The sequence below is a fragment of the Streptomyces sp. NRRL B-1140 genome (assembly GCF_001280065.1).
GTDB lineage: Bacteria > Actinomycetota > Actinomycetes > Streptomycetales > Streptomycetaceae > Streptomyces.
The window spans coordinates 1-55,946 of sequence record NZ_LGEA01000106.1 but is presented as its reverse complement, the minus strand read 5'-3'; the positions used below and the strand labels follow the sequence as shown (position 1 = coordinate 55,946).

Below are 55,946 nucleotides of genomic sequence, written 5' to 3'. Positions count from 1 at the left end.
GCCGGTGAGCGGTGCGATGAAGGACAGGCCGTTGAAGAGGAACGCGAAGCCGGTGCCGACGCCGGTGATGAGGAGGCCCGCGACGGCGGGGCCGACCAGGCGGGCGGACTGGAAGTTCGCCGAGTTCAGGCTGACCGCGTTCTGCAGCTGCCCCGGGCCGACCAGCTCGGAGACGAAGGACTGCCGGGCCGGGTTGTCCACGACGGTGGCCAGACCGACCGCGAAGGCGGCGACGTACACGTGCCACACCTGGACATGCCCGGTGAGGGTGAGGACGGACAGGGCGATCGCCGTGAGCGCCATCGAGGACTGTGTCACGAGCAGCGTGGGCCGCTTGCGCAGCCGGTCGACGAGGACACCGCCGTAGAGGCCGAAGAGCAGCATCGGCAGGAACTGCAGCGCGGTGGTGATGCCGACGGCGGCGGAGGAGCCGGTGAGGCTGAGCACCAGCCAGTCCTGGGCGATGCGCTGCATCCAGGTGCCGATGTTGGAGACCACCTGGCCCATGAAGAACAGGCGGTAGTTCCTGACCTTCAGGGAGGAGAACATCGAGGACTTGCGCGGGAGCGTGTCGGAGGCGGGTGGGGAATCGTGGGGGTCAGGTGCGGGGGCGGAAGCTGCTCCGGGTCCCGAACTCAAAGGGTTCGCCTCCTTGCGACGACTGCTGCTTACAGGTGCGCGAGCTTCTCCAGCACGGGGGCGGCGGCGCGGAGTTTCGCCCACTCGTCCTCGTCGAGGTTCTCCACCAGCGTGGCCAGGAACGCGTTCCGCTTGGCGCGGCTCTCCTCGAGCATGGCTTCGGCCTGCTCGGTGCGTGTGACGACCTTCTGGCGACGGTCCTCGGGGTGCGGCTCCAGCCGGACCAGTCCCTTGGCCTCCAGCAGTGCCACGATGCGGGTCATCGACGGCGGCTGGACGTGCTCCTTGCGGGCGAGCTCACCCGGCGTGGCCCTGCCGCACAGCGAGAGGGTGCCCAGCACCGACATCTCGGTGGGGCTGAGCGATTCGTCGACCCGCTGGTGCTTGAGCCGACGGGACAGCCGCATCACTGCGGATCGGAGGGAGTTCACGGCGGCCACGTCGTCGCCATGGTTGAGGTCCGGCATGTTCTTTAGCGTAACTCATTACTCTCGCTAAATACCAACCGGAACACGCGAGACCGCCGTGACGCCCGCCACTGAACCGTGACATCACTCATATGAGTGACAAGGCGGTGGAACGCGCCCCGCCGGGCCGAACGCTGCCGCGACCCTCATGCCCATGGGGACCAGCGTGCTCAGCCTGCGAATAGACCACGACCTGCTCGAACGGCTCAGGCACCATGCCGCGAAAAGGGGAATGAGCGTCCAGGACTATGTCGTCCGGACGCTCATTCGAGATGACTTCGACCAGCGCTTCCAGGCCGCCGTCGAGGAGACGGAGCGGTTCTACGGCGCCCCCGGCTCCGGCGACGACGATCAGGTCAGACCCAGCGCCGGCATCAGGTAGTAGAACGCGAACACCGCCGCCACCGCGTACATCGCCGGCGGCACCTCCCGGCCGCGCCCGGCGGCCAGGCGCAGCACCGCGAAGGTGATGAAGCCCATGCCGATGCCGTTGGTGATCGAGTAGGTGAACGGCATCATCAGCATCGTCACGAAGGCCGGGACGGCGATCGTGTAGTCCGCCCAGTCGATCTCCTTCACCGATCCGGCCAGGATCAGGAAGCCGACCGCGACCAGGGCGGGTGTGGCCGCCTGGGACGGGACCATCGTGGCGACCGGCGTCAGGAACAGGGCGACGGCGAAGAGACCGCCGGTGACGACGTTCGCCAGCCCGGTCCGGGCACCCTCGCCGACACCGGCCGTCGACTCGACGAACGCGGTCGTCGCGGAGGAGGAGCTGGCGCCACCGGCGGCGACCGCGAGGCCGTCGACGAACAGCACCCGGTTGATGCCGGGCATCTGGCCCTCGCCGTCGGTCAGCTTCGCCTCGTCGGAGACGCCCATGATCGTGCCCATCGCGTCGAAGAAGCACGACAGCAGCACGGTGAAGACGAACAGCACCCCGGTCAGCACGCCGACCTTCCCGAAGCCGCCGAACAGGCTGACCTGCCCGATCAGCCCGAAGTCGGGGCTCGCCACCGGGTTGCCCGGCCACTTCGGCGTGGTCAGGCCCCAGCTCGGCACCTTGGCCACCGCGTTGACGACCACCGCGAGGACCGTCATGGCCACGATGGAGATCAGGATCGCGCCGGAGACCTTGCGCACGATCAGCGCCAGGGTCAGCAGCACACCGAGCACGAAGACGAGGACCGGCCAGCCGTTCAGATGACCGTCGCCGCCCAGCTGGAGCGGGACGGTGGTCTGGGCGGCGTCCGGGATCCGGGAGACGAAGCCCGCGTCGACGAGCCCGATCAGCATGATGAACAGGCCGATACCGATGGAGATGGCCTTGCGCAGCCCGTAGGGCACGGCGTTCATGACGCGCTCGCGCAGCCCCGTGGCGACCAGCAGCATGACCACGAACCCGGCGAGCACCACCATGCCCATCGCGTCCGGCCAGGACATGCGCGGGGCGAGCTGGAGGGCGACGACGGAGTTCACACCGAGACCGGCGGCCAGGGCGATCGGGACGTTGCCGATGACGCCCATGAGGAGCGTGGTGAGCGCGGCGGTCAGGGCCGTCGCCGTGACCAGCTGCCCGTTGTCGAGCTGGTGACCGTACATGTCCTTGGCACTGCCGAGGATGATCGGGTTCAGCACGATGATGTAGGCCATCGCGAAGAAGGTGGCCAGACCGCCGCGGACCTCACGGGACAGGGTGCTGCCCCGCTCGGTGATCCGGAAGAAGCGGTCGAGTGCGCCGAACGTGGGCCCGGCTCCCGGCTGCTGAGGGGCGGGGACCTTGGCAGGAGCCGAGGAGGACATGTGTTGGAGTTTCCTACGAAGAGAAGTGGTCAGACACAAACCGTTTCAGTATGAACATATAAGGTCCCCATCGGCCATCTCCGCGCGTAGACCTGATCGCCTCGTAAGCTGTCCCCATGGCGAAGTGGACCCCCCGACACGAGGCGCCGGAGCCCTTGGAGGGCCCCGTGGTCGCCACCATCACCGGCGGCACCATCCTGTGGTTCGTCCTCTTCCTGGTCCAGCTCCCGTTCTACGGCTGGTTCGACGACCACGGCCACACCTGGTGGGTGTGGACCTGCCTGGCAGGCGCCGGGCTGGGCCTGATCGGCATCTGGTACGTCCGCAAGCGCGACGCCGCGATCAAGCGCGCGGCGCAGAACCCGACGGCCACGCCCCGGTAGCCCGAGCCGAGACGCTCCCGCACCCGCCGTCGGACGCAAGGGGCCGGGTCGGGGGGTGTCCGCCCGCAGCGGTTGTCGCGTCAACGCACAGTCAGTCGGCGTGCAAGCCCATCGCGACGTTCCGAGGACGGACACCCCCCGGCGCGGCCCCGACCCACACCCGGCGCCACGCGAAAACGCGCACCCCCACCCGGCGCCACGCGAAGCCCCTCACCCCCCCGGCGCCACGCAATGCCCCTCACCCCCCGGCGCCAGGCGAAGACACAAACCCGCACGCTCCGACGAGACACGCCCCCGCCCCCTCCCTACGCTCAGGAGATGGCGGCGAACGCTCGAAGACCGTCGGCGCGCAACCGCCGCCCGACCGGTGAGGAGCGCAGCGATGACGACGCAGAACAGTGCGGTCGAGGCCGACCGTGCCCTGAAGTCCAAGCACCGGGCGATGTGGGCCCAGGGCGACTACCCGTCCCTGGCCGCCGAGGTCATCCCCGAACTGGGAGCGATTCTGGTCGAGGCGTGCGGAGTGCGCCCCGGCCGGCGGGTCCTGGACGTCGGCGCCGGCTCCGGCAACGCCGCGATCCCGGCGGCCCTGGCCGGTGCGGACGTGGTGGCCTCCGACCTGACGCCGGAGCTGTTCGAGGCCGGCCGGGCGGCGGCCGAGAAGCAGGGTGCGCACCTCACCTGGCAGGAGGCCGACGCCGAAGCCCTGCCGTTCGGCGACGCGGAGTTCGACACCGTGCTGTCCTGCGTCGGCGTCATGTTCGCCCCGCACCACCAGGAGGCCGCCGGCGAACTCGTCCGGGTCTGCCGCCCGGGCGGCACCATCGGGCTGCTGAGCTGGACGCCGCAGGGCTTCATCGGCCGGATGTTCGCCGTGATGAAGCCGTACGCACCGCCGCCCCCGCCCGGGGCAGAGCCGCCGCCGCTGTGGGGGGACGAGGACCATGTACGCGCCCTTCTCGGCGACCGGGTCACGGACGTCCGCGCCGAGCGCCGCACGGTCCGGGTCGAGCGCTTCGAGACGCCCGAGGCGTTCCGCGACTACTTCAAGGAGCGTTACGGCCCCACGATCAGCGTCTACAAGAACCTCGCCGGTGATCCCGAACGCACCGCCGCCCTCGACGGCGCCCTGGTGGACCTCGCCCGCGACGGGGACCTGGGAACGGGCTCGGGCGCGACCGTCCTGGAGTGGGAGTACCTGCTCCTCACGGCCCGCCGGGCGGGCTGACGGCGGGCCCCGGCACCGTGGTCCGACGCGGTGCAACTGCCGTACGACCACGGCACGAAGTCCGTCCTCCCCAGGTCGGATCTTCACCACATTCAGCGGGTGAAGCGGCAAATCCGCACGTACCGTCGAATGCATGACGCATCTCGACGCGGGTGCCCGGCCCGACTCCGCGCGGCCGGCGACGGTCACCTCACGCGAGACCGGCCTGACCTTTGCTCAGGTCGCCGAACGGGTGGAGCGCGGGCAGGTCAACGACGTGCCGGTGCGCAGCAGCCGGTCCACCGTCGACATCGTCCGGGCGAACGTCTTCACCCGCTTCAACGCGATCATCGGCGTGCTGTGGCTGATCATGCTGGTGGTGGCGCCGATCCAGGACAGTCTGTTCGGGTTCGTGATCCTCGCGAACACCGGCATCGGGATCGTCCAGGAGTGGCGGGCGAAGAAGACGCTGGACTCGCTCGCGCTGATCGGCGAGGTCAGGCCGACCGTGCGCCGCGACGGGACCGCCGCCCAGGTCAGCACGTCCGAGATCGTGCTGGACGACCTGATCGAGATCGGGCCCGGGGACAAGGTCGTCGTCGACGGGGTCTGTGTCGAGGCGGACGGTCTCGAGATCGACGAGTCGCTGCTCACGGGCGAGGCCGACCCGGTCGTGAAACAGCCCGGAGACCAGGTCATGTCCGGCAGCTTCGTGGTGGCCGGCGGCGGGGCCTTCCAGGCGACGAAGGTCGGCCGTGAGGCCTACGCCGCCCAGCTCGCCGAGGAGGCCTCCCGCTTCACCCTCGTCCAGTCCGAACTGCGCTCGGGCATCTCCACCATCCTCAAGTACATCACCTGGATGATGGTCCCGACCGCGATCGGCCTGGTCGTCAGCCAGCTGTTCGTCAAGGAGAAGGGCTTCGACGACTCCGTCGCCCGCACGGTCGGCGGCATCGTCCCGATGGTCCCCGAGGGCCTCGTCCTGCTCACCTCGGTCGCCTTCGCCATCGGCGTGATCCGGCTCGGCCGCAAGCAGTGCCTGGTGCAGGAGCTGCCCGCGATCGAGGGGCTGGCCCGGGTCGACACCGTCTGCCTCGACAAGACCGGCACCCTCACCGAGGGCGGCATGGACGTCACCGAGCTGCGTCCGCTGCAGGGCGCCGACGAGACGTACGTACGGAAGGTGCTCGGTGCGCTCGGCGCGTCGGACCCGCGGCCCAACGCCTCCCTGAAGGCGATCACCGACGCCTACCCGGCCGTGGAGGGCTGGCGCTGCACCGGGGCCCTGCCGTTCTCCTCCGCCCGCAAGTACAGCGGCGCCGCGTTCGACGAGGGCGACGGTCGGTCCGGCCGGTGGCTGCTGGGCGCGCCCGACGTGCTGCTGGCGGAGGACGATCCGGCCCTGGCCGAGACCGGCCGGCTGAACGAGCAGGGCCTGAGGGTGCTGCTGCTCGCCCGGGTCGCGCGCGACCTGGACGATCCCGAGGTGGCGAAGGGGGCGAAGCCCGTCGCCCTGGTCGTGCTGGAGCAGCGGCTGCGTCCGGACGCCGCCGACACCCTGCGCTACTTCGCCGACCAGAACGTCCGGGCCAAGGTCATCTCCGGCGACAACGCGGTGTCGGTCGGCGCGGTAGCCGCCAAGCTCGGGCTGTCGGGCAGCACCCTGGACGCGCGGCGGCTGCCCGCCGGGCAGGAGGGGATGGCCGACGCCCTCGACGGCGGGACGGTGTTCGGGCGGGTCACCCCGCAGCAGAAGCGGACCATGGTGAGCGCGTTGCAGTCCCGCGGGCACACGGTCGCGATGACCGGCGACGGGGTGAACGACGTCCTCGCCCTGAAGGACGCCGACATCGGTGTGGCGATGGGCTCCGGCTCGGAGGCGACCCGGGCGGTCGCGCAGATCGTGCTGCTGAACAACAGCTTCGCGACGCTGCCGTCGGTGGTCGCCGAGGGGCGCCGGGTCATCGGGAACATCACGCGGGTGGCGACGCTGTTCCTCGTCAAGACGGTGTACTCGGTGCTGCTGGCCGTGCTGGTGGTGTGCTCGCAGGTGGAGTACCCGTTCCTGCCGCGCCACCTGACGCTGCTGTCGACGCTGACCATCGGCATCCCGGCGTTCTTCCTGGCGCTCGCCCCCAACAAGGAGCGCGCGAAGCCGAACTTCGTGCGGCGGGTGATGCGGTACGCGATCCCGGGCGGGGTCGTGGCGGCGCTGGCGACGTTCGCGACGTACCTGATCGCCCGGGAGTACTACACGGGACCGGGGTCGCTGGACGCGGAGACCAGCGCGGCGACGCTCACGCTGTTCCTCATCTCGATGTGGGTGCTGGCGATCATCGCCCGCCCGTACACGTGGTGGCGGGTCGTCCTGGTCGCCTCGATGGCCGGGGCGTTCCTGGTGGTGCTGGTCGTGCCGTGGCTGCAGCACTTCTTCGCGCTGAAGCTGGTGGGGGTGACGATGCCGTGGACTGCCGTCGGCATCGCGGGGGTCGCGGCGGCCACCCTCGAGGTTCTGTGGAGGTGGGTGGACCGCCGCTTTCCCGCTTAGCGCTCGGCTCGGGCGGTGAGCACTTCTGCCGTATGTCGTCCGCGAGCCGTGTGTGGCCGTTCGCGCAGTTCCCCGCGCCCCTGAGGGGGCGCTTCTACTTCACGTCGACGTAGTCGCCCGTGGCGTTGACGGCCGGGGTGGTCGTCGTGCCGGCGAAGCTGAAGCGCCAGTAGCCGTCGTAGGCGGCGGTGGCGGTGGCCTTCACGTTGCCGGTGCTGTCGGAGTACACCGTCTTGACGGTGGTGTACGTGCTGCTGCCCGCCTTGCGGAACTGGAGCTTGACCGGCTGGTTGGTGTAGCCGTGGTAGGCGTTGTCCTCCCAGTTGGCGCGGGACAGCTTGCCCGTGGACGTGATGGTCTTGCCCTTGGTGACGGGCTCCGGGCCGGCGTTGACGGTCAGCTTGGAGTAGCGCTGCACCTTGGTGGTGCCGAGGCCCCCCTGCATCTTCTCCTCGTCGTTGCTGGTGACGGCGAGGGCACCGGCGCCCCAGGTGCCGGCGTCGGAGTTGAACAGGTCGCCGTCGGCCGGGCGGAGGTTGATGACGCCCTTGCAGTTGAGGACCGTCGAGGAGGCGGCGGTGCAGCTGGCCGGGTCGTCGCTGATGAAGAGGTTGTCCGCGGCGTCGATCGAGGAGCCGTGGTAGATCAGCGGGCCGGTGGCGAAGTTGTCGGAGCTGGTGTCGAGGTCCGCGGCATGGGTCACGGAGAAGGTGACCGGCACGCTCACCACGTTGGTGGTGCCGACGACGATGTTCTTGCCGCTGTTGACCTTCACATTGGAGAAGGTGACGTCGAGGGTCGAAGCGGTGGTGCCCGCGCTCGCGTCGGCCGAGGCGGAGCTGAAGGCCTGCTTGCCGGACGGGGCGTCGGCGGCGTGCGCGGCCGGGACGACGAGGGCGGAAAGGGCCAGGGCGCCGGAGACGGCGGCCACGGTGGCTCGCATGTGCATGTGTTCCCCAGGAGGAGAAGTGAGCTAGGAGTCTGACTGACTCGGATGATCAGATTCACGAACCCCTGGCAGGGTTGTAGGGCCCGGCCGGGTTTTGCCGTCTCATCCGCAACGTTTGACACGCTCGTGGCATATGCGCGGCGGATTCGGCGGAGACGGCACCGCCGGCCCCGGCATGGCTCCGGGACCGGCGGTGTCATAGCCGCTGGGGCGGGTTACTGCACGTCGACGAAGTCACCCGTGGCGTTGACCGCCGGGGTGGTCGTGGTGCCCGCGAAGGAGTAGCGGAAGTAACCGTCCGACGAGGCGGTGACGGTGGTCTTCAGCTCGCCCGTGCTGTTGGACTTGATGGTCTTGAGGGTGGTGTAGGTGTCGCTGCCCTTCTTGCGGAACTGCAGCTTCACCGACTGGCCGGTGTACCCGTGGTACTTGTTGTCGTCCCAGTTGGCACGGGACAGCTTGCCGGTGACCGTGATGGTCTTGCCCTTCTTCACCGGCTCCGGCGAGGCGTTGACCGTCAGCTTGGAGGCCCGCTGGACCTTGGCCGTCTTGTAGGCCTCGCGGATCACGTAGTCGCCGTCGTTGCCGGCGGCGGCGGCCCACACCTTCCAGGTACCGGCCAGGATGTTGCTGTAGACGTTCTCGTTCGGGTCGGCGATCAGCGTGACCTTGCAGGTGGCGGTGGTCGCGCTGGAGTTGGTGCAGTTGCCGACCTGCTCCTGGTCCAGGCTCTCCGGCACGATCGCGCCGTCGGCGTTCTCGGTGTCCGGGCCGTGCCACAGCATGGCGAAGGCGTCCTGGACGCCTTCCGGGTCGGTGGCCGTCACGGAGACGGTGAAGGACTTCTTGACGGTCGTGCCGACCACGATGTTCTTGCCGCTGTTGACGGTCACACCCGTGATCTTGGTGTCGCCCAGGGACTCGTCCGCCGGAGAGGCGGCGGTGAACGGCGTGGCCTTCGAGGTGGACGGGACCAGCGACGCCAGGTTCGGCGCCTGGTTGTCCGCCTGCGCGGACGGCACGGCGAAGGCGGAAAGGGCCAGGGCGCCGGTGACGGCGGCCACGGTGGCTCGGATACGCATGCGTTCTCCAGGTGGAGAGGGGCCCCGGTGCTCGTCGTCGGCTCTCGGGGCCCAAGTGATCGTGGAGTCTGTTGACTCACGTGATCAGATAGCCCAGTGATGCGCATGGTTGTACGACAGGTGAAAAAAATGTGCGGGAGTTTTCACCAACGGCCGTACGCCGCCCGGTCGGTTCTCACCGCCTGCCTCACCACCGGCTCAGTCGAACCACCGGTCCCGCGCCAGTTCGTCCGTGCGGGACGGGTCCTCCAGCAGTGCCGCCACCTCGAACCGCCGGGGCCACTGCCCCGCCGCCCAGGCGAGCCCAGCGGCGACGCCCTCCAGGGTCGCGGCGTGCAGGACGCCGTCGTCGGTGAGCCGCCAGTCGATCTCCACGCCGTCGACGACGAGTTCCTCGTGCTCGACGTAGGAGGCCGGAGTCTGCCGGCCGAGCAGCACCCGCACCGGCTCCGGCACGTCGTGCTCGGTGCCCTCGGAGGTGACGTGCCCGGTGACCGACTCGCTCAGCCGCCGCACCTGGAACAGTTCGGCCAGCTCCACGGCGCGTGACGGGCGTACGGGAAGCAGCGGCACACCCTCGGTGAACGGCAGCAGGTCGGGCGAGTCGCACACCACCGCGTCGGCCGCGTCCACGACCTCCACCCGGCCGTCGACGACGGCCCGCAGGTCGTCCGGCAGGGTCACCTGCTCGGGGTCCAGTTCGGCCAGCGCCCCGTACAGGGCGTGCAGTTGAGCGTTGGTCACCCGCCGTTCCGGGTCGGCGAGCCGGTCGAGCAGCTCGGCGGCGCCGCCGGGCTCGTCCAGCAGCGCGGCGACGGACGTCCGCACCCCCAGCGCCCGCAGCACCTGCTCGTCCTCGAACCCGGTCGCGTCGGCCTCGTCGTACAGCCCCCGCAGCAGCGGATCGCCGCCGGCGGCCCTGAGGCCGGCCGGGCGGCGGCCGTCGAGCACCGGGTTCCCGCGCAGCCACCAGGCCGTGTACGGCCGGACGGCCTCGTGCGTGCCGTCCGGCAGCAGGATCCGCACGGGCTGCACGATCGCGTCCCTGAGCGGCGGCCGGGACAGCAGCGCCAGCGCCTGCGCCCACTTGTCCTCGTCCACGAGATCCAGGTCCCGTACGGCGACGATCTCGGTGGCGACCGGCGGCACCGGGCTGTCCGGGAAGCGGTCCAGGACGTCCTCGCACCACACGTCGACGGCGTCCAGCAGGCCCGCGTCGTCGGGTTCGGCGAAGTCGCCCTCGCGGGGTTCCAGTTCGTCCGGGTCGAGGACGACGTCGGTGGCGCGGACGAGCGCGAAGTCCACCAGGACACCGCAGGCGGCGAGCGGCTGCTCGCCCCACTTGGCGGCCAGCTCGGCGTCCACGAAGGCCAGTTCGCCCTCGCGCATGACCTGGGCGAAGGGCCCGCCGGGGAAGACGAGTTCGCAGGCCGGGGCCGGTTCGCCGTCCTCGTCGGGCAGGGCGAGCGCGCCGAGCCAGGGCTCCTCACCGGGCTCCAGGCCGGCGTCCCGCACCAGCGCGAGCACGGTGTCGGCCAGTTCCTCGGCGTCGAGGGAGTCCTCTTCCCAGTTCACGCCGCCCTCGTCGTCCAGGGACGCGGCGACGGCGACCCGGACCTGCGGGGTGGTCAGGACCGCCCGGGGGGTGGCGGGCAGGGCGCCGAGCTTCTCCAGGATCGGGTGGGCGGCGTCGGGGTGGGCGACCTTCAGGCCGAGCCGGGCCAGCACCTCGGGGTCGATCCGCGCGGTCTGGGCACCGGGCAGCAGCACCTGCCGGGGCCCGATGGTCGTCCGGCCGTCCGCCAAGGGCACCGGAAGCCCCGACAGGCGGTCCGGGTCGGTCCCGGCGAGGCTGTCGTAGAGCCGCCGCCACCAGCCGGGGTCCTTCTCCAGACCGGCCAGCCGGTCGATGGCGTCGGCCAGCGGGACGCGGGCGACACCCAGGGTCCGCAGCTCGGCGCGGCGCTCGAGACCGGCGGGCAGCAGGGTGGGGAGCACCTCGGCGAGCACCCGCACGGTGTCCGCGCCCGCGCTCTCGACGACCTCGGCGTCGCGGGGCCGCAGGGTCTCCGGCAGCTCGTCGTCCGCGCGGGGCGGGAGCGCGGGCGGCAGGAAGGAGGTCCGCGGCAGCCGCTGGAGGATCGCCTGGCGCAGGGCGCCGTCCAGTTCGCCCTTGCCGAGCGGGCCCGGCACGAGGTCGATGATCCCGGACGCCACCGGCCGCCAGTCGCCGAGAAGTTCGGCGTAGGCGTCGGCCGCGCGCTCGACGAGGAAGTCGGTCAGCGGGCCGGGGGCGGCGTGCCGGCGGGTGGAGTCCAGCGGGAACGAGGCGATGAGCAGCGCCGGGACACCGAGCGGTTCGTCGCTCGGGGTGGGGGCGTGCACGACGGCGCTCGTGCGGGGCCGGGCCGGGCTGCCGTCGCTGTCCACGGGCACGGCCCAGGTGACGGACCAGTGGGGCCGCAGCCGCTCCTCGACGGGCCGGTCGGCGAGGAGGCCGGGGGTGAGGGGGCCGTGGGCGGCGGTGGTACGCCAGTGGGTGACGCCGTGGGCGGAGTCGTCGACGACGGTGAAGGGGCCGTCGGTGCGGCGGGTCAGGGTACGCGGGCTCTCCCCGTTGATCTCGACGACCAGCTCTTCGAGTCCGGGGAGGGTGAGCAGCACGGCGTCGTCGACGGCCCGCAGGAGGCGTTCGGCGAGATCGGCGGCCGGGGTGTCGCGCAGCGGCAGGATGACGGCGGTGTCGTAGGGGGCGGGGGCGGTGCCCTCGGCGGCGTACGGCAGCCGCAGCAGCGGTACGTGCCCGTCGCGCCGCCGGACCTCGTCACCGAGGCCGGGGCTGTGCCGGGCGGTCTCGGCGGCCAGGGCCCTGGCCTCGGCCAGCGACCACCGCACACCGCCGTGCCGGCCGACGACGGCGGGCTCGTCGGTGACCGACAGCACGGCGGCGAAGCCGACGCCGAACCGTCCCACGGAGGAGGTGTCCCCGGGGTCCCGCTTGGCCGATGCCCGCAGGGTGGACAGCGACTCGACCCCGGCCGCGTCCAGCGGGGCGCCGGTGTTGGCGGCGACGAGCACGTCGTCCCGCAGGGTGAGCCGCAGCCGACCCGGCACCTGGGCCCGGGCGGCGGCGTCGGCCGCGTTCTGGGCGAGTTCCACGACGAGCCGGTCCCGGTAGCCGCCGAGGACCAGATCCTCCTCGGCGTTGGCGTCCTCACGGAACCGGGCGGGGCTGGTGGCCCAGGCGTCGAGGACACCGCGCCGCAGACGGGCGGTACCGAACGGATCGGCCCCCTCGGCGGCGGGCCGCACGAACTTGCTGCTCACGTTCCGTTCCTTCTCCTCGTGGACGTCCTCGTGGACGTGAGGGAAAGGTACCGCCTGGGAAGCGGACGGCGTGCGCCCGCCCGGCGCGGGCGTCCGGGCGGGCGGTGACCGCAAGACGCGGGGGGCTACGAGTGACCCAGTTCCTCCGTGTCCGCGTCCGCCGTCGGAGTCACCGATCCCGAGTCCGGGGCCGGGCGCAGCGGGAACGGGTCGACCCGGGTCTCGTCGATGACCGGGGCGGGCGGCTGGGGCGGGCGGGGCATGACCGCGGCCTCGGAGTGGCCGCCGCAGCCGTAGGCGAGGGAGACCAGGCGGCCGTCGGCCGGGGAGAACTCGTTGGCGCAGGCGCCGAAGGCCTGGCCGAGGGAGCCGCCGATGGGAACCAGGAAGCCGCAGCTGACGCAGGCCGCGGGGGCCGACTGGGCCATGGGCGTCTTGGGGCCGAACGCCTCCTCCCAGCGGTCGGCCGCGCTGTGCAGGCCGTAGCGGGACAGGACGCGGGCCCGGCGCATGCCCAGCTCCTCGGCGACCGCCGGGATCGAACCGCGGGAGGGGGGCACCGTGAAACCGGTCGCGGAGCCGGCGGTGAGGTCCGCGTCCTCCGCCTCGACCAGGTCGGCCATCTCGTGGGAGACGGGGACGTTCGGCGCCGGCTCGTCCTCGCCCGAGTAGCCCGGCTCCAGCCGCAGGTCCTCGGCGTCGGTGGGCAGCAGATCGCCCGGCCCCATGTCGCCGGGACGCAGCCGCTCGCTCCACGGCACCCACTCGGGCGCCAGCACCGCGTCGGGCCCGGGCAGCAGCGCCGCCTCGTCCACCGTGACGATCTTCGCCCGGGAGGCCCGGGCCACCGTCACGGCCCACCGCCAGCCCCGGTAGCCGAGCTCCCGGCACTCGAAGAAGTGCGTGACAACGCGGTCCCCCTCGGAGACCAGCCCCACGTGCTCGCCGACGATTCCCGGCGCCGCGGCCTCCTCGGCTGCGGCGCGGGCGAGGTCGACTGCCTCGGCGCACAGACGGTCAGGGGTGCGGCTTCGCGTTGTCGCTGCGCTCACAGGTATCGCTTCTCTCCATACGCCGTCTCACGAGTGCGCCACTCCCGGCACAGGGGCGGACGGAGCGGACCGGGGGACCGCGTCGACGTCCTTCATCCATTTTGCGGGATGGCTGAGATACGCACGCTACCCTTCCGCCCCACGTCGCGTACACCGACGGTCCTCTTGCACCGTCCACCGGTCCCCGGGCCGCCGCCCCGCACAGTCACCCCACAGGCCCTATACAAGCGGTAATGGCACTACCCACGGCCTTATCGGGGCACTATGACGTCGTGGCAGCCGCGAAGACACCCCCGGGCGCCACCGGGACCGGTGGGCCGAAAGGGGTCAAGGGAACTATCCGACCGGGCGGACCGGGCCGTGCGGGCGGCTTCTTCCGCACGGTCGGCCGTGCCCTGCACTTCCCGGTGACCGGCACGGCCCGCGGCATCCGCAAGGCCACCCACGCGCACGGGGCCGGCGAGTCCGGCCTGGGCAAGCTGATCGAACTGCACGGTGTGAACGGCGCCGGCGACGTCATGATCACGGTCGCCCTCGCCTCCACCGTCTTCTTCTCCGTGCCCACCGACGAGGCGCGCGGACGCGTCGCGCTCTACCTCGCCATCACCATGGCGCCCTTCACCCTCCTCGCCCCCGTCATCGGCCCCCTCCTCGACCGCCTGCCGCACGGCCGCCGCGCCGCCATGGCCGGCGCGATGCTGGCCCGGGCCCTGCTCGCGATCGTCCTGTCCGGCGCGGTCGTCAGCGGCGGCCTGGAGCTGTACCCGGCCGCGCTCGGCGTCCTCGTCTCGTCGAAGGCGTACGGCGTCGTCAGAAGCGCCGTCGTGCCCCGCCTGCTGCCACCGCGGTTCTCCCTGGTGAAGGCCAACTCGCGGGTGACCCTCGGCGGGCTCCTCGCCACCGGCATCGCCGCGCCCGTCGGTGCCGGGCTCCAGCAGATCGGGCCGCGCTGGCCGCTCTTCGGCGCCTTCGTGCTGTTCGTGGCGGGAACGATCCTGTCGTTCACGCTGCCGCCCAAGGTCGACTCCGCCAAGGGCGAGGACCGCGCCCTGCTGGCGGCGGACGAGGAACACCTGCACGGGCCGCACCGCCGGCCGGTCAAGCGGCCCGGGCTGCGCACGGTCGGCCCGGCCGTCACCCACGCGCTGGCCGCCAACGCCGCCATCCGCTGCCTGACCGGGTTCCTGATCTTCTTCCTGGCGTTCCTGCTGCGTGAGCACCCGATCTCCGGACAGAGCGCGGCCGTGTCCCTGGGGATAGTCGGTGTCGCGGCGGGCGTGGGCAACGCGCTCGGCACGGCCGTCGGGGCGTGGCTGCGCTCCCGGGCCCCGGAGATCATCATCGTGACGGTCGTGGCGTGCGTGGCGGGCGCGGCGATCACGGCGGCGGTGTTCTTCGGCGCGGTCCTGGTGGCCGGCCTGGCCGCGATCGCCGGGTTCGCGCAGGCCCTGGCCAAGCTGTCCCTGGACGCGCTGATCCAGCGGGACGTGCCCGAACTGGTCCGCACCTCGGCCTTCGCCCGCTCCGAGACGCTGCTGCAGATGTCCTGGGTGCTGGGTGGCGCGATCGGCATCGCGATGCCGCTCAACGGCACGGCCGGGCTGGCGGTGGGTGCCGCGATCGTCGGCGCCGGGTGGCTGGCGACCGTGCGGGGGCTGATCGACTCGGCCCGGCGCGGGGGCACGGGGCGGGCGCGGGTGGCCTAGGGCCGTGTGGGGCGTGCGGCCCTTCTGATGGATCTCACCGGGAGCCGTACCCCGCGTGGGCGGTCCGCCCCGCGGGCCCGATAGCCTTCGCCCATGAACACGTTGCAATCCGTTGTGCGACGCCGCCGCGCCGTCGCCGTCGCCGGCGTCGTATCCGCCGGACTGCTCGTCCTGTCGGCCTGTGACAAGCCGACTCCGATCGCCACGGTCACCGTGGGCAGCGACTCGGTGAACTCCGGAGCCACCTGCGGCGGCGAGGGCGACGCCCTGAAGCCGTCCGATCTCGCCGGGTGCCTGAAGAACAAGGGCATCAAGAGCATCTCCGTCGACCCCGACGAGACGGTGCGCTTCGGGGTCGACCCCGAGATCGCCGACGAGGGCTGGACGATCCTGATGAACGGCCAGCCGCTGACCGACTCCAGCACGAAGACCTACCGCACGATTCCGGGCAGCGTGTTCTTCAACGCCCAGTACGGCGCACAGGGCAACTCGACGCTGGTGTCCATCAAGGAAGGCGACAAGGACCCGTCCGGGCTCTGGAACTTCAAGCTCAAGAAGGACGCCTGATCGCTGCCGCTGGGCTGGGCCGGGTGCTCGTGGCCACCGCTGTTCCCGTGGAGAGGGACGCGGTGGCCCAGGCCTGCCCGGGTGACAGCGGCATCGAGGTGATCGCCGGAGGTGTGGGGCCCGCGCTCGCCGCCGCCTCCGTCGCCTCCGCCCTCACCGTCGCCGCCGTGCACGGCGAGCCCTACGGCCTCGTCGTCTCCGCCGGGATCGGGGGCGGGTTCCGGCCCGGGGCGCCCGTGGGGTCGCTGATCGTCGCCGACGAGGTCGTCGCGGCCGATCTGGGGGCCGAGACCGAGGACGGGTTCGTGCCGGTCACCGAGCTCGGGTTCGGGACCGTCAGGCATGAGCCGCCCGCCGATCTCGTACGGCGGGCCGCCGAAGCCACCGGGGCCCGCACCGGGGCCGTCCTCACCGTGTCGACCGTGACCGGGACGGCCGCCCGGGCCGCCGCGCTGCGGGAGCGGCACCCCACCGCCCTCGCCGAGGCCATGGAGGGTTTCGGCGTCGCCGAGGCCGCCGCCGCGCACGGCGTGCCGGTGCTGGAGATCCGGGCGATCTCCAATCCCGTGGGGCCGAGGGACCGTGCCGCCTGGCGCATCCCCGACGCCCTGGCAGCCTTGACGGAGGGGTTCGGGAAGCTCGCGCCCGTACTGGAGGGTTGGAACCGGCATGACAGTTGAGCGGCTGCAGATCGCGTACTCACCCTGCCCGAACGACACGTTCGTCTTCGACGCCCTGGCCCACGACCGGGTCCCGGGCGCACCGGCCCTCGACGTGACCTTCGCCGACATCGACATCACCAACGGCATGGCCGAGCGCGGCGAGTCCGACGTGCTGAAGGTGTCGTACGCGGTGCTGCCCTACGTCCTCGACGACTACGCCCTGCTGCCCTGCGGGGGCGCGCTGGGACGGGGCTGCGGGCCGCTGGTGCTGACCCGGGAGGCAGGCCTCGGCCTCGCCGGTCGTACCGTCGCCGTGCCCAGTGAGAAGTCGACCGCCTACCTGCTGTTCCGGCTGTGGGCCGCGGACACGCTGGACGGCGGGGTCGGCGAGATCGTCGTCATGCCGTTCCACGAGATCATGCCGGCCGTGCGGGACGGCAAGGTCGACGCGGGACTCGTGATCCACGAGGCGCGCTTCACCTACCACGAGTACGGCCTGCACAAGCTCGCCGACATGGGCGAGCACTGGGAACACACCACCGGGCTGCCGATCCCGCTGGGCGCGATCATCGCCAAGCGGTCGCTGGGGGAGCAGAAGCTGCGGCTGCTCGCCGACTCCATCCGCACATCCGTGCGCGCCGCCTGGGACGATCCCGAGGCGTCCCGGCCCTACGTCATGGAGCACGCCCAGGAGATGGACCCGGCCGTCGCCGACCAGCACATCGGGCTGTACGTCAACGAGTTCACGGCGGGTCTCGGCGAGGACGGCTACGCGGCCGTACGCGGGCTGCTGACCCGCGCGGCGGCCGAGGGACTCGTACCGCCCCTCGGCCCGGACGCGCTGCGCTTTCCCTGAGGTCTCAGACGTCCAGCTGGTCGGCGACCGCGCGCAGCAGGCCGGCGATCTTCTTGCCCGCGGTCTTCTCGGGGTAGCGGCCCCGCTCCAGCATGGGCGTGATGTTCTCCAGCAGCGTCGTCAGGTCCTGGACGATGGAGGCCAGCTCGTCCGGCTTCTTGCGGGTCGCGGCGGCGACGGACGGGGTGGGGTCCAGGATCGCCAGGGACAGCGCCTGGTCGCCGCGCTGTCCGGCGACGACGCCGAACTCCACTCGCTGGCCCGGCTTGAGCGTCTCGACTCCGGCGGGGAGGACCGAGGAATGGACGAAGACGTCGCCGCCGTCGTCACGGGAGAGAAAGCCGAAGCCCTTCTCACTGTTGAACCACTTGACCTTGCCGGTGGGCACGTCTGTCCTCGTCCTCGTACTCGTCGGAAAACTGCTTCTGGAAACGGCTCTTGATAGCACTCGGGCGGGTCGTACGGACCCGCCGGTACCAAGGCTAATGGTCTTGCGGCCGGTGACAAGACGTCACCCGGTTGTTCCTTCGCGCTGGGAACTACCCTGGTCGGGTGCGTGACAAAACCCAAACGAATTCCGCCGCTCCCGGTGACCGCCTGGTCCGGGCCGGAGCCGTCGTGTTCTTCATCGGCGCCCTGGCAACACTGGTCACGGTCGCCCCGCTGCTGCTCGGAACGACTCCCTTTCCGACGTACATGTTCGGATTGAGCATGCTCATGGCCGTCGGATTCCTGATGGCCGGGGCGGGAGTGCTGCGTTCCGTGGCAGCCGGACGGCGTCAGGCGCGTGCGGGACGGTAGTCCGAAAGCCACCGCGGGAATTCGGTCAGATCGGTGAGGACGACGTCCGCGCCCGCCGCGCGCAATTCCTCCGGCGGGCAAGGGCCGGTGGCCACCGCGACCGAGAGGGCCCCGGCGGCCCGGGCGCCGCGGACGTCCCCGACGTGGTCGCCGACGTAGACGCCCGCGTCGTGCTCGCGCAGGGCCTCCGCCTTCTGCTCGGCCCACAGGTCGCCGATCACGGCGTCGGGCTCGATGCCGAGGTGGGCGAGGTGCAGTTTGGCGTTGGGCTCGTACTTGGCGGTGACGACTATCGCGCGTCCGCCGGCCTCCCGTACCGCCGCGATGGCCTCCCGGGCGCCGGTCAGGGCCGGGGTCGCGGTGATGGCGATCGCCGGGTACATCTCCCGGTACAGCTCCGCCATGGCCGGGATCTCCTCGGCCGGGAACCAGTTGATCAGCTCCTCGGCCAGCGGCGGCCCGAGCCGCGTGACCGTCAGGTCGGCGTCGATGTACACGCCCGTGCGTTCGGACAGCGCCTGGTAACAGGCGCGGATGCCGGGCCGGGAGTCGATGAGGGTCATGTCGAGGTCGAAGCCGACGGTGAGTGCCATATGGGCCATTGTGCCCAGGCGCTGTGAACGGCAGACGTCCGGCCGTGACCGGCGGCCCCGCGTCGGTGTCCGCTAGCGCGAGCGCTGCGAGCGCCACACCAGGAACAGCGCCGATGCCACCGCCGCGCCCCTGACCACCCACGGCCAGGTCTCCGAGACGGCCGCGTTCATGTGGCCCTCGGCGATCGGGGTGCCCCAGCGGCCGTTCATCCGGCCCCACAGCCAGACCAGGCCCCCCGCCAGGGAGAGGCCGGGCAGGATCACGACCGCCCACTTGGTCTCGGCCTGGGTGAGACGGCGGGAGGCGTAGGCGATGAGCCAGCCGAGCAGCAGGACGAACCAGTTGCCGAGCACGGCACCGGCGACGAGGAGCCCGGCGGCGATCAGCAGGAGCGGGTTGCTCCAGTTCCCGGCGGGGAGGCGCACGAGACGGCGACGGCCCCCCTTCTCGGCCACCTCGGCCGACTCGACGGCCGGGGCCGTTTCCTCGGCGGCCGCCTTCTCCTGCTCCGCCTTCCGCGGCGCCGGCGGCTTCAGCAGATCGGGCAGCTCCACACCGCCCACGAAGCCCGGCACCTCGTCGCCCACCCCGAAGGGGCCGCTCTCCACCCGCCACCAGTCCGGCTGGAGCGCGCTGTCGCCGAGTTCGTGACCTGCGGCCAGATGCGGCGGGGCCGCGCCGTCGGAGGGCGCGGGGTGCGGGTCCTCGGCGGGCCGCGCGGGCCGGGGGCGCGGTACGACGCGCCGCATGACGCCCTTGGCCCGCTCGCCCCGCTCCTCCGGCTCTCTCTCGCGCTGCACCGGCACCGAGGCGGGGGCGGCGCTGTACGGCTCACCGGCCGTGCCGCCCGCCGCCGCGGTCACGATGTCGTCGGGGCTGCCGAGGCGGGACAGGATGCGGCGGACGGCGGCGGGCGAGTCGACGGTGGCCTTCGAGCGGCGCTTGTCGATCTCGTTGCGCAGGTCGGCGACCAGACGCATGCGGGTGGCCGACGACAACTGCCGCTGCTGGGCCACGTCGCCGACGCGGCTCAGATACTCGTAAACGACCTGGTCGCTCTCAATCCCCACGAAGTCCCCTCCGGGGCGGGTGCGTTGCGTGACGCCGTCGCCCGACGGTACCGCGAGTGCCCTCTCAGCGGCCAAAAGCCCGTCCCGCGTACGGGGGCGGGGCGGCGCACGACCGGCCCGGCCGCCGGGGGCGACCCGCTACCGTGGACCGGATGAGCACCGAGGACAGGCCCCCGGCCCCCCGTTCCCTCGCGGAAGCGCTCCGCGCGCGGGGCGATGCCGCGCTGGGCGCGCTCCTGCGCAGCCGCCCGGATCTCATCACGCCCGTCCCCACCGACCTCACCCAACTGGCGACCCGGGCCGGCACCCGGGCCTCGGTGGTGCGGGCCCTGGAGCGGCTGGACCGGTTCGCGCTGCAGACGGCGGAGGCGCTGGCCGTGGCCGCGGACCCCGCGACGTACGGCGAACTGCTCGGGCTGATGGCCGGGGACGACGCCGACCCGGCCGTCGTCGCGGCCCTGCCGCACGCCGTCGGCCTGCTGCGCGAGCAGGCCCTGGTGTGGGGCGACGACGACCGGCTGCGGCTGGTCCGCACGGCACGTGAGCTGCTGGCCCCCTCGCCGCAGCACCCCTCGCCGACCGGGCTCGGCCCGACGGTCCAGGAGGCCACCGCCGGGATGTCCCCGGGCCGGATCCAGGAGATCGTGACGGCCGCCGGACTGGCCTCGACGCACGACTCGGTCTCCGCGGTGACCGCCCTGGCCGCTCTGTTCACGGACCGGACCCGGATGGCCGCGCTGCTCGCCGAGGCCCCGGCCGACTCCCTCGACGTGCTGGAACGCCTGGTGTGGGGGCCGCCGTACGGGCAGGTCACCGCCGATCCGGCGCCCCGGCTGCGCTGGCTGCTGGACCGCGGCCTGCTGCTGCCGACGGCGCCGGGGACGGTCGTCATGCCGCGCGAGGTCGCCCTGCACCTGCGCCGGGGCCTGGCGCACCGGGCGGCCGAGCCCGTACCGCCGGTGGTCGAGGTGGCCGCCGCACATCGTCCACAGGTTGTGGACAGCACCGCGGCCGGGCAGGCGTACACCGCGCTCGCGACCGTCGAGGAGCTGCTGAAGGACTGGGACGAGGGCGGGCCGGCGGTGCTGCGGGCCGGCGGGCTGAGCGTGCGGGACCTGAAGCGGACCGCCGTCGCGCTCGACGTGCCCGAGCCGACGGCCGCGTTCTGGGTGGAACTGGCGTACGCGGCCGGCCTGATCGCCTCGGACGGCGAGGCCGACGAACGGTACGCGGCGACCCCCGCCTACGACGAGTGGCTGGAGCAGCCCGCCGCGGAGCGCTGGTCGCGGCTGGTCACGGCGTGGCTCGCGGCGACCCGGACGGCCGGTCTGGTGGGCGGACGGGACGCGAAGGACCGGACACTGTCGGCGCTCGGGCCCGGCCTGGACCGCTCGGCGGCGCCCGAGGTACGGCACCGGGTGCTGACGCTGCTGGCCGGGCTGCCGGAAGGCGCCGCGCCCGCCGCCGGGCCGGTGCTCGCCCGGCTGCGCTGGGAGCGGCCCCTGCGCGGCGACCGGCGCGAGGACGACCTGCGCGGCCGGCTCGCCGAGTGGGCCCTGTCCGAGGCGGAGCTGCTGGGTGTCACGGGCCGGGGCGCGCTGTCGGCCCACGGCCGTGCGCTGCTGGGCGCGCCCGCGGCTCCCGTGCCCGGCCCGGAAGCGGAAGCGGAACCCTCCGGGCCGGGGGACAAGCTGCCCGTGCACCACCATCACCGCGCCACCCCGCTCGCCCCCCTCTCCCCCGCCGAGCAGGCCGTCGCCTCCGCCGCCGCGGCCCGGCTGCTCGCGCCGCTGCTGCCCGAACCGCTGGACCACGTGCTGCTCCAGGCCGACCTGACGGCGGTGGCGCCCGGCCCCCTGCGGCGGCCGCTCGCGGACATGCTGGGCGTGCTGGCGGACGTCGAGTCCAAGGGCGGGGCGACCGTCTACCGGTTCACGCCCGGCTCGGTGCGGCGGGCGCTCGACGCCGGGCGGGCCGCCTCCGACCTGCACGCCTTCCTCGCCGCGCACTCCCGCACGCCGGTGCCGCAGCCGCTCGCGTACCTGATCGACGACGTGGCCCGCCGGCACGGCCATCTGCGGGTCGGCGCCGCCTCGGCGTACGTGCGCTGCGACGACGACGCGGTGCTCAGCGAGATCCTCGCCGACAAGCGGGCCGCCGGGCTGGGGCTGCGCCGGCTCGCCCCGACCGTGCTGGCCGCCCAGGCCGACCCGGCAGGCCTCCTGGAAGGGCTGCGGGCGATGGGGTTCGCGCCGGCCGCCGAGTCCGCCGAGGGCGATGTGCTGATCACCCGCGCACTGGCCCACCGCACCCCGCCCCTCACCCCGCCCGAGCCCGTCCCGGACGGCCCGCCCGTCCCCGACGACACCCTGCTGTCCGCCGCGCTGCGCGCCATCCGGGCCGGTGACCTGGCCTCCACCGCCCCGCGCAAGCCGGGCACCGCCCCGGCGGCCGACGGCGAACCGCCCCGCACGTCCGCCGCCGAGACCCTGGCCACCATGCAGGCCGCCGTCCTGACCGGCGAGGCCCTGTGGATCGGCTACGTCAACGCCGAGGGCGCCGCCAGCCAGCGGGTCATCGCCCCGATCCGCGTCGAGGGCGGCTTCGTCACGGCGTACGACCACACCGCGGACGAGGTCCGTACGTATCCGCTGCACCGGATCACCGGGGTCGCCGAACTCGCCGACGACGCGGGCTGACGGCACCGAGGGGGCCGCGTCACCCGTTCGGGTGCGGATGGGCGTTCATGCACGCCACGCCGGGGATGTCCCACGCTCGGGCGACCTTCCCGGGCGTGCCGCATCACGCCGCGCGCGCGGGGGCAGCCACCGGGTGTCCTGTCAGCCGCTCCGAAAGGAAACCCCAATGCGCGCTGTCCGTCGAGTCGCCGCCGTCCTCGTCACCGCCGCCCTGATGACGTTCGGCGGGCTCGCCGCCCCGGCCTGCGCGGTGAGCATCGACGCCGCGGGTCTCGTCCTGGAGACACCGCAGATCTGATCCGCTCCCGCGCGGCTTCGGGCCGGTCCGGGCGTCCCCGGGCCGGCTCGCGGCGGTGCGGTGCCGCCGTTCCCCGATGTCATTCTCCGAAAGGCCGTCCCGTCCTCATGCGTGAGAACCTGCCCGTCGCCGCTTTCTGTGCCGCTCTCTGCGCCGTCGCGCTCGTGGGGGTGCTCGCGCCCGCCGCCGCGGCGGCCCCCGCGGCGCCGCTGCCGCTGCCCGTCGCCGCCGTGGAACCGCTGGTCACCGAGGGGGTCTCCATCGAGGGCCCGCTGGTCCAGAACGTCAGTCTGCCCACGCTGACGTAGCGCGGCGGGTGCGGTAGCTGTCCCCGTCGAGCCGCACGAGGTGGGCGTGGTGGGCCAGGCGGTCCGTCATCGCCGGGGCGGACGGGCCGAAGACCTCGTCCCAGCGGCCGAGCGGGCGGTCGCTGGTCACGATCAGCGAGGCCCGCTCGTAGCGGTGGGCGACGAGCCGGAAGAACAGGCCCGCGGTCGCCGCGTCGAAGGGCATGTAGCCGATCTCGTCGACGATCAGGAGGGGGTGATCGTCGAGAGCGGTCAGCTCCGCGTCGAGCCGGCCGGCGGCCCGGGCCTCCGTGAGCCGGGCCGCCCACTCGGCGGCGGTCGCGAACAGCACCCGGTGCCCGGCCTGGCAGGCGCGCACGCCCAGGGCGACGGCGAGATGGGTCTTGCCGGTGCCGGGCGGCCCGACGAGGACCACGTTGCGCCGGGCGGCGACGAACTCCGCCTTGCCGAGCCGGGCCACGGCCTCCCGGTCGAAGTCCCGGGGGTGGTGCTGGTCGAAGTCCTCCAGCAGCTTGCGGGCGGGGAAGCCGGCGGCGCGGATCCGGGCCTCGGCGTCTGCGTCCGGTTCCGGCTGCCGGGGGACGGCCGGCACGGCCACCGGGGCCTCGGGGTCGGGCTGGGCCCGGTGCGAGCCTCCGCGGTCGCTCTCCCCCTGCCCTGCGGCCTGCACGGGCCAGGCCGGTGGATGCCCCGCCTGCGCGGGCCCGGCGGCCGGGGCATGCGCAGCCTGCGTGTGCCCTGCCTCGGCTTGCCCCGCCTGCCCCTGGCCTGCCCGCGTGTGCCCGGCCTGCGGCCGGTCGGCGTGGCCGCGGTCCGCCTGCGCGACCATCGGCCCCGACATGTAGGCAAGGATCGCCGCGGAGGCGATGAACGCCATGTGGATCACCGTCCCCCACAGCAGCGCGTGCCGGGAGGTGTGGTGGACGTCCACGAACATCTGCAGCAGGTGCACGGAGGAGATGCCCACGATCGCCGTGGCGAGCTTGACCTTCAGCACGTTGGAGTTGACGTGCGAGAGCCATTCGGGCTGGTCACGGTGGCCCTGCAGGCCGATGCGCGAGACGAACGTCTCGTAGCCGCCGACGATCACCATGATCAGCAGGTTGGCGATCATGACGACGTCGACCAGCTTGAGCACCGCGAGCATCACGTACGTCTCGGTGGCGTGCCCGCTCACGCACATGAGGATTAAGGTCCAGAGCTCCTTGAAGAACTTGTAGACGTAGACGCCCTGGGCGGCCACCAGCCCGAAGTACAGCGGGGCCTGGAGCCAGCGGGTGGCGAAGAGGGCATATCCGAGCGTGGTGGTCGTCGGGTTGCGCACGTGCGCCATTCTTCGGGGCCGCGATGGAAAAACTGAATTCACACCACACGTTGGGATGAATAGGCATTCAGTACGACTGGACGCACAGATCACACCACCCGGCGCGGTCGATCAGGCACACTGGACGTTTGGCCGAGGCGTCGCGCTGTCGAGCCGTCCGAGCCCTCCGGCCACAGAAAGGGTGCCGCGCGTGAATGGTCCGCTGATCGTCCAGTCCGACAAGACCCTGCTCCTGGAAGTCGACCACGAGCAGGCCGACGACTGCCGCCGGGCCATCGCCCCGTTCGCGGAACTGGAGCGGGCTCCGGAGCACATCCACACCTACCGCGTCACCCCGCTCGGCCTGTGGAACGCCCGCGCGGCGGGGCACGACGCCGAGCAGGTCGTGGACGCGCTCGTGGAGTACAGCCGCTACCCGGTGCCGCACGCGCTGCTCGTCGACATCGCCGAGACGATGGACCGCTACGGCCGTCTCACCCTGTCCAAGCACCCGGCGCACGGCCTGGTCCTGACCACCACCGACCGCCCGGTGCTGGAGGAGATCCTCAGGTCGAAGCGGATCACGCCCCTGGTCGGCGCCCGCATCGACCCGGACACGGTCGCCGTGCACCCCTCCGAGCGCGGGCAGATCAAGCAGACGCTGCTGAAGCTGGGCTGGCCGGCCGAGGACCTCGCCGGGTACGTCGACGGCGAGGCGCACGCGATCGAGCTGGCCGAGGACGGCTGGGCGCTGCGGCCGTACCAGAAGCAGGCCGTGGAGAACTTCTGGCACGGCGGCTCGGGCGTCGTCGTCCTGCCCTGCGGCGCCGGGAAGACGCTGGTCGGGGCCGGGTCGATGGCCCAGGCGAAGTCGACCACGCTCATCCTCGTCACGAACACCGTCTCGGCGCGGCAGTGGAAGCACGAACTGGTGAAGCGGACCTCGCTGACCGAGGACGAGATCGGCGAGTACAGCGGCACCCGCAAGGAGATCCGGCCGGTCACCATCGCCACCTACCAGGTGCTGACGACCCGGCGGAAGGGCGTCTACCCGCACCTGGAGCTGTTCGACTCGCGGGACTGGGGACTCATCGTCTACGACGAGGTGCACCTGCTGCCCGCGCCGGTCTTCAAGTTCACCGCCGATCTCCAGGCGCGGCGGCGGCTCGGCCTGACCGCCACGCTGGTCCGCGAGGACGGCCGGGAGTCGGACGTGTTCTCCCTGATCGGCCCCAAGCGGTTCGACGCGCCGTGGAAGGAGATCGAGGCGCAGGGCTACATCGCGCCCGCCGACTGCGTGGAGGTCCGGGTCAATCTGACCGACTCCGAGCGGCTCGCGTACGCCACGGCCGAGACCGAGGAGAAGTACCGCTTCTGCGCGACGACCGCGACCAAGCGGAAGGTCACGGAGGCGCTCGTCCGGAAGTTCGCCGGGCAGCAGATCCTCGTCATCGGGCAGTACATCGACCAGCTGGACGAGCTGGGCGAGCACCTCGGAGCGCCCGTGATCAAGGGCGAGACGTCGAACGCGCAGCGGGAGAAGCTCTTCGACGCCTTCCGCGAGGGCGAGATCAGCGTGCTGGTGGTGTCCAAGGTCGCGAACTTCTCGATCGACCTGCCGGAGGCGACGGTCGCCATCCAGGTCTCGGGCACCTTCGGCTCCCGGCAGGAGGAGGCCCAGCGCCTCGGCCGGGTGCTGCGTCCCAAGGCGGACGGCCACCAGGCGCACTTCTACTCGGTGGTCGCCCGGGACACCATCGACCAGGACTTCGCCGCGCACCGCCAGCGGTTCCTGGCGGAGCAGGGGTACGCGTACCGGATCGTGGACGCGGACGAGCTGCTGGCGGAGAGCTGACGGCGGGCCGGTCCGCTCATGGCCGGCTCACTTGTGTCGGCGGACCACGCCGACTTCCTCTCCGTACTGGCCGAGGACGATCACGTCGAAGGCGGCGCCCGCGAAGACCTTGACGGCGCGCAGGGCATCGCCGAGGCGGTGACGGTGGCTGCCTGTCACGGCGGTGGCGCCGGGCGGACGGCCCGGTACCGGGGCGGGGTGGATGGTTGCTGCGCTCATGTCTCCATGGTGCGTTTTCGACCGTAAAGCCTGCGTCGGTCTCCGGATTGAACTTTCCGGCGGCCCTCGTACGCCCGCGGGGCGAGGCGTCCCCCTAGGGGGAGGCCTCGCGCCCGTGGCTTTCTGCTCCTACTTGCGCTTGCGGATCCGGGTCGTGCCGAGGATGACGAAAGCCAGGACGGCGATCCCCGACAACAGCCAGAGCGGGACACCGTCGAGTCCTTTGTAGGCCAGTACCGTCGCATCAGTGCTTGATCGCACAAGTCCTCCTTCGTGGGACAAGCGGGCAGCGGCGCGAAAACCCGCTCGCGGCAGCCGCCCCCGCTCCTCTAAGATCTCCGCTCTTGCCCGCCTCCCTCACGGAGTGCCGCCGACCGGACGGAAACCGGCCGGCACCCACCGCCGTCACCTCAGCAGGTACCCCTCGGAGGCACCCCCTTGTCCACGCCCGTCGACGACCCGCTCGCGCGTGAGCGCTCCCACCTCTCCTCGTCCCGGTCCGCTCTGCGCGCCATGCGTGAGGATGTCGAGGCCCTCGACATCAGCGACGTCACCGCGAACTGGGTCAACGCGGAGGTGCTGGCCCGCCAGATCGAGGAGCGCATCAAGGCCCTGGCCGACCTCAGCGACACCCCGCTGTTCTTCGGCCGGCTCGACTACCTGCACGCCCCCGGCGCCGAAGCGGCGGAGGGAGCGGAAGGCGAGCGCTTCTACATCGGCCGCCGCCATGTGCACGACCACGATGGCGACCCCATGGTGATCGACTGGCGCGCGCCGGTCTCGCAGCCGTTCTACCGGGCTTCCAAGAAGGACCCGATGGACGTCGCGCTGCGCCGCCGCTTCGGCTACACCCGCGGTGACATCACGGCGTACGAGGACGAGCACCTGTCGGACCCGGCCGAGGCGGCCCGGACCAGCAAGCTGCTCCAGCAGGAGATCGAGCGGCCGCGTGTCGGCCCGATGCGGGACATCGTCGCGACGATCCAGCCGGAGCAGGACGAGATCGTCCGGTCCGGTCTCTCGGGCACGGTGTGCGTGCAGGGAGGCCCGGGCACCGGGAAGACCGCCGTCGGTCTGCACCGGGTCGCCTACCTCCTCTACGCCCACCGCGAGCGGCTCGCCCGCACCGGCACGCTGGTCATCGGGCCGAACCGGTCCTTCCTGCACTACATCGAGCAAGTGCTGCCCGCGCTGGGCGAGTTGACCGTCCAGCAGGCGACCGTGGACGACCTGGTCGGCCATGTCGAGATCAGGGGTACGGACGACGCGACGGCCGCGGTCGTCAAGGGCGACGCCCGGCTGGCGCGGGTGCTGCGCAGCGCCCTCTACTCGCACGTCACGATGCCCACCGAGCCGGTCGTGGTCGTGCGCGGCTCCCGCCGCTGGCGGGTCCCGGCGTACGAACTGGAGGACATCGTCCGCGAGTTGCTCGACCGCGACATCCGCTACGGTGCCGCGCGCGAGGCCCTGCCGCAGCGCATCGCGCACGCCGTGCTGGTGCAGATGGAACGCTCGGGGGAGGCGCCGGACGACCGGGTGCAGGACGCGGTGGCCCGCAACAGCGCGGTGAAGGCGGCGGTGAAGGCGGTCTGGCCGGCCGTCGACCCGGCGAAGCTGGTGCTGCGGCTGCTGTCGGACGCGGAGTTCCTCGCCGTGCACGCCGAGGGGATCCTCGACGAGGACGAGCAGAAGGCGATCCTCCGGCCGAAGCCGGCGCGCAGTGTGAAGGCGGCGAAGTGGTCCGCCGCGGACGCCGTCCTGATCGACGAGGCCACCGACCTGATCCAGCGCACGCACTCCCTGGGGCACGTCGTCGTCGACGAGGCGCAGGACCTCTCCCCCATGCAGTACCGGGCGGTCGGCCGCCGCTGCACCACCGGCAGCGCGACCGTCCTCGGCGACCTCGCCCAGGGCACGACGCCGTGGGCGACCCGGAGCTGGCAGGAGGCTCTGGCCCATCTCGGCAAGCCGGACGCCCTGGTGGAGGAGCTGACGGCCGGCTTCCGCGTCCCGACGGACGTCATCACCTACGCCTCCCGCCTGCTCCCGCACATCGCCCCGGGCCTGACCCCGGTGGCCTCGATCCGCGAGAACCCGGGCCACTTCGAGGTCCGGCAGGTCTCCGGCACGAAGGACGTGGTCGAGGCGTGCCGCGAGCTGCTGCGCCACGAGGGTTCGACGGGCCTCATCGCGGCGGACGCCCGCGTGCCCGAACTGGCCGAGGCCCTCGCCGAGTCCGGCATCCCGTATCTCGGCCCGGGCGAGGAGACCACCCAGGACACCCGCCTGACCCTGGTCCCGGCGTCACTGGCGAAGGGCCTGGAGTACGACTACGTGGTCCTGGACGAACCCCGTGCGGTGGTGGACGGCGAACCGGACGAACGAACGGGCCTGCGCCGCCTGTACGTGGCCTTGACCAGGGCGGTATCGGGTTTGACGGTGACGCACACGGCCCCACTGCCGGACCAACTGGCCTGACCGGCGGCACGGGTGGGCGTGGGGGCCCCTCAGCCCCTCAGCCCCCGTGCCGAGCACCCTTCAAGAACCGTCCACCGCGGCCCGCCACGCCGAGACCAGCTCCGCGGAGACCGGCTCGTCCCACCCTCGAGGCCGAGCCGCCCCGCCGATGTGGAACCCGTCGACCCCGGCCTCCAGCAGCACCGGCACATGATCGAGCCGCAGCCCGCCGCCCACCAGCAACCGCTGCTCATACCCCGGCTCCCCGGCCCGCCCGGCCTCCGCGAGCAACACGGGCAGCCCCTCGTCGACCCCGCCCGAAGCCCCGGCCGTCAGGTATGTGTCCAGCCCCGGCATCCCGTCCAGCTGCTTGCGCAGGGCGTCCCGGTCGGCGGCCCGGTCGATGGCCCGGTGGAACGTCCAGGGGCAGCCCTCCAGCACCGCCACCACCCGCTCAACGGCCGCGAGATCGACCGCACCCCCTCCATCGAGGAAGCCCAGCACGAACTCCGACGCCCCGGCCTCCCGCAGCTCACCGGCCACCCGCACCAGCCGTTCGGCATCCCCGGCCGCGAACCCGTCCGCCAGACGGATCATCACCCGCAGGGAGATGTCGACCGCACGCCGGATTCCGGCGACGGTGGCGGCCGACGGGCTGAGGCCGTCGGCCGCCATGTCGGTGACCAGCTCGAGGCGGTCCGCGCCTCCCGCCTGGGCTGCGACCGCGTCCTCGACACCGAGGGCGATCACCTCCAGGACTGCACGCTTGCTCATGGGGCCCCTTCGTCGGCATGCGTCGGCGTTCGATGACAGGTCTGACTGACAGGTCTAGTCCAATCAAGACTACGCTGCCCATCCGCGCCGCCTCCGATGCCCCGTCGGCGCGCTCAGCCGAAGATGTTCAGCTCCTTCGCCTCGACCCCGGCCAGCTCGAAGTCCGGTGCCCCGTCGACCGGCCGCCCCGTGTACAGCCGTACGAGCGTCGGCCCGTCCCCGATGAACCGGCCCGGCGGCCGCTCCCCGCCGCTCTCACCGAGCCGCAGCGGCTCGTCCAGGTCGTCGAGGTCGGCATGGACCGGCACGTGCCCCCGCTCGCGGGTGATCCGGGCGAGCAGCGCGAGCGCGTCCGGCAGCCCGGCCCCGCCGTACGCCCCCGGCTCGCCCAGGGCCTCGCGGACGTCCCCGGCGTGCACCCACTCCCCCAGGGCGAGGAGGTCCAGTTTCCCGCCGGCCCCGGCGATCAGGGGTCCGGCCTCGCCCATCCCCCGCTCCAGTTCGTCGACGATCCGCGCGTCGCTCCAGTCGGCCCGGTCCGCGATGTCCCGGTCGTTGGACTCGGGTGTGAACACGCCCTTCTCGAACCTGCCCTCCGCCACCCGCGTGAGCGCGGCCGAACAGTGCGCCAGCACGTCCCGCACCGTCCAGCCCGGACACGCGGCGACCGGCCGCGCGAAGTCCTCCCCGGCCCGGCCCCGCAACAGCGGGATCAGCGCGTCACGCTCGATCGTCAGCAGCCTGCCGGGCTGCTCGGGGTCCCGTACGTCATGTACATCAGCAGGAGTCGTCATACACCCACGCTAGGTCCCGGGGCCGCTCGGCGGGAGAATGCCCCCATGGCCGATCTCGACTCGCTGCGCACCCGTTTCGCCCGTGCCCTGGAAGCGGCCCGGGGCCCGGCCGCGGGCCCGGACCCGGCGCCGTACGCCGACAACCTGCTGGCCCGCTGGCAGGAGCCCCAGCGCCGGTACCACACGGTCGAGCACCTCACGGCGGTCCTCGACCGGGTCGACGAGCTGCAGCGCTACGCGCGCGACCCGGACGTGGTCCGGCTGGCCGCCTGGTTCCACGACGCGGTCTACCTGCCCGACCGCTCCGAGAACGAGGAACGCTCGGCCCGCCTCGCCGAACGGGCCCTCGCGGAGGCCGGCGTACCCGACGCGAAGACCGCCGAGGTGGCTCGCCTGGTCCGGCTCACCGTCACCCACGACCCCGCCGACGACGACCCCGACGGCCAGGTCCTGTGCGACGCCGACCTCGCGGTCCTCGCCTCGCCCCCGTCGGCGTACGCCGCCTACACCACCGCCGTTCGCGAGGAGTACCACTTCGTCCCCAGCGCGGCCTTCCGCGAGGGCCGCGCCGGGATCCTGCGCCAACTGCTGGACCTTCCGCGCCTGTTCAGGACCCCGCACGGCACGGCCGAGTGGGAGGCCACGGCCCGCTACAACCTGACCGCCGAGCTGGAAATGCTGTCGCTCCCACCCCACGCCCCCTCGTAGCCTGCCCCCCATGTGGACAACGGGAGCGGAACAGGTGGAGCAGGCCGTCGCCGAGTGCGTGGGCCTGCTGGGGGCGGTCACGGACCGGGACTGGGAGGGCGTGCGGGCCGGGCGGCTGGAGTGGGACTGCCGGGAGACGGCCGTGCACATCGCGAGTGATCTCATCGCGTACGCGGGACAGTTGGCCGGGCGGGAGCCCGAGGGGTACACGCCCTTCGAGATCTCGCTGGACGAGGGGACCGACAACGCGGGCGCCGTGCAGGTGATCCGCACGACCGGCGCCCTGCTCGCGGCGGCGGTCCGCACCACCCCGCGTGACGTGCGGGCCTTCCACCCGTACCCGTTCCGCAGCGCGAACCGTGAGGGGTTCGCCGCGATGGGCGTGGCCGAGGTGCTGCTGCACACGCACGACATCGCCGAGGGGCTGGGCGTGTCGTACGAGGCGGCGCCCGAGCTGTGCGAGTTCGTGCTCACCCGGATCTTCCCGCACGTCCAGCCCGGCCCCACGCCGTGGCCGACCCTGCTGTGGGCCACCGGCCGCGGGGAACTGGCCGGCCGCGCCCCGCTCACGCAGTGGCGCTGGAACAACAACCTGGTGATCGGCACCGAGCGGCTCACCCTGGAGGGCGTCACCCCGGCGACCGCGGCCGACCTGTCCACGGTCGGCGACGGCGGCTTCGAGTGGATCGAGGGCGGCCCGATGGAGGGCACCCGGGTCGGCACCGGGCTGGTGTACAAGCAGTACGAGGACGGCGTCCACCGGCCGGAGTGGGGCACGTACGTGCTGGTCCGGCGCGAGGACGGCCGCGCGATCGGCGCCATGGGGTTCCACACCGTCCCGGACGGGGAGGGCCGGGTCGAGGTCGGCTACGACCTGGTCGAGGGTGCCCGCGGCCACGGCTACGCCACCGAGGCGCTGCGCGCGCTGTCGCAGTGGGCGCTGGGCCGGCCGGAGGCGCGGACCGTCGTCGCGAACGTCGAGCGGGACAACGCGGCCTCCCGGAACGTGCTCTCGCGCGCCGGGTTCGCCCAGGTCGCCGAGGACCCCGAGCAGCTGACCTACGAGCTGCGCGAACCCCGCGAGGGATAGCGCCCCTTGGGCCGCCGCAGCCCGGCCGCGTGCAGCAGCCGTACCACCTCGCGGCTGCTGACCTCCACGGCCCCGGCCCGCACCGCGTCGGCGTACCGCTGGTCGGGGATGTCGTAGTGGTCGCGTTCGAAGGCCCGGGGCGGGACGCCGAGGCGGGCGGCGAAGGTGTGCAGTTCGTCGTAGGAGACGTCGCTGATCAGGTGGGACCACAGGCGGCCGTGGCCGGGCCAGGTCGGCGGGTCGATGTAGATCGTCACCAGGGCCTCAACGGGACGCCGGGCCGCCGATGGCCTCGCCCAGCGAACCCACCGCGGCGACCTTCACGCCCGCCTCGCTGCACACCCAGTGCGGGTCGGGCCCCAACTCCGGTTCCACGTCCAGGGCATGCGGGTCGCCGGTGCCGCACACCGGGCACAGCGGCCAGCGGCCGTACCGGTCCAGCAGGGCGTCCTGGACGTCCTGCGCGACCAGGCCGGCCACGTACCGGGCGCCCTCGGGCCACTGCTCGACCCACCATCGGCGCTGCTTGACGGACTCCTCGACCAGCGACACGACGTCCGCGTCGGCGACTCGGCCCGCCATGAGGTCGGCCAGCACGAGGGCGCGCGCGGCGTGCAGCGCCTGCTCCAAGGGGCTGATGGGTTCCATGCACCCATTGTGCGCACTCTTGACCCGAACGCCGCGCCGAAAATATCTTTCAAGCGTGACCCGTGACGTGAAGGAAATTTTCGCCCGTGAGCGGGGCGGCTCCTCCGGGGCGAGCGGCGCCCCGCCCGCCCCGGCCGCCCTCGCGGCCAAGGTCCGCACGCTGGGCCCGTCGATGACGCGCTCCATGCAGCGCGTCGCCGAGGCCGTCGCGAGCGACCCGGCGGGCTGCGCGGCCCTCACGGTCACCGGCCTCGCCGAGCTCACCGGCACCAGCGAGGCCACCGTCGTACGCACCGCCCGCCTGCTGGGCTATCCGGGTTACCGGGACCTGCGCCTGGCCCTCGCCGGCCTCGCCGCCCAGCAGCAGTCGGGCCGCGCCCCGGCCATCACGACGGACATCGCGGTGGACGACCCGATCGCCGACGTGGTCGCCAAGCTCGCCTACGACGAGCAGCAGACCCTCGCCGACACGGCCGCCGGTCTGGACACGGTCCAACTGGCCGCGGCCGTCACCGCCCTGACCACGGCCCGCCGCACCGACGTCTACGGGGTCGGGGCGTCCGGCCTGGTCGCGCAGGACCTCACGCAGAAGCTGCTGCGCATAGGGCTGATGGCGCACGCCCACAGCGATCCGCACCTGGCCGTCACCAACGCCGTACAGCTGCGCTCGGGCGACGTGGCGATCGCCGTCACGCACTCCGGGTCGACGGGGGACGTCATAGAGCCGCTGCGGGTGGCCTTCGAGCGCGGGGCGACGACGGTGGCGATCACCGGCCGCCCGAACGGCCCGGTCACGCAGTACGCCGACCACGTCCTCACCACGTCCACCGCACGGGAGAGCGAGCTGCGCCCGGCGGCCATGTCGTCCCGGACCGGTCAGCTTCTCGTGGTGGACTGCCTGTTCGTGGGGGTGGCGCAGCGGACGTACGAGAAGGCGGCGCCGGCGCTGTCGGCGTCGTACGAGGCGCTGGCCCACCGGCACCGTTCCTGAGGCAGCCGCCCCGCCCAGCACCGGAAAGACACGGAAAGAGCCGTCCATGACCTCCACCTCCCGCCCCCGAGACCTCAGGACCGAGTTGGAGTCCCTGACCACCGAGGCCTTCCGGCCGGAGCTCGCGGACATCGACCGGCTGCCCACCCTCGACATCGCCCGGCTGATGAACGGGGAGGACGCCACCGTGGCCGGGGCGGTCGCGGCGCGACTGCCGCAGATCGCCGCCGCGATCGACGCCGTCGCGCAGCGGATGGCCCGGGGCGGGCGGCTGGTCTACGCGGGCGCGGGGACGGCGGGCCGGCTGGGCGTCCTGGACGCCTCCGAGTGCCCGCCCACGTTCAACACCGACCCCGCCAGGGTCGTCGGCCTGATCGCGGGCGGCCCGGGCGCCGTGGTCACCTCGATCGAGGGCGCGGAGGACTCCCGGGAACTGGCCCGTGCGGACCTGGACGCCCTCGCCCTGACCCCCGACGACACGGTGGTCGGCATCTCCGCCTCGGGCCGCACCCCCTACGCCATCGGCGCGGTCGAGCACGCCCGCGCCCACGGCTCCCTCACCGTCGGCCTCGCCTGCAACCCCGGCAGCCCGCTCGCGGCGGCCGCCGACCACGGCATCGAGATCGTGGTGGGCCCCGAACTGCTCACGGGGTCCACCCGCCTGAAGTCCGGCACGGCGCAGAAGCTCGTCCTCAACATGATCTCGACGATCACGATGATCCGGCTGGGCAAGACCTACGGGAACCTGATGGTCGACGTCCGCGCCTCCAACGACAAGCTCCGCGCCCGCTCCCACCGCATCGTGGCCCTCGCCACCGGCGCCGCGGACGACGAGATCGACCGCGCCCTGGCGGCCACCGACGGCGAGGTGAAGAACGCCATCCTGACCCTTCTGGCCGACGTGGACGGCCCGACGGCGGCCCGCCTGCTGGAGGAGTCCGGCGGGCACCTGCGAGCGGCCCTGGCGGCGTCCGGCTGACGACTCGGCCCCGGGCGGCTCCCGCCTTTGCCGGCCGGAACCGGGCCGGCCCCGCTCAGCCCGGGAGTCCGGCGACCAGCGGCTGCCTTCCCTCGCAGCGCTCGTCCTGCTCCGCGGCGGCCTTCTCGGCCAGGGCGTTGACGGCGGCGTTGAACCGCTCCATCGAGCTGGGGCGGTCCGGGCCCAGGACGTATTCCTTGAGGGTCCGGCGCTCGGGTGCCATCGGGTCGTGCCGCGGATCGCGCACCGAGTCGAGGATCTCCGGCAGCCGGGTGCAGTCGCGGTCGAGGAGATAGGCGCCCCCGGCGGTGGTGTACGCGGCGCGGAAGGCCTCGTCGCTCAGGCCGTTCGCGTTGGTCAGGACGTACGGCTTGAGGCTCGCCACGAAGTCCGCGACCACGGACGACACATCGCTGACGAGGATGTCGGCCTGGTCGAAGCACTCGTAGAGCGTGGGCAGTTGCCGAGTGATCACCTGGTGCCGGACGGGGCCCCTGCTCTCCCAGAAGATCCGGTGCCACGCGGCACGCAGTTCGTGCCACTCCGCCTCCCCCTCCGGGCCGGCCACCCGGGCCTCGCGCGTCTGCTGCGCGTCGTCACCCGTGAGCCGCCCCGACAACTCACCGAGCCGGGCCTGGATCTCGGCGAGCCGCGGCGCGGCGACGGCCATCGCGGCCTCGGCCTCCCGCGGGTCACGCCGCTCGTTGTCGGCGCGCAGCAGCTCCCGGACGGCCCGGTCCGCCTCGGCCGCCGCACGCGAGCGCTTCCCGGTGAGGGGGTGCGGCTTGTAGAGGACCCGTACGTTCTCGGCGAGCAGCTTCTCGACCAACCGCACGCCCATCGGGATCAGCGACGTGTGGCAGTCGTCGTCGCTCCAGCCCTCCCAGGTCGGCGCGTACAGCACGGTCGGCAGCGGCCCCGGCACGTGGTCGGTGTGCAGCCGGATCGACGACAGCTGCGGGCGTCCCACCTCGACGATCGCCGAGTCGCTGATCGCGTGCCGCACCCGCTGGTAGCGGTCCCGCCCGGCCCGCCCGGCCACCCATATCTCGTCGTACACCTTGCTGACCCGGTTGCTGCTGGCGAGCTTGTCGCTGTCGCCGTGCCCGATGAACACGTGCTTGGCCTCGGCGACGCGCAGCATGTGCACGTTCTTGCCCGCGTTGCCCGGGTAGAGCACCACCCGCACCTCGGGCAGCTCCAGCTGCGCCACGTCGTCGGCCTTCGGCACGCACACGACCGGGATCGACGTACGGCCGAGATAGCGGAACGAGGCCCGCTCCCGCAGGATGATCAGCGGCCGCCGGTCGAGCTGCTCCAGCGTCTCGATCCACATGTTGACCTGGTACATGAAGTCCCGGGACACGGACGCGAAACTGAAGTACAGCGCCACCTCCGGCCGGTATCCGGCGAGTTGGCGGTTCACCTCGGCGATCACCTCGTCACCCGACGGCATCCGGCGGGCCCGGCGCAACTGCCCCAGCAGCGCGGCGACGGCCGCGGCCGCGAGTCCGGCGGTGAGTGCGAAACCGATGCCCGCGGGCGCCCAGGCCCCCGCAGCGAGCGCGACGAGCAGCCCCGCGTGGGCGGGCAGGTCCAGGTGCAGCAGCTTGCGCAGGAACCGCCGGTAGAGAAGGGCGGGCGGGGACTGCGGGATGCCCGCCCCGCTCATGTCGAGGTTGCGCACGACGACCGGCAGCGTGCGCCGCCGCCGGATGGCGTGATGCACCGCCGTGTACAGCACCACCAGGGTGAAGTGGGCGCTGAGCACGGCCAGCGCGGCCACCAGCACCGCGTCCGGCGCGTCCAGGCGCTCGGCCAGGGCCAGCAGCATCACCGTCCGCACGGCGAACCGCAGCGTGCGGGTCAGCTGCAGCGCGGCCAGCCGCCGCACGAAGGCGGGCGAGCGGGTGTGCAGCACCTCGTCGGCGGCGTACGTCACGGCCGAGGCTACGGCGAAGCCCCACAGCGACGGGAGCAGCGCGAAGACGGGCAGTGCGGCGAATCCGGCGGCGAACAGGAACACAAGCAAAAAGTCGGTCTTCCCGCGCACACGCAGGACACCGCACAGCCAACGGAACGTCATAAGACAGGATTCCTCTGGGGAAAGGATGTGATTTCCGGAGTGGCGAGCGGTGGGGCGAACGCCGGTGTATGCGCGATACGCCTGTTCGACGGTGGTGAAGGGCGAATGGTTGTACATCCACCGTTGGCTATTACGTCACCGTGACTTCACCTCCCGGTTGACCTGCCGCACACGGGCCCGCAGGGTCTCCGTCACGGGCAGCGAGCGCAGCACCTCGGTCAGATGCTCGGCCGTCCGTACGTTGCACCGCCCCAGATCGACCAGCGCGAACGGCTCGTCGCTCGCGCCGGTCACGGGGTCGACGCCCAGCGACGGCAGCACGACACCGACTCCGGCGAGGGCATCCCGCAGCGACTTCACGATCTCTTCGGTCGAGCGCACTTCCACTTACCTCCACGCTGAGTTTGCGATTCACCACACAGCGTGTCCGACACGTCCCTAACCTGGCCATATACGGCGGTCCAACAAACCGATCTGTCCGACAGGGAGTTGCCCATGCCCGGCTCCAGGGACCTCGACCCGTCCTCCTCCCCGCGGGCCCTCCTGGGCGCGGAGCTGCGTCACGCCCGCGAGAAGGCCGGCCTGAGCCAGGAGGAACTGGGACAGCGGCTGTTCGTGAGCGGGTCGTTCATCGGGCAGTTGGAGGCGGGGACGCGGAGGTTGCAGGCGGAGTACGCGCGGTTGCTGGATGAGGAGTTGGGGGCGGGGGATTTCTTCTTGCGGAACTGTGGGGCGGCGGCGAAGTCGAAGTATCCGGAGCATTTCGCGGAGGCGGCGGAGGCGGAGGCCCGGGCCGTGGCCATCAGGGAGTTCGCCTCGATGCTGATCCCCGGACTGCTTCAGACACCCGCCTACGCCCGGGCGGTGTGCCGTGCATATCAACCGACCGCACCGGATGAGGAGATCGAGAAGAGGGTGGCCGCCCGGATGGAGCGGGCCCGCATCCTCGACGATCCAACAAAGCCCTTGTTGTGGGCAGTGATTGACGAATCTGCCCTGCGTCGGGTGACAGGCGGGGCGCAGGTCATGGCCGAGGCGCTGCGGCACATCAGCGGCATGGCCCGCCGTAGCCGGTCCATCGTGCAGGTACTGCCGTTCGACGCGGGAGCGCACCCGGCCATGCAGGGGTGCGTCAAGCTCATGGACTTCGACGACGCGCCTCCGCTGGCCTACCTCGAAGGCGTCGGCACCGGGCGGCTGGATGACGATCCCGCCACCGTCGCGGAGTACCGCTTCTACTACGAGTTCCTCGCGGCCTCCGCACTCTCGCCGGAGAAGTCTCTGGCCCTGCTCGAAGCGATGACGCAGGATTACGACCATGAGGAACATGCCTGAGTGGTACAAGTCCAGCTACAGCGGCGGGAGCGGCGACAACTGCCTGGAAGTCACCCGGGCCTTCCCTGACGTCATCCCCGTTCGCGACTCCAAGAACCCCGAAGGCCCGAAGCTCGTGTTCCGGGCCACCGCCTGGTCCGCGTTCGTCGAGAACCTCAAGGACGAGACGGCCTGAGCTTCGGGACCCGGGCTTCGAGCCCTCTTTTCAAGGAACGGGTGGAGGGCCTCAACCCGCCCTCCCACCCGGAGTGTTGACGGGACGCGTTCGGCTTGCCACGGAAAGTGACATCCCTCTAACGTTCGTGCACAAGCAACAGCCCCCGCCAGGTGCTAGCAACACCTGCGGGGGCCTGACCACGTCGATCGAAGAAGGCTCGATCTCATGGCTGACGCCAACTTTAGTGCTGCCCCTCCGTCCGCGCACCCCATGGCGGGCCCGGGCTACGGCAAACGCACGTGCCCCGGCCAACCCCCACGCACGAACCACGACTTCGCCCACCTACCACCCCGCGAAGCCGCCATCGCCACGTATCTCGACCAGCTCCCCGACGGCGCCGACATCTCCGTGAAGACGCTGGCCAAACAGCTCCCCTACGGCCAGTGCGCCCTCGGCACCGCCCTCAACCGCATTCAGCAGGCAGGGCATCTACGGCGTGGCCGGGAGTGCATCACGGCCGACGACGGCAGCTCCCGGTGGATCACCCGTTCGTGGTGGTCCCGCACCGCCCGGGACGACGGCTGGTGGGCCGCCTTCACCCGCGGCGACGTACCGCGACAGCCGGCCCGCCCCACCCGCTCCCGGGCCCACATCCTCCTGGCCGCCCTCGGCCGCACCGCGCCCGTCCTGACCCTCTCCGAGGCGGACTGCGCGACGCTCGCTCCCCTCGTGACGGACTGGTTCGAGCGGGGTGCCTCGGAGGACGACGTACTGCGTGCGCTCACGGCCGGCCTGCCGACGCCCGTCCACCACCCGGCCGCCCTGGTCCGCAACCGCCTGACCGGCAAACTTCCGCCTCCACCCACCCCACGCCCGCCCCTCCGCGTCCTGGAGTGCGCGAACTGCGGCATCCCGGGCCGCCCGGAAACCCTGCCCGGGGGACGCTGCAGCGCCTGCCGGGGCGAACGCGCCCCCGCGCAACCCCCCGCACCCCTGCCCGCCCCCGCGGTCCACGACCACGCGGCAGGGATCCGGGCGGCGATGTCCCTGCGCCGCCGTGTGGACGCCGACTGAGGACAATGGAGCCATGAACCACGCTCAGCTCACCGCCCTGGGCCGTGCCCTGCGCCTCCTCGGCGAGCACGGCGAGGCCCTCACCTCCGACACCCCGGACGGCAAACTGCACGAGGTCAGGGCCGACCTGAAGCGCGCGCTGGACCTGCTGGAGGACAGCGTCACCACAGCCGCGCCCACCACCCGCTGCCCCGAGCACCCGAACGGTCCGGTCGACGAGGCCGCCCCCGACCTGTGTCTGCTGTGCGAGACCCGGCGCCGGGCCGCCCGCAGGGCGGAGTTCAACGGCCCCGCCCCACAGCAGCAGCCCGCCGAACCCACCCCCTCCCGCTACGGCGTGCGCGGCGACCGCCCCCAGCCCCAGCAGCGCTGGCTCGCGGAGCTGTGGAACGGTCAGAGCTGGCAGCTGTGCGGCACCCCGCGCCGGGACCGCCACGAGGCCGAACTCTTCATCAACGCCCAGCGCAAGGCACCCCGGGCCGCCATGGCGTACCGGCTGGTCCACGAGTTCACCGACTACGAGGTGCTGCGGGTGTGGGGGACGCCGATGCGGGTCGACATCGAACCCATGGGCAACCTGTAGGTCATCCCAGCAGCGGCAGGGGCCGGAACGCGTGCCCCTCCCACAGCCGCAGCGACGCCTCCTCCGGGTACGCCCTCACCTCCGGCTCCGCGTCCAGCACCTGCACCAGCCGCCGCTCGTCGTCGTACGCCGGCCAGCCCGGGTCGCCCGAGCGCGCGAAGGACGTCCAGGACGCGCGGAAGCGGGACGACAGGGCAAGGGCCTCGGCGGACGGCTCCACGCCCGCGAACAGCAGCAGCCCCAGGTCCGCCCCGTACGTGCCGAACAGCAGCGGGATGTCCAGGGCGTGGCAGGCGCCGAGCGCGCCGCCGTTGCCCGGGGCCGGCCAGGTCAGTTCGTAGACGTGGGCGCGTCCGCCGCCCGCGCGCTGCGCCTCGGCCAGGTGCAGGGTGGGCATGCTGAACAGCCAGTCCGTCTGGACGCGTTCGAAGAGCTCCGAAGGGGAGGCCTCCGGGAAGGCCGCGCGGTAGGACTGTTCGCCCTCGGGGCCGGGGGCGAAGAGACGGAGGGCCGAGGCCGCCCGCTCCTCGCTGATCTGCCCGAGCCCGCCCGCCATCGCGACGAACAGCCGGTACTCGTCACGGTTGTGGCCGAGGAGCAGTTCCACGTCCTTCGCCGCACCGGCCGCCAGCGCCTGCCACGGCATGGCCGGCAGCACGTCACCGTCGACCACCGGCGAGAACGGCGTGACCGTCGGCGCCGCCTGGCCCCAGCGGTCGATGTACTGGGGCATCTTCGGGCCGAGCGCCTCGCCCGCCGAGGTCAGCTCGCGCGGGGCGATCGTGGACAGGTCGGCGACCGTGGGACGCAGGCCCAGCTCGGCCGCGAGGGCCGTGCCGATGTCGCGGGCCAGGGCGTCGGAGAAGAACGTCCCCGGCACGCTCTGCGCGATCGCCCGCCGGAACAGACCGGCTGCGTGCGGCATGGAGAGCAGGGAGGCGACCGAGCCCGCGCCCGCCGACTCCCCGAAGATCGTGACCTGCCCGGGGTCGCCGCCGAAGGACGCGATGTTGTCCCGCACCCATTCCAGGGCGGCCACCTGGTCGAGCAGTCCGCGGTTGGCGGGCGCTCCCTCGATGCGGGCGAAGCCCTCCATGCCGACGCGGTAGTTGAGGGACACGACGACCACGTCACCGTCCGTCGCGATGTGCCGGGCGTCGTAGCCGGGGCTGCCGGCGTGGCCGAGCTTGTAGGCGCCGCCGTAGATCCACACCATCACCGGGCGGTGGGCCGCCGGATCGGGCTCGGGGGTCCAGACGTTGACCGTGAGCCAGTCGTCGCCCTGGGGGACGTCGATCAGACCCGGGCCGCCCATCAGGCCGAGGTCCTGCGGGGGCGGCGGGCCGAAGGCGTACGCGTCGCGTATGCCGTCGTAGGTGGGGGCCGGGCGCGGGGCCTGGAAGCGGGCCTCGCCCACGGGGGGCGCGGCGAAGGGGATGCCGCGGAAGACGGCGAGACCCTCCTCGTTCCGTCCGCGTACCGAACCGGCGGTGGTGCGCACCACCGGGCCGGGCTGCTCGGAGGGGCCGCCCGCCGAGGGGCGGGAGTCGGTCGTCGTCACTGGGGTCTCCTCACGGGGTGCCGGTGAACAAGCGTCCGTTCAGTGTGACTTGACCGGCGCGAGCGAATCCAGGCACCCCGTGCGGAGGCGGTCAGCTGAGGATCTTCAGCGCCGCCGGGCTGTACGGGGCCAGCTCGTCGAAGCGGCCGTCGAGCACCTTGCGGGCCCACTCGGGGTCCTGGAGCAGGGCGCGGCCGATGGCGACCATGTCGAACTCGTCGCGCTCGAAGCGGTCGAGGAGGTTGTCGAGGTCGCCGACCTCGGCGCTCTCGCCCTGGAAGGACTTGAGGAAGTCGGTGCCGTCCAGGCCTACCGAGCCGACGGTGATGGTGGGCTTGCCGGTGAGCTTCTTGGTCCAGCCGGCCAGGTTGAGGTCGGAGTCGTCGAACTCGGGGACCCAGTAGCGGCGGGTGGAGGCGTGGAAGGCGTCGACACCGGCGGCGGCCAGCGGGGCGAGGATGGACTCCAGCTCCTCCGGCGTCTCGGCGAGGCGGGCGCGGTAGGCCTCCTGCTTCCACTGGGAGAAGCGGAAGATGACGGGGAAGTCGGCGGAGACGGTCTCGCGGACGGCCGCGACGATCTCCTCGGAGAGCTTGGCGCGGGCGACGCGGTCGCCGCCGTAGGCGTCGGTGCGGCGGTTGGTGCCCTCCCAGAGGAACTGGTCGAGCAGGTAGCCGTGGGCGCCGTGCAGTTCGACCCCGTCGAAGCCGATGCGCTCTGCGGCGCCGGCGGCTTCGGCGAACGCGCCGATGACGGCGTCGATGTCGGCCTGGGTCATGGCCTTGCCGGTGGGCTCGTCGGCGCCGATGCGCAGGCCGGAGGGGCCGACGGCCGGGGCGTCGGCGAACGGGGGCTCGCCCTGGTTGCGGACCATGCCGATGTGCCAGAGCTGCGGCACGATCGTGCCGCCGGCGGCGTGCACCGCCTCGGCGACCTTCGCCCAGCCCGCGAGCTGCTCGTCGCCGTGGAAGCGCGGCACGCTGTCGCTCTGCCCGGCCGACTCGTGGCCGACGTAGGTGCCCTCGGTGACGATCAGGCCGACTCCGGCGGCGGCGCGGCGTGCGTAGTACGACACGACGTCCTCACCGGGGACGCCGCCCGGGGAGAACATGCGGGTCATCGGCGCCATCGCGATCCGGTTCGGAACGGTCAGGCCGCCCAGCGTTACGGGCCGGGACAGGATTTCGGCGGCGCGGGAGGCGGAGGCGGTCACGGGGGCTCCTTCGGATACCGGACAGTGCACGCATACCGGTCAGTATGTGCACACGCATAGGACCTAGTGTTCAACCACCCGGTCCGGTCGCGCCATCCCGACCTCACTGTGATCCCGCACACGCCCGAGGGCGGCACCCCCTGCCGGAACAGGGGGTGCCGCCCTCGGTAAGGACGTTGATCAACCCGGGGAATCCCCAGGGGCCGATCAGAAGTCCATGTCACCGCCCGGCATGCCGCCGCCGGCGGGCGCGGCGGCCTTCTCCGGCTTGTCGGCGATGACGGCCTCGGTGGTGAGGAACAGCGCGGCGATGGAGGCGGCGTTCTGCAGGGCGGAACGGGTCACCTTCGCCGGGTCGATGATGCCCTCGGCGATCATGTCGACGTACTCACCGGTCGCGGCGTTCAGGCCGTGGCCGACGGTGAGGTTGCGGACCTTCTCCACGACGACGCCGCCCTCGAGACCACCGTTGACGGCGATCTGCTTCAGCGGGGCCTCCAGCGCGAGCTTCACGGCGTTGGCGCCGGTCGCCTCGTCACCGTCGAGCTCCAGCTTCTCGAAGACCTGGGAGGCCTGCAGCAGGGCCACGCCACCACCGGCGACGATGCCCTCCTCGACGGCCGCCTTGGCGTTGCGCACGGCGTCCTCGATGCGGTGCTTGCGCTCCTTGAGCTCCACCTCGGTGGCGGCACCGGCCTTGATGACCGCGACACCGCCGGCGAGCTTCGCCAGGCGCTCCTGCAGCTTCTCGCGGTCGTAGTCCGAGTCGCTGTTCTCGATCTCGGCGCGGATCTGGTTGACGCGGCCCTGGACCTGGTCGGCCGAGCCGGCACCGTCGACGATGGTGGTCTCGTCCTTGGTGATGACGACCTTGCGGGCCTTGCCCAGCAGGTCGAGCGTGGCGTTCTCCAGCTTGAGGCCGACCTCCTCGGAGATCACCTCGCCGCCGGTGAGGATGCCGATGTCCTGCAGCATCGCCTTGCGGCGGTCGCCGAAGCCCGGGGCCTTGACGGCGACGGACTTGAAGGTGCCGCGGATCTTGTTGACGACCAGGGTCGACAGGGCCTCACCCTCGACGTCCTCGGCGATGATCAGCAGCGGCTTGCCGGACTGCATGACCTTCTCGAGGAGCGGCAGCAGGTCCTTGACGTTGCTGATCTTCGAGTTGGCGATCAGGATGTACGGGTCGTCGAGGACGGCCTCCATACGCTCCATGTCGGTGGCGAAGTACGCCGAGATGTAGCCCTTGTCGAAGCGCATACCCTCGGTGAGCTCCAGCTCCAGACCGAAGGTCTGGGACTCCTCGACGGTGATGACGCCTTCCTTGCCGACCTTGTCCATGGCCTCGGCGATGAGCTCGCCGATCTGGGTGTCGGCGGCGGAGATGGAGGCCGTGGAGGCGATCTGCTCCTTGGTCTCGACGTCCTTCGCCTGCTCCAGCAGGGCGGCGGAGACGGCCTCGACGGCACGCTCGATACCCCGCTTGAGGGCCATCGGGTTGGCGCCGGCGGCTACGTTGCGCAGACCCTCCTTGACCAGGGCCTGGGCGAGAACGGTCGCGGTGGTCGTACCGTCACCGGCGACGTCGTCCGTCTTCTTGGCGACTTCCTTGACCAGCTCGGCGCCGATCTTCTCGTACGGGTCCTCGAGCTCGATCTCCTTGGCGATGGAGACACCATCGTTGGTGATCGTGGGCGCGCCCCACTTCTTCTCGAGGACGACGTTGCGGCCCTTGGGGCCGAGCGTCACCTTGACGGCGTCCGCGAGCTGGTTCATGCCGCGCTCGAGGCCGCGCCGCGCCTCCTCGTCGAACGCGATGATCTTGGCCATGTGAAGTGGTCCCTCCAGGACTGGGGGTGATGACTCCGGACCGCGCCCGCGCCCGCGACGGACGGCTCGCTTGCCTCGTGGGTTCCTTCCCCATCCGGCCTGCGGGCCTCACCGACCCGGTCCTTACGTTGTCACTCTCACCTTCAGAGTGCTAACGCAATGATTAGCACTCGGGCATGGCGAGTGCAAGCGCCTCCCGGGGATCGGGCGGTCACGTCAGCCCCCGGCGAACACCCCCCGGCATCCGCTTCAAGCAGGCCGAAGGGCCCGCACCCCGGGGGGTGCGGGCCCTTCTCAGAAGACCGGTCGCTTGAGCGTTGGTCGTGGTGCGCGTTCAGGCAGAGACGCGAACCATGTCGGCCTGCGGTCCCTTCTGACCCTGCGAGATCTCGAACTCGACCCGCTGGCCCTCTTCAAGGGTGCGGTAGCCGTCCATCTGGATCGCGCTGTAGTGGACGAAAACATCCGCACCACCGTCGACCGCGATGAAGCCGTACCCCTTCTCCGCGTTGAACCACTTGACGGTGCCCTGAGCCATGCCTAACTCCCCTATTACTGGCCCTTGCACAGATCCACACTTCGCGGACCCGGGTCAGACCTCACCCCCCACGGTTGGGGGCGTGCGCCGGAACGCGTCGACCGCGGCTGAATGTATCTGTCCAACTGCCGTCTGCAACAGGTCAATCGGACGAGAAATCTGGACGCGCAGGGTCCGGAATGTGGGGAGAGTTCGCCCGAATTCAGGGCAAGTCGGGCCACACAAAGGGAACAAAAGCCGCAAAAGACATACACACTTTGGCTACATCTTGTCGGGCGCGCAGCGGGAATTCAGGGTTCCGATCAGGGAATCGGGGCCGTGTTCCCCAACTGTACCCCGCTCAACCACACAGAATTGCCCCCTCCGCTTCTCTCACGGAGGGGGCAATTCAATAAACTCTCGGTGACCGTCGTTACCGAAGGTAACAACCAAGCCGGTCGACCGGTTCAGCCGCCGGCGACGGCGGGAATGATCGACACACCGGCACCGTCCGGCGTCGCCGTCTCCAGACCCTGCTCGAACCGCACGTCGTCATCGTTGACGTAGACGTTGACGAACCGCCGCAGCTTGCCCTGGTCGTCCAGCACCCGGGCGGCGATCCCGGTGTGGTTCTTCTCCAGATCGGCGATGACCTCCCCGAGGTTCGCGCCCTCGGCGGCGACCTCGGCCTGCCCGCCGGTGTAGGTACGCAGGATGGTGGGGATCCGAACGGTGACGCTCATCGGAATATGACCTCCGGTTTCGATTGAGCTACGGCTGGAGCGCGTCCCTAGGGGCGCGGGGAACTGCGCGACCGGCCCCCACCGGCCCGCAGCGAACAACGACGCTCAGACGAGCCCGGCCTCACGGAACGAGTCCAGGCTGGGCCGGATGGTCGCGGTCAGCCCGGTCCCGGCCACCGCGTCCAGCGTCTTGAGGCCGTCTCCGGTGTTGAGCACGACGGTGGTCTTGGAGGGGTCGAGAGTCCCGCTCTCGATCAACTTCTTGGTCACCCCCACCGTCACCCCACCGGCGGTCTCCGCGAACACACCCTCGGTCCGCGCCAGCAGCTTGATCGCCTCGACGACCTGCTCGTCCGTCACGTCCTCCACCGCACCGCCGGTCCGCCGCGCGATGTCCAGCACGTACGGCCCGTCCGCCGGGTTGCCGATGGCGAGGGACTTGGCGATGGTGTCCGGCTTCTGCGGGCGCACCACGTCGTGCCCGGCCTTGAACGCCGTGGACACCGGCGAGCAGCCGAGCGCCTGCGCACCGAAGATCTTGTACGGCTTGTCCTCGACGAGACCGAGCTTGATCAGCTCCTGCAGACCCTTGTCGATCTTCGTGAGCTGTGAACCGGAGGCGATCGGCACCACGAGCTGGTCCGGCAGCCGCCAGCCGAGCTGCTCACAGATCTCGTACGCCAGGGTCTTGGAACCCTCCGCGTAGTACGGCCGCAGGTTGACGTTGACGAAGCCCCAGCCCTCACCGGCCGGGTCGCCGATCAGCTCGGAGCAGAAGCGGTTCACGTCGTCGTAGTTGCCCTCGATGCCGACGAGCTCGCCGCCGTAGATCGCGGCCATGACGACCTTGCCCTGCTCCAGGTCGTGCGGGATGAACACGCAGGAGCGGAAGCCGGCGCGGGCCGCGGCGGCACCCACGGCGCCGGCGAGGTTGCCGGTGGAGGAGCAGGAGAGCGTGGTGAAGCCGAAGGCGCGGGCGGCCTCCAGGGCCTGGGCGACCACGCGGTCCTTGAAGGAGTGCGTCGGGTTGCCGGAGTCGTCCTTCACGAACAGCTTGCCGGCGTCGACACCCAGCTCCCGTGCGAGGTTGTCGGCCTTGACGAGCGCGGTCCAGCCCGGGTTGATGTTCGGCTTGTCCGCCACGTCGGCCGGGACGGGCAGCAGCGGGGCGTACCGCCAGATGTTCGCGGGGCCCGCTTCGATGCGCTTGCGGAGCTCTTCGGTGTCGTAGGCCGAGAAGTCGTAGGCGATCTCCAGCGGGCCGAAACACTCCTCGCACGCGAAGACCGGGCCGAGGGGCACGCGGTGGCCGCACTCGCGGCAGCTGAGCGCGGCGGCGGGGCCGAGGTCTACGGTGGATTCAGTGGTGCTTGCAACAGTCTGCGCAGCCATGTGAGGCGAGGCCCTTTCTCCTCATCTTCCTCACGACGCATCTCGCCGTGAGACGGATTTGGCACCTTCCCGAGCCGGGAGCCTCGCGCGTGTGGTCGCCAGTGACCTACGAGAACCGACTGGAGGGTTGCCGGGGCTTCATCGGGCCGTATCCCTCTGCCCCTCTGGATGAGCTGTATGTGGTTGTAGGCGGCGGGTGACCCCGGACATGCGATGGTCATCCGCGTTGTTCAAGACTGTAACCGACGACCAGGACAGTTGAGATAGTCGTCCGAACCGCGAGATGGATCACGATCCGTCCCGCCCGGAGTACGCAGAGGAGCCGCCACGGTGCTGGAAGAAGTCGAGCGCTGGCTGAGCACCCGTTCCTGGTCCGCGAACGATCGCCCGCTCCACCAGATCCTCGCCGCCAAGCAGCGCACGGGCCGGACGGTCAGTGTCGTGCTGCCCGCGCTGAACGAGGAGGAGACGGTCGGCGACATCGCCGCCGTCATCCGCCATGACCTGATGCTGCAGGTCCCGCTCGTCGACGAGCTGGTCGTCGTCGACTCGGGGTCGACCGACCGCACGTCCGAGGTGGCCGCCGCCGCGGGCGCGCGGGTGGTGCACCGGGACGAGATCCTTCCCCGCCTGCCCGCCGTGCCCGGCAAGGGCGAGGTGCTGTGGCGCTCGCTGCTCGTCACCCGCGGGGACATCGTCTGCTTCGTCGACGCGGACCTGAGGGACTTCTCGTCCGACTTCGTCTCGGGGATCGTGGGCCCGCTGCTCACCGACCCGGACGTGGACCTGGTGAAGGCCATGTACGACCGTCCCCTGGCCGGTGCTTCCGGGCAGGGCGGCCGGGTCACCGAGCTGATGGCCCGCCCGCTGCTCAACATGCACTGGCCACAGCTCGCCGGCTTCGTGCAGCCGCTCGGCGGCGAGTACGCGGCCCGCCGGTCCCTGCTGGAGCAGCTGCCGTTCCCCGTCGGGTACGGCGTGGAGCTGGGCATGCTGGTGGACGCCCTGCACCTGGTGGGCCTGGACGCCCTCGCCCAGGTGGACGTGGGGGTGCGCAAGCACCGGCACCAGGACGGGCAGGCACTGGGCCGGATGGCCGCCGCGATCTACCGCACGGCCCAGCTGCGGCTGGCCCGCGGGCATCTGATCCGGCCGTCCCTGACCCAGTTCGAGCGAAGCGCGGACGGCTTCGCACCGCGGACGTACTCCGTGGACACCGAGGAGCGTCCGCCGATGGTGGAGATCGCCGAGTACCAGGCGCGGAAGGCGGCCTGACCGGGGCCGTTTTCGGCCGGGCGGGGCAGATCCGCACGTTTGAGCGTTCGGGGGCCGGGCTAGGTTGAGGCTTATGGCTTCGACGTACGGTGCTGCACAGGTGCTGGTGGCCTCCAACCGTGGCCCGGTCTCCTACACGGTGGGTGAGGACGGTTCGCTGGACGCCAAGCGGGGTGGCGGCGGGCTGGTGTCCGGGCTCTCCGCGATCGGCTCGGACGCGGACGCGCTCTGGGTGTGCTCGGCGCTCTCCGACGGTGACCGGGAGGCGGTGCGGCGCGGCGTCGGCGAGGACGGCGTGCGGATGCTGGACATCCCGGCCGACGTGCACGCCGACGCGTACAACGGCGTCGCCAACTCGGTCCTGTGGTTCGTGCACCACATGCTCTACCAGACCCCGCTGGAGCCCGTCTTCGACGCGGAGTTCCGGCGGCAGTGGGCGTCCTACGAGGCGTACAACCGGGCGTTCGCCGAGGCGCTGGCGGAAGAGGCTGCGCAGGGCGCGGCGGTCGTGGTGCAGGACTACCACCTGACGCTGGTGCCGGGCATGCTCCGCGAGCTGCGGCCCGACCTGCGCATCGGGCACTTCTCGCACACGCCGTGGGCGCCGCCGGAGTACTTCCGGATGCTGCCGGACGACGTGGCCGGGCAGGTGCTGCGCGGCATGCTCGGCGCGGACCGTCTCGGCTTCCTCACCGAGCGCTGGGCGGAGGCGTTCACCGCGTGCGCCGAGCGGTTCGCGGGCGGGCTCGGCGGCACCCGGGTCGGCGTGCACGGCCTCGGCGCCGACGCGGACTTCCTGCGAGAGCGGGCGCACGAGCCGGACGTCGAGGAACGGATCGTGGCGCTCCGCCAGGAGATCGGCGAGGGCCGCCGCACCATCGTCCGGGTGGACCGCACCGAGCTGTCCAAGAACATCGTGCGCGGCCTGCTGGCCTACCGCCGGCTGCTGGAGACCCACGCCGAGTGGCGCGAGCAGGTCGTGCACGTCGCCTTCGCCTACCCCTCCCGGCAGGACCTCGCGGTGTACCGGGACTACACGGCCGAGGTGCAGCGGCTGGCGGACGAGATCAACGCCGAGTACGGCACGCCGGGCTGGAAGCCGGTCGTGCTGCACGTCAAGGACGACTTCGCCCGTTCTCTGGCCGCCTACCGGCTGGCCGACGTGGCCCTGGTCAACCCCATCCGCGACGGCATGAACCTCGTCGCCAAGGAGGTCCCGGTCGTCTCCGACGCGGGCTGCGCGCTGGTGCTGTCGCGGGAGGCAGGGGCGCACGAGGAGCTGGGCGAGGACGCGATCACGGTGAACCCCTACGACGTGACGGGCACGGCGGCGGCCCTGCACGAGGCGCTGTCGATGCGCCCGGAGGAACGCGCCGAACGCACCAAGCGCCTGGCCGCGGCGGCGACGGCCCTGCCACCGGCCCGGTGGTTCCTGGACCAGCTCGACGCCTTGAGGGGCTGAGGGCCGCATGAGCAGCCTTCCCTCCCCCGCCACCCAGGCCGGTCAGGACGGTCTCGCCGCCCTGCTCGCCGATCCCGGCAAGGCGCTGATCGCCCTGGACTTCGACGGGACGCTCGCGCCGATCGTCGCCGACCCCGAGCTGGCCCGGGCCCATCCGCAGGCGCTGGGCGCGCTGACGGCGCTCGCCCCGAAGGTCGCCGCCGTCGCGGTGATCACCGGCCGCCCCGCCGAGGTCGCCGTGCGCAACGGCGGTTTCGCGGACGCCCCGGGTCTCGAGCGCCTCGTCGTCCTCGGGCACTACGGCGCCGAGCGGTGGGACGCCCGCAGCGGCGAGGTCACCGCACCCGACCCGCACCCCGGCGTCGACGCGGTCCGCGCCGAGCTGCCCGGGCTGCTCGAAGGGAGCGGTACCTGGGTGGAGGACAAGGGCCGGGCGGTGGCCGTGCACACCCGCCGGGCCGCCGACCCGCAGGCCGCCTTCGATGCCCTGCGCGAGCCGCTCACCGGCCTGGCGACCCGGCACGGCCTGATCGTCGAGCCCGGCCGCATGGTCCTCGAACTGCGCCCACCGGGCATGGACAAGGGAGCCGCCCTCACCGGGTTCGCCCGGGAGATCGGCGCCGGCTCGGTCCTCTACGGCGGCGACGACCTCGGCGACCTGCCCGCCTACTCCGCCGTCGACACCCTCCGCACGACCGGCACCCCGGGCCTGCTGGTGTGCAGCGGCAGCGACGAGGTGACGGAGCTCAGGGGCCGGGCGGACGTGGTGGTGGACGGCCCGCAGGGCGTCGTGGAGCTGCTGAGGGCCCTGGCTCACCGGATCGGCTGAAGGGCACGTACCTCCAGGGACGCGGGGAACTGCGCGAACGACCCCCACGCACCCGCGGCCCGCGACGGCCAGGAATCCCCACTCACCGCTCGGACCGGCGCCGCTCCCGAACCCGCCGAAGCCGATTGACCGTCACCGGGTCATGCGCCAAGGCCCGAGCGTCATCCAGCAGCGCGTTGAGCAGCTGGTAGTAACGGACAGGCGCGAGCCCCAACTCCTCACGTATCGCCCGTTCCTTCACGCCAGGCCCGGAGAAGCCCCGGCGTTCGAGCGCCAGGATGTCCCGCTCCCTGCGCCCGAGCCCCTGCTCACCCGTGTCCTCGTCCATACGGAGCACCGTAACGCCCGCCACCGACAGCCGGCGGAGCTACTCGGCGCTGTCCGCCCGGGTCGCCGCCGCCTGAAGGGTGCCGAGGACGCCCGAGGGGCTGCCGCCGGGCGCGACGGCCTTGCCGATGCGCTGCTTGACCTGGGCACTGACGTCGGCCCAGGAGGTCTTGCCGACCGGGTAGAGCTCGGAGGACAGCAGCTCCTCCAGGAACGGCTTGAGGTGCCGGTCCTCCTCGGACGCGGCCATGGTGCCGGACGCGGAGGAGGTCACCGGCAGCAGGTCGTACTTCCGGGAGAAGGCCAGCACGTTCTTCTCGCTGTACACGAAGTCGAGGAAGTCGCCCACCTGGTCGCGGTGGCCGTTCTTGCGGAACGCGGTCATCCAGTCGGAGACGCCGAGCGTGGACCGGCTCGGGCCCTCGTGGCCCGGCGTGGGCACCATCCCGTACTTGACGCCGCCCTTGGCGGCGATCTTCATCAGCGACGGGTGGCCGTCGAGCATGCCGACCTGGCCCTTGGCGAAGGCGGCGAACGCCGCGGCCCGGTTGAGCTCGCCCGGCGCGACCGGACCGGTCAGGCCCTTGCCGACCAGGTCCTCCTTCAGCCAGGAGAAGGTGTCGACGTTCTGCGGGGAGTCGATGGCGTAGCTGTCGACGCTGTCGGTGTAGCCGCCCCCGCCGCTGAGCATCCACTGCATGGTCTCGGCCTGCGCCTCCTCCGGGCCGAGGGGCAGCGCGTACGGGTACTTCACACCCTCCGCCTTGAGCGCCTCGGCGTCGGCGGCCAGGTCCTTCCAGGACTCGGGCGGGGTGATGCCGGCCTTGGCGAAGAGGGTCTTGTTGTAGAAGAGCACGCGCGTGGAGGCGGCGAACGGCATCCCGTACTGCACGCCCTTCACCTGGCCCGCGGAGGCCAGCTGCCCCACGAAGTCGGCCTGCACGGGTATGGAGAGCAGGTCGTCGGCCTTGTAGAGCTGGTTCTTCGCCGCGTAGTCGGCGTACGCGCCGATCTGCGCCATGTCGGGCGGGTCCCCGGCTGCGACCATCTCGCGGACCTTGCGGTCGACGTCGTTCCAGGAGTACACGCTGACGTCGACCTTGACGTCGGGGTGGTCGGCCTCGTACTCCTCGGCCAGCTTTTCCCAGTACTTCTTCGAGCTGTTGGCCGCGTTGTCGCCGTAGTCGGCGGCGACCAGTTTCAGGGTCACGTCGGCGGAGCCGCCCGTGAGGCCGCAGCCGCCGAGGACCGTCGTCATGCCCAGTGCGGACACCACCGCGATCGTTCCTGCCATTCACCGCTGCACCGCTGTTCTTCCCCAACCCCGGCATCTGATCCGCCGACACATTCCGATAACCGGAACAAGGTCTACACCACGTGAGTGGACTAGACCTCTCGCGGGTCCCCGGGTCACACTGTTCCCGTGAGACATGTCATCGCCCTCGACGTGGGCGGCACCGGGATGAAGGCCGCTCTGGCGGGGCCGGGGGGCGAGGTGCTGCACCGGGCCCGCCGGGCCACCGGGCGCGCCCAGGGGCCGGACGCCGTCGTCGCGGGAATCCTCGACTTCGCCGCCGAGCTGCACGCGTACGGCGCCGAGCACTTCGGCACGCCCGCTTCCGCAGTAGGCGTGGCCGTTCCCGGCATCGTCGACGAAGCCCGGGGCGTCGCCGCCTACGCGGCCAACCTCGGCTGGCGCGACGTCCCGCTGCGCGACCTGCTGGCGCGGCGGCTGGACGTCCCCGTCGCCCTCGGGCACGACGTGCGCACGGGCGGCCTGGCCGAGGGCCGGGTCGGTGCGGGCCGGGGCGCGGACCGGTTCCTGTTCGTGGCCCTGGGCACCGGCATCGCGGGCGCCATCGGCGTCGACGGCCGGGTCGAGGCGGGCGCGCACGGCATCGCGGGCGAGATCGGGCACATCGTCGTACGCCCCGGCGGGACGCCCTGCCCGTGCGGACAGCGCGGCTGCCTGGAGCGCTTCGCCTCGGCGGCGGCCGTGAGCGAGACCTGGGCCGCGGCCTGCGGCGACCCGGGCGCCGACGCGGCGGACTGCGCGAAGGCGGTGGACTCCGGCGACCCGCGGGCCGAGGCGGTCTGGCGGCAGGCCGTGGCCGCCCTGGCCGACGGCCTGGTCACGGCCCTGACCCTGCTGGACCCCCGCATCCTGATCATCGGCGGCGGCCTGGCGGAGGCGGGGGAGACCTTGTTCACGCCCCTGAGGGAAGCGATCCGCGACCGCATCACCTTCCAGAAGCAGCCGTCGATCGTGCCGGCGGCGTTGGGTGACACGGCCGGGTGCCTCGGTGCCGGGCTCCTGGCCTGGGATCTCCTCGACCACACCGACCGTACGGAGGTAACGCCCTGATGGCAGCGGACTCAGGGGCGCGGGGAACTGCGCGACAAGCCCCCACGCACCCGCACCCCGCAACGGCCGGACACCCCACGGTCCTGACCGGCGCGACGGTGGTACTCCCCACAGGAGCCGTCGAAAACGGCCAGGTGACCGTCGATGGCACCCGCATCACCCGCTCGGCCCCGGAAAACGCCCAGGTCATCGACGTCACAGACCACTACGTCATCCCCGGCTTCGTCGACCTGCACAACCACGGCGGCGGCGGAGCCTCCTTCACCTCCGGCTCGGTCGACGACATCCTCAAGGGCATCCACACCCACCGCCTGCACGGCACGACCACCCTGGTCGCCTCCACCGTCACCGGCGACATGGACTCCCTCGTCCACCGCGCGGGCCTGCTGAGCGAACTCGCCGAGCAGGGCGAGATCGCCGGTGTCCACTTCGAGGGCCCGTTCATCTCCCCCTGCCGCAAGGGCGCCCACTCCGAGGCCCTGCTGCGCGACCCGCACCCCGCGGACGTCCGCAAGCTGATCGACGCGGCCCGGGGCCAGGCCAGGATGCTCACGCTGGCCACCGAGCTCCCCGGCGGCCTGGACTCCGTACGCCTCCTCGCCGACCACGGCGTGATCGCCGCGATCGGCCACACGGACGCCACGTACGAGCAGACGGTGGAGGCCATCGACGCGGGCGCCACGGTCGCCACGCACCTCTTCAACGCGATGCCGCCCCTCGGCCACCGCTCCCCCGGCCCGATCGCCGCGCTGCTGGAGGACGAGCGGATCACGGTCGAGCTGATCAACGACGGCACGCACCTGCACCCCGCCGCGCTGCGACTGGCGTTCCACCAGGCGGGGGCGGACCGGGTCGCGTTCATCACGGACGCGATGGACGCCGCCGGTTTCGGCGACGGACGCTACTGGCTGGGCCCGCTGGAGGTGGAGGTCGCGGACGGCGTGGCCCGGCTGGTGGAGGACGGCACGATCGCCGGCTCGACCCTCACCCAGGACCGCGCTTTCCAGCGGGCGGTCACGGTCGACGGGCTGTCCGTCGAGGACGCGGTGACGGCCCTGTCCGCCAACCCCGCCCGGCTGCTCGGCATGGCGGACACGATCGGCTCACTGGAGCCCGGAAAACTCGCCGACCTGCTGATCCTGGACTCCGCCTACGAGTTGAAGGGCGTGATGCGGCGGGGCGAATGGGTGGTCCCTCCCCAACTGGGCTGATCCGTCCCGCAGTCGGGAGACGGTGGCCGACTCCAGGACTGGGCCGACCGCCGTCTCTTTGGCATGATCGGGCTACCTGCACGTTCACGTCGGCAAGCGCATCGGGGGAGGTCGGCCCGGGTGATCCTCACGGTCACGCTGAACACCGCTCTCGACATCACCTACCGCGTACGGTCGCTCCGGCCGCACGCCTCGAACCGCGTCTCCGAGGTGACCGAACGCCCCGGCGGCAAGGGGGTCAACGTGGCCCGGGTGCTCGCGGCCCTCGGGCACGAGGTGACGGTGACGGGATTCACGGGCGGGGCGACGGGCAGGGTCGTGCGGGAACGGCTCGCGGCGGTCCCGGGCGTGGTGGACGCGCTGGTTCCGATCTCGGGCGCGACCCGCCGCACGGTCGCCGTGGTGGACGAGCGCACCGGCGACACGACCCAGCTCAACGAACCGGGCCCGACGGTCACGCCCGCCGAGTGGTCGGCCTTCCAGCACGCCTACACGGACCTGCTCCCGTCCGCCTCGGCGGTGGCCCTGTGCGGCAGCCTGCCGCCGGGCGTCCCGGTGGGCGCGTACGCGGGCCTGGTCCGCACGGCCCGCTCCTTCTCGGTCCCGGTCCTCCTGGACACCAGCGGCGAGCCCCTGCGCCGGGGCGTCGCGGCCCGCCCGGACATCATCAAGCCGAACGCCGACGAACTGGCGGAACTGACCGGCTCCCACGAGCCGCTGCGCGCGACGCAGGACGCCCGCCGCAGGGGCGCCGGCGCGGTGGTCGCCTCCCTCGGTCCGGAGGGCCTGCTGGCAGTCACCCGGGAGGGCCGCTGGCGAGCCATCCCCCCGACGTCGCTACGCGGCAACCCGACCGGCGCGGGCGACGCGGCGGTGGCGGGCCTGCTCTCGGGCCTGGCAGACCATCTCCCCTGGCCCGACCGCCTGACCCGGGCGACGGCCCTGGCAGCGGCGACGGTGCGCGCACCGGTGGCCGGGGAATTCGACCGGGGGGTGTACGAGGAGCTGCTGGGAAGGGTGACCGTCTCGGCAGAGGTCAGCGCGGCCTAGCTGTATTGACCTGGAGCGTTGTTCACACGGCTGATCGGTGGCTGGCCTCCGAGTGCGGTGTGGCAGCGATGGTAGTTGTAGACGTGGAGGAAGTCGGCCA

General features: G+C 72.0%; 55 protein-coding genes, 1 pseudogene and 1 riboswitch (1 of these 57 running past the window's edge). Of the genes and pseudogenes, 28 read left to right on the top strand and 28 right to left on the bottom strand.

Annotation, left to right across the window (positions count from 1 at the left end; genetic code table 11):
- Both ADK65_RS24595 and ADK65_RS24590 read right to left on the bottom strand, forming a co-directional pair.
- A protein-coding gene (locus tag ADK65_RS24595) for an MFS transporter (protein ID WP_053672642.1) crosses the window boundary here: on the bottom strand, positions 1-639 show its start. Its footprint begins 726 nt before the window's first position; the window shows 639 of its 1,365 coding nt (coding positions 1-639); it begins with the start codon at positions 637-639; the stop codon falls past the left edge of the window.
- A 29-nt stretch (positions 640-668) separates the two neighbouring features.
- Entirely contained in the window at positions 669-1,106 is a 438-nt protein-coding gene (locus tag ADK65_RS24590) for a MarR family winged helix-turn-helix transcriptional regulator (RefSeq protein ID WP_053672640.1), read from the bottom strand.
- Positions 1,107-1,254: 148 nt separating this feature from the next.
- Between ADK65_RS24590 and ADK65_RS24585 the strand changes: the two genes are divergently transcribed.
- A complete protein-coding gene (locus tag ADK65_RS24585) occupies positions 1,255-1,488 on the top strand; it encodes a ribbon-helix-helix protein, CopG family (RefSeq protein ID WP_107092378.1) in 234 nt (77 codons plus the stop codon).
- Here ADK65_RS24585 and ADK65_RS24580 read toward each other — a convergent pair.
- On the bottom strand, positions 1,458-2,909 hold the full coding sequence (locus tag ADK65_RS24580; protein WP_053672638.1) for an NCS2 family permease: 1,452 nt from the start codon (positions 2,907-2,909) through the stop codon (positions 1,458-1,460). The genes ADK65_RS24585 and ADK65_RS24580 overlap by 31 nt on opposite strands.
- A 116-nt stretch (positions 2,910-3,025) precedes the next feature.
- Between ADK65_RS24580 and ADK65_RS24575 the strand changes: the two genes are divergently transcribed.
- From ADK65_RS24575 to ADK65_RS24565, 3 genes are all read left to right on the top strand, one after another.
- Complete coding sequence (locus ADK65_RS24575; protein ID WP_053672636.1) at positions 3,026-3,292, top strand: DUF2530 domain-containing protein; 267 nt, start codon at positions 3,026-3,028, stop codon at positions 3,290-3,292.
- Positions 3,293-3,674: 382 nt separating this feature from the next.
- Positions 3,675-4,520 carry a class I SAM-dependent methyltransferase gene (locus ADK65_RS24570; protein WP_053672634.1) on the top strand — a complete coding sequence of 282 codons (846 nt, stop codon included), beginning with the start codon at positions 3,675-3,677 and terminating at the stop codon, positions 4,518-4,520.
- Positions 4,521-4,653: 133 nt separating this feature from the next.
- Positions 4,654-7,047 carry an HAD-IC family P-type ATPase gene (locus ADK65_RS24565; protein ID WP_053672632.1) on the top strand — a complete coding sequence of 798 codons (2,394 nt, stop codon included), beginning with the start codon at positions 4,654-4,656 and terminating at the stop codon, positions 7,045-7,047.
- Between the two features lie 94 nt (positions 7,048-7,141).
- On the opposite strand, the gene ADK65_RS24560 is transcribed toward ADK65_RS24565, so the two are convergent.
- From ADK65_RS24560 to ADK65_RS24545, 4 genes are all read right to left on the bottom strand, one after another.
- Positions 7,142-7,996, bottom strand: coding sequence for a hypothetical protein (locus ADK65_RS24560; RefSeq protein WP_053672630.1), 855 nt, complete (start codon positions 7,994-7,996; stop codon positions 7,142-7,144).
- A 215-nt stretch (positions 7,997-8,211) separates the two neighbouring features.
- A complete protein-coding gene (locus ADK65_RS24555; RefSeq protein WP_053672628.1) occupies positions 8,212-9,078 on the bottom strand; it encodes a DUF5707 domain-containing protein in 867 nt (288 codons plus the stop codon).
- Between the two features lie 198 nt (positions 9,079-9,276).
- Complete coding sequence (locus tag ADK65_RS24550) at positions 9,277-12,405, bottom strand: sacsin N-terminal ATP-binding-like domain-containing protein (RefSeq protein WP_053672626.1); 3,129 nt, start codon at positions 12,403-12,405, stop codon at positions 9,277-9,279.
- 125 nt (positions 12,406-12,530) lie between these two features.
- On the bottom strand, positions 12,531-13,457 hold the full coding sequence (locus ADK65_RS24545) for a DUF3027 domain-containing protein (RefSeq protein ID WP_053672624.1): 927 nt from the start codon (positions 13,455-13,457) through the stop codon (positions 12,531-12,533).
- Positions 13,458-13,729: 272 nt separating this feature from the next.
- Between ADK65_RS24545 and ADK65_RS24540 the strand changes: the two genes are divergently transcribed.
- The 4 genes from ADK65_RS24540 to ADK65_RS24525 all read left to right on the top strand — a co-directional run bounded on the left by ADK65_RS24540 (position 13,730) and on the right by ADK65_RS24525 (position 17,248).
- Complete coding sequence (locus ADK65_RS24540; protein ID WP_053672623.1) at positions 13,730-15,163, top strand: MFS transporter; 1,434 nt, start codon at positions 13,730-13,732, stop codon at positions 15,161-15,163.
- Between the two features lie 93 nt (positions 15,164-15,256).
- On the top strand, positions 15,257-15,730 hold the full coding sequence (locus tag ADK65_RS24535; protein ID WP_053672621.1) for a hypothetical protein: 474 nt from the start codon (positions 15,257-15,259) through the stop codon (positions 15,728-15,730).
- Positions 15,731-15,759: 29 nt separating this feature from the next.
- Positions 15,760-16,410, top strand: coding sequence for a futalosine hydrolase (locus tag ADK65_RS24530; protein WP_053672667.1), 651 nt, complete (start codon positions 15,760-15,762; stop codon positions 16,408-16,410).
- A complete protein-coding gene (locus tag ADK65_RS24525; protein ID WP_053672619.1) occupies positions 16,400-17,248 on the top strand; it encodes a 1,4-dihydroxy-6-naphthoate synthase in 849 nt (282 codons plus the stop codon). Before ADK65_RS24530 ends, ADK65_RS24525 begins: the two co-directional genes overlap by 11 nt.
- A gap of 4 nt (positions 17,249-17,252) precedes the next feature.
- On the opposite strand, the gene ADK65_RS39820 is transcribed toward ADK65_RS24525, so the two are convergent.
- Complete coding sequence (locus ADK65_RS39820; RefSeq protein ID WP_003991106.1) at positions 17,253-17,636, bottom strand: cold-shock protein; 384 nt, start codon at positions 17,634-17,636, stop codon at positions 17,253-17,255.
- 164 nt (positions 17,637-17,800) lie between these two features.
- Here ADK65_RS39820 and ADK65_RS24515 point away from each other — a divergent pair, with 164 nt between their 5' ends.
- Complete coding sequence (locus tag ADK65_RS24515) at positions 17,801-18,049, top strand: hypothetical protein (protein ID WP_053672617.1); 249 nt, start codon at positions 17,801-17,803, stop codon at positions 18,047-18,049.
- Here the strand turns inward: ADK65_RS24515 and ADK65_RS24510 are convergent.
- Together ADK65_RS24510 and ADK65_RS24505 are read right to left on the bottom strand one after the other, a co-directional pair.
- Entirely contained in the window at positions 18,028-18,651 is a 624-nt protein-coding gene (locus ADK65_RS24510) for an HAD family hydrolase (protein ID WP_053672614.1), read from the bottom strand. The two genes, ADK65_RS24515 and ADK65_RS24510, sit on opposite strands and share 22 nt — an antisense overlap.
- A gap of 63 nt (positions 18,652-18,714) precedes the next feature.
- Entirely contained in the window at positions 18,715-19,713 is a 999-nt protein-coding gene (locus ADK65_RS24505; RefSeq protein ID WP_053672612.1) for a hypothetical protein, read from the bottom strand.
- A 152-nt stretch (positions 19,714-19,865) separates the two neighbouring features.
- On the opposite strand from ADK65_RS24505, the gene ADK65_RS24500 reads away from it, so the two are divergent.
- The 3 genes from ADK65_RS24500 to ADK65_RS24495 all read left to right on the top strand — a co-directional run bounded on the left by ADK65_RS24500 (position 19,866) and on the right by ADK65_RS24495 (position 23,018).
- Positions 19,866-22,412 (top strand): helicase C-terminal domain-containing protein, encoded by a 2,547-nt coding sequence (locus ADK65_RS24500; RefSeq protein ID WP_053672610.1) that lies wholly within the window; start codon positions 19,866-19,868, stop codon positions 22,410-22,412.
- 166 nt (positions 22,413-22,578) lie between these two features.
- Complete coding sequence (locus tag ADK65_RS39645; RefSeq protein ID WP_267889752.1) at positions 22,579-22,710, top strand: hypothetical protein; 132 nt, start codon at positions 22,579-22,581, stop codon at positions 22,708-22,710.
- Positions 22,711-22,817: 107 nt separating this feature from the next.
- A complete protein-coding gene (locus ADK65_RS24495; RefSeq protein ID WP_053672609.1) occupies positions 22,818-23,018 on the top strand; it encodes a hypothetical protein in 201 nt (66 codons plus the stop codon).
- Here ADK65_RS24495 and istB read toward each other — a convergent pair.
- Positions 22,996-24,351, bottom strand: coding sequence for an IS21-like element helper ATPase IstB (istB, locus tag ADK65_RS24490; RefSeq protein ID WP_107092377.1), 1,356 nt, complete (start codon positions 24,349-24,351; stop codon positions 22,996-22,998). The genes ADK65_RS24495 and istB overlap by 23 nt on opposite strands.
- A gap of 181 nt (positions 24,352-24,532) precedes the next feature.
- Between istB and ADK65_RS24485 the strand changes: the two genes are divergently transcribed.
- On the top strand, positions 24,533-26,176 hold the full coding sequence (locus tag ADK65_RS24485) for a DNA repair helicase XPB (protein WP_053672604.1): 1,644 nt from the start codon (positions 24,533-24,535) through the stop codon (positions 26,174-26,176).
- Between the two features lie 27 nt (positions 26,177-26,203).
- Here ADK65_RS24485 and ADK65_RS24480 read toward each other — a convergent pair whose 3' ends face one another.
- Positions 26,204-26,395, bottom strand: a complete 192-nt coding sequence (locus ADK65_RS24480) for a hypothetical protein (protein ID WP_053672601.1) — start codon at positions 26,393-26,395, stop codon at positions 26,204-26,206.
- Positions 26,396-26,524: 129 nt separating this feature from the next.
- Positions 26,525-26,656, bottom strand: coding sequence for a hypothetical protein (locus tag ADK65_RS39640; RefSeq protein WP_267889751.1), 132 nt, complete (start codon positions 26,654-26,656; stop codon positions 26,525-26,527).
- 177 nt (positions 26,657-26,833) lie between these two features.
- Here ADK65_RS39640 and ADK65_RS24475 point away from each other — a divergent pair, with 177 nt between their 5' ends.
- Entirely contained in the window at positions 26,834-28,873 is a 2,040-nt protein-coding gene (locus ADK65_RS24475; protein WP_053672599.1) for a HelD family protein, read from the top strand.
- Positions 28,874-28,933: 60 nt separating this feature from the next.
- Here ADK65_RS24475 and ADK65_RS24470 read toward each other — a convergent pair whose 3' ends face one another.
- Complete coding sequence (locus ADK65_RS24470; RefSeq protein WP_053672598.1) at positions 28,934-29,626, bottom strand: copper homeostasis protein CutC; 693 nt, start codon at positions 29,624-29,626, stop codon at positions 28,934-28,936.
- Between the two features lie 113 nt (positions 29,627-29,739).
- A complete protein-coding gene (locus ADK65_RS24465) occupies positions 29,740-30,420 on the bottom strand; it encodes a maleylpyruvate isomerase family mycothiol-dependent enzyme (RefSeq protein ID WP_053672596.1) in 681 nt (226 codons plus the stop codon).
- Positions 30,421-30,465: 45 nt separating this feature from the next.
- Here ADK65_RS24465 and ADK65_RS24460 point away from each other — a divergent pair, with 45 nt between their 5' ends.
- Positions 30,466-31,128 (top strand): hypothetical protein, encoded by a 663-nt coding sequence (locus ADK65_RS24460; protein WP_053672594.1) that lies wholly within the window; start codon positions 30,466-30,468, stop codon positions 31,126-31,128.
- Positions 31,129-31,138: 10 nt separating this feature from the next.
- Complete coding sequence (locus tag ADK65_RS24455) at positions 31,139-32,218, top strand: GNAT family N-acetyltransferase (protein ID WP_420709070.1); 1,080 nt, start codon at positions 31,139-31,141, stop codon at positions 32,216-32,218.
- On the opposite strand, the gene ADK65_RS24450 is transcribed toward ADK65_RS24455, so the two are convergent.
- Together ADK65_RS24450 and ADK65_RS24445 are read right to left on the bottom strand one after the other, a co-directional pair.
- Complete coding sequence (locus ADK65_RS24450; RefSeq protein WP_053672591.1) at positions 32,188-32,475, bottom strand: DUF4031 domain-containing protein; 288 nt, start codon at positions 32,473-32,475, stop codon at positions 32,188-32,190. The genes ADK65_RS24455 and ADK65_RS24450 overlap by 31 nt on opposite strands.
- A 7-nt stretch (positions 32,476-32,482) precedes the next feature.
- Entirely contained in the window at positions 32,483-32,866 is a 384-nt protein-coding gene (locus ADK65_RS24445; RefSeq protein WP_053672589.1) for a hypothetical protein, read from the bottom strand.
- A gap of 55 nt (positions 32,867-32,921) precedes the next feature.
- On the opposite strand from ADK65_RS24445, the gene ADK65_RS24440 reads away from it, so the two are divergent.
- Entirely contained in the window at positions 32,922-33,857 is a 936-nt protein-coding gene (locus tag ADK65_RS24440; protein WP_053672587.1) for a MurR/RpiR family transcriptional regulator, read from the top strand.
- Positions 33,858-33,903: 46 nt separating this feature from the next.
- Positions 33,904-34,836 (top strand): N-acetylmuramic acid 6-phosphate etherase, encoded by a 933-nt coding sequence (gene murQ / locus ADK65_RS24435; RefSeq protein WP_053672585.1) that lies wholly within the window; start codon positions 33,904-33,906, stop codon positions 34,834-34,836.
- Positions 34,837-34,891: 55 nt separating this feature from the next.
- Here the strand turns inward: murQ and ADK65_RS24430 are convergent, their stop codons facing one another.
- Positions 34,892-36,922, bottom strand: a complete 2,031-nt coding sequence (locus ADK65_RS24430; RefSeq protein ID WP_053672583.1) for a hypothetical protein — start codon at positions 36,920-36,922, stop codon at positions 34,892-34,894.
- A 135-nt stretch (positions 36,923-37,057) separates the two neighbouring features.
- Positions 37,058-37,303, bottom strand: a complete 246-nt coding sequence (locus tag ADK65_RS24425) for a hypothetical protein (RefSeq protein WP_053672581.1) — start codon at positions 37,301-37,303, stop codon at positions 37,058-37,060.
- A 114-nt stretch (positions 37,304-37,417) separates the two neighbouring features.
- On the opposite strand from ADK65_RS24425, the gene ADK65_RS24420 reads away from it, so the two are divergent.
- From ADK65_RS24420 to ADK65_RS24405, 4 genes are all read left to right on the top strand, one after another.
- Positions 37,418-38,257: a helix-turn-helix domain-containing protein gene (locus tag ADK65_RS24420; RefSeq protein ID WP_053672579.1), complete on the top strand. Its 840-nt coding sequence runs from the start codon at positions 37,418-37,420 to the stop codon at positions 38,255-38,257.
- Positions 38,241-38,432, top strand: coding sequence for a DUF397 domain-containing protein (locus tag ADK65_RS24415; RefSeq protein WP_053672576.1), 192 nt, complete (start codon positions 38,241-38,243; stop codon positions 38,430-38,432). Before ADK65_RS24420 ends, ADK65_RS24415 begins: the two co-directional genes overlap by 17 nt.
- Positions 38,433-38,684: 252 nt before the next feature.
- Entirely contained in the window at positions 38,685-39,488 is an 804-nt protein-coding gene (locus ADK65_RS24410) for a hypothetical protein (RefSeq protein ID WP_053672575.1), read from the top strand.
- A 13-nt stretch (positions 39,489-39,501) separates the two neighbouring features.
- Positions 39,502-40,071: a hypothetical protein gene (locus ADK65_RS24405; RefSeq protein ID WP_053672573.1), complete on the top strand. Its 570-nt coding sequence runs from the start codon at positions 39,502-39,504 to the stop codon at positions 40,069-40,071.
- Position 40,072: 1 nt separating this feature from the next.
- Here the strand turns inward: ADK65_RS24405 and ADK65_RS24400 are convergent, their stop codons facing one another.
- The 6 genes from ADK65_RS24400 to thrC form a co-directional block, all read right to left on the bottom strand.
- Positions 40,073-41,632: a carboxylesterase/lipase family protein gene (locus ADK65_RS24400; RefSeq protein WP_078956114.1), complete on the bottom strand. Its 1,560-nt coding sequence runs from the start codon at positions 41,630-41,632 to the stop codon at positions 40,073-40,075.
- Between the two features lie 91 nt (positions 41,633-41,723).
- Positions 41,724-42,845 carry an NADH:flavin oxidoreductase gene (locus ADK65_RS24395; RefSeq protein ID WP_053672571.1) on the bottom strand — a complete coding sequence of 374 codons (1,122 nt, stop codon included), beginning with the start codon at positions 42,843-42,845 and terminating at the stop codon, positions 41,724-41,726.
- A 207-nt stretch (positions 42,846-43,052) separates the two neighbouring features.
- Entirely contained in the window at positions 43,053-44,675 is a 1,623-nt protein-coding gene (gene groL / locus ADK65_RS24390) for a chaperonin GroEL (protein ID WP_053672570.1), read from the bottom strand.
- 334 nt (positions 44,676-45,009) lie between these two features.
- A complete protein-coding gene (locus ADK65_RS24385; RefSeq protein ID WP_010035953.1) occupies positions 45,010-45,213 on the bottom strand; it encodes a cold-shock protein in 204 nt (67 codons plus the stop codon).
- A 446-nt stretch (positions 45,214-45,659) separates the two neighbouring features.
- Complete coding sequence (locus tag ADK65_RS24380; RefSeq protein WP_003991133.1) at positions 45,660-45,935, bottom strand: MoaD/ThiS family protein; 276 nt, start codon at positions 45,933-45,935, stop codon at positions 45,660-45,662.
- Positions 45,936-46,040: 105 nt separating this feature from the next.
- Complete coding sequence (thrC, locus tag ADK65_RS24375) at positions 46,041-47,327, bottom strand: threonine synthase (protein ID WP_053672567.1); 1,287 nt, start codon at positions 47,325-47,327, stop codon at positions 46,041-46,043.
- Between the two features lie 18 nt (positions 47,328-47,345).
- Positions 47,346-47,502: riboswitch (SAM riboswitch) on the bottom strand.
- Positions 47,503-47,657: 155 nt separating this feature from the next.
- Here thrC and ADK65_RS24370 point away from each other — a divergent pair.
- The 3 genes from ADK65_RS24370 to otsB all read left to right on the top strand — a co-directional run bounded on the left by ADK65_RS24370 (position 47,658) and on the right by otsB (position 50,893).
- Positions 47,658-48,602, top strand: a complete 945-nt coding sequence (locus ADK65_RS24370; protein WP_053672565.1) for a glucosyl-3-phosphoglycerate synthase — start codon at positions 47,658-47,660, stop codon at positions 48,600-48,602.
- 73 nt (positions 48,603-48,675) lie between these two features.
- Complete coding sequence (locus tag ADK65_RS24365; protein ID WP_107092376.1) at positions 48,676-50,064, top strand: alpha,alpha-trehalose-phosphate synthase (UDP-forming); 1,389 nt, start codon at positions 48,676-48,678, stop codon at positions 50,062-50,064.
- A gap of 7 nt (positions 50,065-50,071) precedes the next feature.
- On the top strand, positions 50,072-50,893 hold the full coding sequence (otsB, locus tag ADK65_RS24360; RefSeq protein WP_053672561.1) for a trehalose-phosphatase: 822 nt from the start codon (positions 50,072-50,074) through the stop codon (positions 50,891-50,893).
- 82 nt (positions 50,894-50,975) lie between these two features.
- Here otsB and ADK65_RS24355 read toward each other — a convergent pair whose 3' ends face one another.
- Positions 50,976-51,221: a DUF3263 domain-containing protein gene (locus tag ADK65_RS24355; protein ID WP_053672559.1), complete on the bottom strand. Its 246-nt coding sequence runs from the start codon at positions 51,219-51,221 to the stop codon at positions 50,976-50,978.
- 39 nt (positions 51,222-51,260) lie between these two features.
- Positions 51,261-52,514 carry an ABC transporter substrate-binding protein gene (locus ADK65_RS24350; protein WP_107092375.1) on the bottom strand — a complete coding sequence of 418 codons (1,254 nt, stop codon included), beginning with the start codon at positions 52,512-52,514 and terminating at the stop codon, positions 51,261-51,263.
- A gap of 129 nt (positions 52,515-52,643) precedes the next feature.
- On the opposite strand from ADK65_RS24350, the gene ADK65_RS24345 reads away from it, so the two are divergent.
- From ADK65_RS24345 to ADK65_RS24335, 3 genes are all read left to right on the top strand, one after another.
- The gene (locus ADK65_RS24345; protein WP_053672554.1) at positions 52,644-53,585 is read left to right on the top strand and encodes an ROK family protein; all 942 of its coding nucleotides are present in this window, start codon (positions 52,644-52,646) and stop codon (positions 53,583-53,585) included.
- The gene (nagA, locus tag ADK65_RS24340) at positions 53,585-54,796 is read left to right on the top strand and encodes an N-acetylglucosamine-6-phosphate deacetylase (protein WP_199825696.1); all 1,212 of its coding nucleotides are present in this window, start codon (positions 53,585-53,587) and stop codon (positions 54,794-54,796) included. Before ADK65_RS24345 ends, nagA begins: the two co-directional genes overlap by 1 nt.
- 120 nt (positions 54,797-54,916) lie before the next feature.
- Entirely contained in the window at positions 54,917-55,846 is a 930-nt protein-coding gene (locus ADK65_RS24335) for a 1-phosphofructokinase (protein WP_053672551.1), read from the top strand.
- Here ADK65_RS24335 and ADK65_RS38185 read toward each other — a convergent pair.
- Positions 55,843-55,946, bottom strand: a pseudogene (locus ADK65_RS38185) (IS481 family transposase); the annotation flags it as partial. The gene ADK65_RS24335 and the pseudogene ADK65_RS38185 overlap by 4 nt on opposite strands.

Bases quoted from the DNA above. Each gene is read 5' to 3' on its own strand.
- ADK65_RS24590 (WP_053672640.1), bottom strand. From the start codon at position 1,106: ATGCCGGACCTCAACCATGGCGACGACGTGGCCGCCGTGAACTCCCTC.
- ADK65_RS24585 (WP_107092378.1), top strand. From the start codon at position 1,255: ATGCCCATGGGGACCAGCGTGCTCAGCCTGCGAATAGACCACGACCTG.
- ADK65_RS24580 (WP_053672638.1), bottom strand. From the start codon at position 2,909: ATGTCCTCCTCGGCTCCTGCCAAGGTCCCCGCCCCTCAGCAGCCGGGA.
- ADK65_RS24575 (WP_053672636.1), top strand. From the start codon at position 3,026: ATGGCGAAGTGGACCCCCCGACACGAGGCGCCGGAGCCCTTGGAGGGC.
- ADK65_RS24570 (WP_053672634.1), top strand. From the start codon at position 3,675: ATGACGACGCAGAACAGTGCGGTCGAGGCCGACCGTGCCCTGAAGTCC.
- ADK65_RS24565 (WP_053672632.1), top strand. From the start codon at position 4,654: ATGACGCATCTCGACGCGGGTGCCCGGCCCGACTCCGCGCGGCCGGCG.
- ADK65_RS24560 (WP_053672630.1), bottom strand. From the start codon at position 7,996: ATGCACATGCGAGCCACCGTGGCCGCCGTCTCCGGCGCCCTGGCCCTT.
- ADK65_RS24555 (WP_053672628.1), bottom strand. From the start codon at position 9,078: ATGCGTATCCGAGCCACCGTGGCCGCCGTCACCGGCGCCCTGGCCCTT.
- ADK65_RS24535 (WP_053672621.1), top strand. From the start codon at position 15,257: ATGAACACGTTGCAATCCGTTGTGCGACGCCGCCGCGCCGTCGCCGTC.
- ADK65_RS24525 (WP_053672619.1), top strand. From the start codon at position 16,400: ATGACAGTTGAGCGGCTGCAGATCGCGTACTCACCCTGCCCGAACGAC.
- ADK65_RS24510 (WP_053672614.1), bottom strand. From the start codon at position 18,651: ATGGCCCATATGGCACTCACCGTCGGCTTCGACCTCGACATGACCCTC.
- ADK65_RS24500 (WP_053672610.1), top strand. From the start codon at position 19,866: ATGAGCACCGAGGACAGGCCCCCGGCCCCCCGTTCCCTCGCGGAAGCG.
- ADK65_RS39645 (WP_267889752.1), top strand. From the start codon at position 22,579: ATGCGCGCTGTCCGTCGAGTCGCCGCCGTCCTCGTCACCGCCGCCCTG.
- ADK65_RS24495 (WP_053672609.1), top strand. From the start codon at position 22,818: ATGCGTGAGAACCTGCCCGTCGCCGCTTTCTGTGCCGCTCTCTGCGCC.
- istB (WP_107092377.1), bottom strand. From the start codon at position 24,351: ATGGCGCACGTGCGCAACCCGACGACCACCACGCTCGGATATGCCCTC.
- ADK65_RS24480 (WP_053672601.1), bottom strand. From the start codon at position 26,395: ATGAGCGCAGCAACCATCCACCCCGCCCCGGTACCGGGCCGTCCGCCC.
- ADK65_RS24470 (WP_053672598.1), bottom strand. From the start codon at position 29,626: ATGAGCAAGCGTGCAGTCCTGGAGGTGATCGCCCTCGGTGTCGAGGAC.
- ADK65_RS24465 (WP_053672596.1), bottom strand. From the start codon at position 30,420: ATGACGACTCCTGCTGATGTACATGACGTACGGGACCCCGAGCAGCCC.
- ADK65_RS24460 (WP_053672594.1), top strand. From the start codon at position 30,466: ATGGCCGATCTCGACTCGCTGCGCACCCGTTTCGCCCGTGCCCTGGAA.
- ADK65_RS24455 (WP_420709070.1), top strand. From the start codon at position 31,139: ATGTGGACAACGGGAGCGGAACAGGTGGAGCAGGCCGTCGCCGAGTGC.
- ADK65_RS24445 (WP_053672589.1), bottom strand. From the start codon at position 32,866: ATGGAACCCATCAGCCCCTTGGAGCAGGCGCTGCACGCCGCGCGCGCC.
- murQ (WP_053672585.1), top strand. From the start codon at position 33,904: ATGACCTCCACCTCCCGCCCCCGAGACCTCAGGACCGAGTTGGAGTCC.
- ADK65_RS24430 (WP_053672583.1), bottom strand. From the start codon at position 36,922: ATGACGTTCCGTTGGCTGTGCGGTGTCCTGCGTGTGCGCGGGAAGACC.
- ADK65_RS24420 (WP_053672579.1), top strand. From the start codon at position 37,418: ATGCCCGGCTCCAGGGACCTCGACCCGTCCTCCTCCCCGCGGGCCCTC.
- ADK65_RS24415 (WP_053672576.1), top strand. From the start codon at position 38,241: ATGAGGAACATGCCTGAGTGGTACAAGTCCAGCTACAGCGGCGGGAGC.
- ADK65_RS24410 (WP_053672575.1), top strand. From the start codon at position 38,685: ATGGCGGGCCCGGGCTACGGCAAACGCACGTGCCCCGGCCAACCCCCA.
- ADK65_RS24405 (WP_053672573.1), top strand. From the start codon at position 39,502: ATGAACCACGCTCAGCTCACCGCCCTGGGCCGTGCCCTGCGCCTCCTC.
- groL (WP_053672570.1), bottom strand. From the start codon at position 44,675: ATGGCCAAGATCATCGCGTTCGACGAGGAGGCGCGGCGCGGCCTCGAG.
- ADK65_RS24385 (WP_010035953.1), bottom strand. From the start codon at position 45,213: ATGGCTCAGGGCACCGTCAAGTGGTTCAACGCGGAGAAGGGGTACGGC.
- ADK65_RS24380 (WP_003991133.1), bottom strand. From the start codon at position 45,935: ATGAGCGTCACCGTTCGGATCCCCACCATCCTGCGTACCTACACCGGC.
- thrC (WP_053672567.1), bottom strand. From the start codon at position 47,327: ATGGCTGCGCAGACTGTTGCAAGCACCACTGAATCCACCGTAGACCTC.
- ADK65_RS24365 (WP_107092376.1), top strand. From the start codon at position 48,676: ATGGCTTCGACGTACGGTGCTGCACAGGTGCTGGTGGCCTCCAACCGT.
- otsB (WP_053672561.1), top strand. From the start codon at position 50,072: ATGAGCAGCCTTCCCTCCCCCGCCACCCAGGCCGGTCAGGACGGTCTC.
- ADK65_RS24355 (WP_053672559.1), bottom strand. From the start codon at position 51,221: ATGGACGAGGACACGGGTGAGCAGGGGCTCGGGCGCAGGGAGCGGGAC.
- ADK65_RS24350 (WP_107092375.1), bottom strand. From the start codon at position 52,514: ATGGCAGGAACGATCGCGGTGGTGTCCGCACTGGGCATGACGACGGTC.
- nagA (WP_199825696.1), top strand. From the start codon at position 53,585: ATGGCAGCGGACTCAGGGGCGCGGGGAACTGCGCGACAAGCCCCCACG.